Consider the following 49,609-nt stretch of genomic DNA (forward strand, 5'->3'; position numbering starts at 1 on the left):
ACTGCGGTTTTGAGATAGATAGGGATCTAAACGCTGCAATTAATTTATCGCGTCTGGCTAAGGCGTGAAAGTCTACTGAGGGATAACTGCTCCCATGCTCCCGTTGAAGTAGAAAGTAAAGTCTAGTTTTGTCTAGGTTTTATATAGCAGAAAGTTAGGCTTTATGTTAAGTTGTATCGAGTAATTCTTAGTGACATTTGTTCAGTACAGGCAATTCTCGAGAATTATTTGAACAAGCTTCTCGTTTAACTGTACCTATGCGGATTGCTTCGTATAGGTTTGTAAGAGCTTTTAAATCATCGGATTGATAGCACCTAGTTGCCAATACCTGAAGGAGTAAACCCTCTGATTCAACACTAAGATATCCGGTTTGAAAGGCAGATGCAATGAGTGTGCGAATCATGATCAATAGGGCAAATGAACGATTTATCATTTCTATTGTCAAACACTTGCTTGCTAAATACATTGATATAAAACAGTAAATATTCGTGATTCTCATTACAGAAAAGTTGTGACCTCCATCACGATTAAAAAACAGAAATCCTCTATAATTAAAGGCTTTTATCTACGTACTGATAAACTAAAAGTAGCCAAAAGTACAACTAGTTCAAATGTGATCAACAATGATGTTAAGTATGTAATTATACTATAAAGATTGTATGAAGAAAGGAATATTTAGTATCAAAGATTACAATTTAAAAAATCTTTGCTCACGGTAAAAATTGGCGGAAATCTTCATCCTGTTGACTTAACTGCACCCAATTTAAATTTAGTGATTGGAATTTTTGTACCAAGCGATCGCACGCTGGGCGTTCAGTGGCATAGTGTCCAGCATCAATTAAAATTAATCCTTGATCTCTACTTTCTTGAAATTGATGAAATTTACAATCGGCGGTGAGATAGGCTTGGGCGTTGGTTTTCACCACTGCGGAAATAAAACCTGCGCCCGATCCGCCCAAAACCGCAACTCGTGAAATTTGCTGTTGTAAATTCGCTGCGGGGGAAAAAATCAATTTTGGGGGATGAAGTTGAGTTTGAATTGTCGAGAGTAATTCTTGCAATGTTAAAGCTGGTTCTAACATTCCTACCCGTCCATATCCTAAACCAGATTGGGTGGGAACTATGGGAGATACCGCTTGCAGTTGTAATATTTGTGCCAATACATCCGCAGTGCCATCATTTACCTGGTCGAAATTTGTATGGGCGCTGTAGATACCGATATTGTGAGTAAAAGCTAACCTTACCATTTCTGCTAGTGCTTCCCCACTGCGGAGAGATTTAGGGGGATTAAAAATCAGGGGATGATGGGCAAAAATCAGATTAGCGTTGAGAGCGATCGCTTCTGCCATCACTGCTAAAGTCGGAGTTAAACACACTAATACCCGTGCTTCTTCCTCTAACACACCAGGTTCAATCTGCCAACCACAATTATCCCAGTTTTCGCACCAAGCGGGATTTGCCCATTCTTCAAACCAGGTGATTAAATCAGTAATTTTCATTAGATATTTTCACTTATTATTTTAAGTAATTTTACATAAGCAAGATAATTAAACCATTGTAGCCTAAATTTAGCTATGGTGAAACCACATCCAACACAGGTAGGAGGCAAGAGTAGGAAAAATTGGGAGCATCCCACACAGCCACACCAAAAACTCTCGCTCAACTTTCTTACCTTTGTGTCCTTTGCGTCCTTTGCGGTTCAATCATATCAGGACTTTGGTGCATATTATTTCCATAGATAAAAATAAATTTACACATTTGGGATGCTCCCGAAAAATTGAAGTAGGAAAAATTTATGACATACTTTTGATTAAAGCTTGTTTAAACTCTTCCGCACTCTGAAAAGTAATTTGCGGCTTTTCCACCAAAGCCAAATCTATCACTTCAGCTAATTTTGGAGGAATGTTGTTATTACGCTTACGAATAGGTACAGGATCATTTTGCAAGACTGCTAACCAAGGATCACCTGTAAAATCGCGGGGAAAATATCCTGTGATCATATTATATAAACAAGCTGCTGTTGCCCAAATATCAACTTCTGGCAATGAGTTTTGAAAATCTAGCACTTGCTGACGTGGGATAAAAGCAGGTGTACCCATTTGATTTTCTGTTAAAGTTTGACCACTTAAACCGGCTAAGTCAAAGGCTTTTTCTAAACCATAATCACCTATTTTTGCAACTATTTTATCATTAATGTATGTAATCAAAATATTATATGGGTTTAAATCTCGGTGAACCAATCCTTTGCCTTTTCCTAGTGTACCATCAGGTAATTTCACATTGGGAACTTCTACTTGATGGGCATAGCTCAAACCGTCGAGAACTTGGATAATTATCTCTACAGCAATATCTGTAGGTAAACGCCATCCAGACCTTTGCATTAAATCCCAAACATTACCTCCTTCACAATATTCCATGATAAAAAAGAAAGTTTCTTCAGCAAATCCATAATCTAACATCTTCACTACATGGGGATGTTCTAAACATTTAGTATTTTCTGCTTCCTTGAGAAACTTATTTATACCTTCTTCCTGAGCAACAACGGACGGAGACATTAACTTTATAGCCACAAATTTTCTTAATTTGTTGTTTTCTGCTAAGAATACTTCACCTAAACCACCTTTCCCTAGAGACTTAACTAATTTATAACAGGAGATGCTTTGCAGATTTTCTTGACCTTGTGCAGCTAAATCTAGCAAGCGTTGTATAATATTTAAATAATTTTTGGGTTCTACTTTTTCTACAACTGGATTGGCAGTTTTAATTGGTTGTAATTTTTCTAATTCTATAGCTATTTTAAATAAAATATCCCCCACTTTAATTTCATCACCATCTTGTAAATCATATTGTGGAAAATTTAACTTTAAACCTTCTTGTGCTGTTTGATGGCGTTTCCTTTGACCGATTTTTTTACCATTAACAAAAGTGCCATTTAAACTGCCTAAGTCGCGCACCCGAATATCTGGAGGGTTAATATCTAATAAGCAGTGATAGCGGGAAATAGTCATATCAATTTCATTGGCTAATTGTAGGTTACAATCATGGTTTCTGCCAATGATACAAGTGCTACGAGAATCAAAACTATATTGCTTGCCAGAGAGTGTACCTTGAGTAATGGTGAGAGTAATTTTCGATGGCATGGTAAATTTATCAGATAAGTGGACTATTTTGTATATGAATATATTTTGATATTTTTTGAGAGCATTTTGTATTTTCTTAATTTTGGGTAAAATAATTATCAGTTATTATCAGTTATTATCCCCAAATGTGAACTACCAACTCTCTGGTATGATTATGCTGGCGATGTTCCCAAATGTAAATACCTTGCCATGTTCCCAAAACTAGATTACCATTATTAATGGGGATGTTTTCGGAGGTATGAGTTAAAACTGTGCGGATGTGTCCTGGCATATCATCAGCACCTTCGGCATCATGAATATAATAGTTACCTTCTGGTACTAATCTAGCCATAAAATTTGCTAAATCTATTAACACATCAGGATCAGCGTTTTCTTGAATGATTAAACTGGCTGAAGTGTGACGCAAAAATAAGGTGCAAAGTCCAGTTTTCACTCCAGATTCGCTCACTATAGCGGCAACTTTTGATGTAATATTCTGAAAGGATTTGCCAGTTGTGGAAATTCTCAGTAATTTTTGATAGTGTGTCATAATAATTTTGGATTTTGGATTTTAGGTTGGCAGTGTTTCAGGAATTTTAGTTAAATTGACTGAAAATAATCTATCACTGCTTTGGCTATAGTTTCATTACCATTTTTAGTTATGGGTTGTGGTTGTTTTGGCGGTTGGGGTAAGTCATGAAGAAAATCCCAAGTTCCATCAAAAAATTCTGTTGGTGTGATAATTTGATGGTGGTTGTAATTTTTAATTCCTGCTAATAGCAAATCAGCTTCCGCAAAGTCATGACGCGGGATGGTAATAATAGGAAGTCCTAGAAGTGTAGCTTCTGCAAAAGTGCTGTACCCTGGTTTAGAAACTACTCTGCTACAAATTGGCATAAAATCAACAGGACGATATTGGCGATTTTGCACTTTAATTAAGTTAGGTAAATCTGGTGCGGAAGCATCAAAGGCGATAAATTGCCAATCAGAAAATTTTTCAATATTATTATAAGGAATTGCTTGTAAACCTAAACCTCCAAATGTTAGCAAGATGGTTTTTTCTGGTGGTGTAGTTATTCCCCAAATGGTGCGGATTTCATCAATAGGGAAACCGGGAGAACCACCTGTTAAACCCACATCTATGATATTAGGAAAAGCAGACATGGGTGTATGGAAGGGAAGACGAAATAAGCGATCGCTTTTAGTATACCAATCACTGACCCAATCAGCAATTTCTGTAAATTCTCCTCCCCAATCTTGATAAATAAAGTCCCAACTAAAGTTACTAATCATCCAACAGGGAATGTTTGCTGCTTTCCCAAACCCAGCCGCCAGAAAAGGAATATCTGCTAATATGAGATTAACACGATTTTGGCGAAGAAAATTAACTTCCGAAGCAATTAACGAATTTTGATTTTTTTTAATTTCTCTTAACTTGTCTAAGGTTGCTGCTTTATCCATTGTCAAACTATCAGCTTGAACTACACCTAAATCAAAAGCACGTTGACGCAGAATAAAATCACCTTTGATGTAGGATTCAAGCAGCCATCGGGGTGCAGTTGTAGCAATAATTAACAGCACTTCTGGGCATAATTTTTGAATTGTTGCAGCTATTGATGCGGTTCGGGTAGCATGGCCAAAGCCGTGGTTAGTGATGGTTATATATAAAATTGGACGGTTCATAAATGAGGGAATAGGGAATAGGGAATAGGGAATAGATAAAAGAAAACAGTTATTACGTAATCATTGAGTTTTACATCTACAGATGAGAAAATTCTTTAATTGCTGCTATTAATTGATCAATTTCTGATTCTAAGGTGAGGTAATGAACACTTACCCGAATACAATTAGGATTGGCAATTGTGCGAGTTAAGATTTTTTGTGATTCTAAAAACTGCACTAATTTTAAACTCGGCTGATTATTGGTTAGCACAAAAGAAACTAACCCGCTTTGGGGAGGGGAATTTTTTAAACATTTGACATTAGGTAATTCTATCAACTTTTGCCAAAGATACTCACTGTTTCTGCAAATTTGCTGATATCTTTCCTCTGCTGTTCCCCATTGATGATGAATGGCGATCGCTTGTTTTAAAGCAATATATAATGGAGTTGCTAAGGTAGACACTTCATATCTTCGCCCATCTGGTTGCCAATTAATTGGTTGTGCTTGATTATTAGTGATGACTCCATCTAAACCTATAAATGTTGGCTGCATCATTTCCCGTGCTTCGGGTCGTACATACAAACCCCCTACACCCGCAGGACCGCATAACCATTTATGTCCAGTAAAAGCATAGAAATCTACCCCCAATTCTGTTAGATTTAAAGGTAGAACCCCCACTGATTGAGCCGCATCTACCAACAACAGAGAATTATTTTTTCTGCATATTTCTGCAATTTTGTCAATAGGCAAAACTTGACCAGTATTCCACAAAACATGACTTAAAACTACCAGGCGAGTATTAGGGTGTATATTTTCAGCAATAACACTGACAGGATCACCGACGTTTAAAGTCGCCATGAGTGGACAAGTGGAAACTTCTACAGCGAATCTACGACTAATTTCTTGGGCTGTGGCAATCACTCCGGGATGTTCACAGTCAGAAAGTAGCAAGTGATCACCAGCTTGCCAATTAATCCCCCACATTCCGATGTTACAGCCAATGGTGACATTGCCTGTGAGAGTAATTGTGTCAGATGGTACATTTAAGGTAGAGGCGATCGCCTCCCTTACAGATTGCATTTGGGGAGATATCCAGCGATAAGCTTCCGCACCAAAAGGTCCTATTTCCTGAATATGCGCTTGAGTTTGGCTGATAGCATCCATCGCCCCTTGAGGCATTGGTCCTTGTCCGCCATAATTAAAATAAATCTTGTTCCCTAAAGCTGGAAATTTTTGCCGATGGTGATACAACATATCAATATCAATTTTAGATTTTAGATTTGGGATTTGGGATTTGGGATTTGGGATTTGAGATTTTGGATGGGAAATTTAAAATGTTAAATCCGAAAATTGAGCATAAAACCCCCTATTTAACCCCCTATTTATTCATAATATTCTTCTCTCCTAACTCCTAACTCCTGTACGGGCGTTCGCGAAGCGTGCTGGAAGCATCAGCATTCGGAAAATAGCCTTTTCATAAAATTGATAATTTTTCGCCTGAATGCTTCGCCCCTACTTCGCCCCTACTTCGCCTCTACGACTTCTGATTCCCAAAATATCCCAATTGTTGTTAACTTAAATGAATGATCATTAATGCTGAACTCCTACTTCAATATCAACGCTGTAAGCGACGGCCTTTTTTAGATACTCATGGTGACTATAGCCAGCGAGATATTCCCCATGAGTTGTTGGTAAAAGTGCAACAGGATAAAATTGCCCATCAGAAAAGTATAATTCATAACCTGTCATATGACAAACCTGTTTTTCCTCCAGGAAACTGGGAAGCAGGTGCAGCAGCCACTATAGAACTGATGCAGCAAGGTGTGGAGTATATACATAATTCTGTATTATTAGCCACTTATGAAGATGAATATACTTTACTGAGTCGTCCAGATTTACTTGTCAAACAGCCTGGAAAATCCAGTTTTGGAGACTGGGTTTATGTTCCTGTGGATATTCAACTAGGTAAACGTCCCAAACAAGAATATCAGGTTATAGCTGCTTTTCACGCAGAAATTTTGGGAGCATTACAGGAAGTAACACCAGATGAAGCTTGGTTAATCTTGCGGAATAAAGATACAACTTATGTGGTAGACTTGGATAAATGGACACCACAAATGCTGGATATTTTGGCGGAGTATATTCAAGTGGTAGAGTCGCCAGAAGCACCAGAGGTATTTATTGCCCGTCAAAAATGCCATCTTTGTCACTGGTATAATCATTGTTATGCGATCGCCCAATCTCAGCAACATCTGTCACTGTTACCAGGTGTGACACCAATTCGCTACACTCAACTACAAGCATTATCTACTACTACTTTAGAAACACTCGCTAACACGAATCCTAGCACTTTAGAAAATGTCATTGGTTTTGATACTCAAGTAGCATCTAAATTAATAGTACAAGCAAAATCAACATTAGCAAAAACTCCTTTAATTTTACCCTTTGCTTTACCAGCAGAAAAACTCACATTTACCGCCCCCATCGAGTTATATTTTGATATTGAAGCCCAACCAGATTTAAATTTAAATTATCTATTGGGGGTTTTAGTAGTTGATAGAGAAAATAATACAGAAAAGTTTTATTCATTTTTAGCAGAAACACCAACTCAAGAAAACCTAATTTGGCAGCAATTTTTAGATTTAGTTTGCCAATATCCCCAAGCACCAATTTACCATTTTTGTAATTATGAAGTCGAGACAGTAAAAAAACTAGGTAAACTTTATTGTACACCTTATTCCTTAATTGAACCTCTACTGACTCGATTTGTAGATATTTATGAACAATTAACAGAAAGTGTTGCCTTACCAGTAGAAAGTTATGCCCTCAAAGCGATCGCACGTTGGTTAGGATTTGAATGGCGTGATCAAGAAGCTAGTGGTGCTAAGTGTATTTATTGGTATGATCAATGGTTAGAAACAGGCGATCGCCATTTTCTGGAACTGATCCAACGGTACAACGAAGATGACTGTCGTGCTACCCGCAAAGTTAAAGATTGGCTAGTTAATTTTTTCCAAACCGAATATACTAGAAAATTAGCGTAATCCAATTTTGGATTTTAGATTTTAGATTTTGGATTTTGCAAACTACATCCTACTTGTCCAATTGTTAATTGTTAATTTTTCACTTTTAATTGGGGTTTGCTGAATAAACCTAAAACCTTGATATATCAAAGCTTAGAGGCTGATAAACACAGAAATTAGTGCAAGGGTTTTGAAGGGTATACCGGAAAAAGTGTGCATTTTTTGGGATTTCAACAGATGGCAAAGAAATTTTCAAATCTCCTCCTGACTCCTGACTCCTGACTCCTGACTCCTGACTCCTGACTCCTGACTCCTATCCCCTCACGGAAAGACTTTCTCAGCAACCCCTAATTGGCATTATTTCTTCATGCAACTAATGAAAAAACTCAGAAAACCATTATTCATTATTTACTTGACGATTACCATTATCATTAGCAGTATTATCAGTATATTCTTCAGTAATATTGCCTCAGCAACAGTTAAAATAACAGATATAAAATTTATTGGTGCAGCCACCTTACCCACAGGATACTCTTTCCAAAAAACCGAACTAGGAGGATTATCAGGAATTACTTATGATGCTAAAAATGATCTTTATTATGCCATTTCTGACGACAGAGGGCAAAAAGCACCTGCTCGATTTTATACCTTAAAAATTGACCTCAGCACAGGAAAATTAACCAAAGATGGAGTTATTCCCGTAGCTGTCACCACCTTATTAAATGAAAATAATCAAAAATTTCCTCCTAGTGAAACCGATACAGAAGGTATTGCTGTAACTAACAAAGCCACTGTATTCATTGCTTCTGAAGGAGATGTGCAAAAATCCATAAATCCTTTTATTAAAGAATTTTCTCTATCTTCTGGCCAAGCTATTACCAGCTTACCTATACCGGATAAATTTTTACCAGATCCAAAAAGTCAGCAGGGTATACGTAATAACTTAGCTTTTGAAAGCCTCACCATCTCAGAAAATAATCAATTATTATTTACAGCGACTGAAAACGCACTCATTCAGGATGGTGCAGCGGCAAAACCCAGCTTTGGTAGTCCTTGTCGCATTGTGCAATATAACCTAGCCACCAACCAACCGGAAAAAGAATTTCTGTATATCACAGAACCAGTTACACCGCTATTCAATTTTACAGGCAGGTTTGACAGTGGATTACCAGATTTACTTTCTTTAGATAATGAAGGACATTTACTGAGTGTAGAAAGAACTTTTACAGGTTTGGGATTTGCGATTTCTTTGTTTCAGGTTTCCCTAGAAAATAGCGATGATATTCATAATATTAACAGCCTTTCAAACATTGACATCAACAAAATCAAACCTGTAGAGAAAAAACTACTCTTAGATTTACAGACTCTCGATGTAGCTTTAGACAACATAGAAGGCTTAACCCTTGGTCCAAAACTACCTGATGGACAAACTTCCTTAATTCTAATCAGTGATAACAATTTTAACAAACTCCAAAGCACCCAGATCCTAGCCTTTAAACTCAAGCTAGAATCACCCTTAAATCGCTTATTGCGTCTGCTACGAATCTCTCTATAGAAACGAATCGGGAGCCACTTCTAATGATTCCCTCACAGAAAGACTTTTATGCCTACGGCACCCTACGCGAACAGCAACCCCTAATTAAGTATTTTTACGTCTATGGAAAAAATACGAAAATATGTTACATAGAAGAAGATAACTTTAATCAAGTCAATCAAATTGATTGATATCAATTCACAAGATTGAGCAGCTATATCAATACTTATTTGTGAGTGTCAAATTTTACATATTTAATTTTCCGAGATATCTTTTATAGCAGGAGTCAGGAGTAAAACCCTCTTGTAGTGAGAGGTTCATGATTAATTGATGTCCTAACTACTTTGTCTACGGCTATATAGTTGTATAGATGAAGAAAAATAAGAAAGAGTTGTAATAATTTTGCTAAAATATCCTGTAGAAAATATACATATTAATCTTGTGGTGTAACACAACAACCAGGATATGAATGAATCCAAAACATCATCTGACATTTACATTGGGCAACTAATAAATCATCGTTATTTAATCAGAGATTTACTTGGTGTCGGAGGTATGGGTAGAGTTTACCTAGCAGAAGATGTTACCAAGGAATGTATGCTGGTTGCTATAAAAATGCTCTCCATAAATATAGCCAATAAAAATTTAGCAGAACGCTTTGGGAGAGAAATTTTTATTGGCGCTCAATTAGGGAGAAAAAGTCAACATATTACCCGTGTTTTTACTTATGGTATAACTAATGAAAAAGTGCCATTTTATGTTATGGAATATCTGCGAGGTAGAACTATTAAACAAATTCTGAAAAATGAAAGTTTAGATTTATCAAAGTTTTTTGTAATCTGCGAGCAAATTTGTTTAGGTTTACATTGCGCTCATCAAGGAGTAAGCCTAAATGGCAAAGTTTATCCGATTATTCATAGAGATATTAAACCAGAAAATATATTCATCAATAATTATGGTAAAAAAACAGAAATAGTGAAAATTCTTGATTTTGGTATTGCCAAATTTTTTACCGAGAGTAGTGGGATGACAATGACTGAATCTTTTATAGGTAGTCTACCTTACTCCTCTCCAGAACATATGCAAGGTCAAAGAATTGTAGATATCCGTTCTGATATTTATAGTTTGGGTTTGATCATGTTTGAAATGCTTACTAGAAGACATCCATTTTATACAACAAGCCACTCTTTTAGCACTTGGTGTAGACTTCATTGTGTTCAAGCCCCACCTACATTTGAAGAAGTTAATCCCCATGTTCATGTTCCTCAAGAATTACAACAATTAGTCATGCGTTGTTTGGCAAAAGATGTGAAAGATAGACCAAACAACGTCCAGGAAATATTAGATGATTTGGGGAAAATTAAAACTCTGGTTGAACAAAAAAGTTTCAGCCATAATGAACCAAGCCGAGAGTCGAATCATTCGGATCATAATGTTCAATTAGTACCTTTAACATCATTTTCTGAACAAGAGTGTTGGCAAAAGAAGTGGCCTAAAAATAAACCAGTGGGATTAATTTGTTTCCCACATCTTTTACATACAATTAGAGGGAATATACCAACATTTTGGGCTATGTTACCTCAAGCAGAAATTATGAAATTTCAGGAAAAAACACATAATACCCGATTTATTAGTAAAATCGAAGATTATCCCATGATATTGTGGGTAACAATTTTACATGATGAATCTGATTTAATCAGATGGTTATCCTATTATTTAGATATTCAAGATAATAGAGAGGAAAAAATATTGCGAACTTTAGCAGGAATTGGCTATTATCATCTGCTATTTTTTGCCTGTGAATATCCTCATAAATGTAGTCATGTTATGACTTTTATGCTCACAGCCAAACAGCGCCAACATCTATCCGATGCCATCAATCTCAGTTTCAATAAAAAGAATAAAAACCGGATTTCTCCTACTCAGGCTAAAAGTCTTCTCAAAATAGAATATGAAAAATTAAAAGTCGAGGTAAAAAAAAAGATTAATACAAAAACGAAAAAATCCCAATTTTTTCTTTCAGCTTGGATGGCAAAAATATTTGATTTATTTAAATTATAATCAATCTATAGACTAGCTGCTAACAGTGAAACGATCAAAAAAAACAGTTTAAAATTTAGAGGTTATTGCAGTGAACACAAACCCTCATGCGTCTCCAGAAAATCAGGAGTTGCTGGCCAACCGTTATCAACTTCAAAAGTTAATCGGTAAAGGAGGTATGGGTGAAGTTTTTTTAGCATCTGATGTTTTGCTTGGAGGTACACCAGTAGCTATAAAATTTTTAACCCAGACATTTACCAACCCCACAGTTCAAGCTAATTTTAATCGGGAAGCTCTCCTCAGTGCTGCCTTGAGTCAAAAAAGTATACATATTGTTAGGGCTTATGATTATGGTGTGAGTAAAAGTGGCAAGCCATTTTATGTAATGGAATATCTATCAGGCAAGATTTTGAAAGAATTAATTCCTGTACATCTGTCCATGTTTCTCAATCTTACCCGCCAGATTTGTGTCGGTTTGCAGTGCGCCCATAAAGGCGTTGCGATCGAAGGTAAAATTTATCCGTTAGTTCATAGAGATATTAAACCAGCTAATATAATTGTGATTCCTGATCCTATTTTGGGGCAGTTAGTAAAAATCTTAGATTTTGGGATTGCCAAATTTCTCAACACTACTACATCCAACAACACTAAGGGATTTCATGGAACTTTAGCTTACTGTTCTCCTGAACAATTAGATGCAGGAGACGTAGATAGTCGCGCCGATATTTATAGCTTAGGTGTGATGATGTTTGAGATGTTAACTGGGCAAAAACCTTGGCAACCAGAAACTAACTATTTTGGTGCTTGGTATAAGGTACATCACTTTGAAAAACCAAGGGCGATCGCTGAGGTAAATCCATATATTGAAATACCTCAACAGTTAAATGATTTAATTATGGCTTGTCTGGAAAAAAAACCAGAAAATAGACCTCAAAATATGGGTGAAATAATTCAAATATTAACCAATATAGAAAAGTCTAGCCCACAACCAATCACCACAAGTTTAGATTACAAATCCCATTCTGCCAGTTCCTTAGTTCCGGGAACTTCTGCAAAAATTAGTTATAGTTATAATAAACTGGTTTGGCCTGAAAATAAACCCATTCAAGAAATTGTTTTTCCGCAGTTGATAGATACTGGGAAAACTGTTGTTGCGGCTCTATACCTCATGCTACCCCAGCAAGAAATTAAAAATCGTGTCGATAACAAACGTTACAACCAGTTTGTCTTTATCACCTCCCCCCACCCGATGCTGCTGTGGATCACTGTTCTCTATCATCGGCAACTCGGTCCTAAGTGGTTGCCCTGCTATCTAGATATGCAAAATCCTCATAATACTCAGTTAGTATCAGCTTTAGCTGCTAATAATTCTTACTCTTTGATTCTCTTTACCCTTGAACCCCCCCATCACTGCGCTAATATTCTTAGCAGTAGTATTGCCACAGCACAGAAAGAAAAGTTACAAGCTTGGGTTAAACAAAGTGAGCAATTACCTTCATCCTCTAAATCTCATACCAGCAAAAAATTGTTAAAGCAGCAGTACAAGCAAATCCAAACTCAAATATTGGCACATCTGGAAGCTAAAAGCCAGTCCACAGGTTAGGAGGTTGGGGAGACAGGCGAGGATAATAACCCAATCAATCACCAATCACCAATCACCAGTCACCTGTGAAAAAAAATTTCAATTTTTTCTCCCAACTACTTGACAGCCAAAAAAGATTAAGCAATAATAGTATAGTTGAGAAAAACGCAATCAACTGTTAGGGACTGTAGTTCAATTGGTTAGAGCACCGCCCTGTCACGGCGGAAGTTGCGGGTTCGAGCCCCGTCAGTCCCGTTGCAAAAACCTAAAATCTGATTCCTGGGAGAAAATTTTAAATATCTCTCAGGAATGCTGTTTTTAACAGACTGGGAAAATAACCCATATCGGTGGTTTACAACCACTCAGCACTTGTTAAATTAATAATGCTTTGTGAGAGAGAGAATTAACTGTGTCTGTAAGAGTTCGTATTGCTCCCAGTCCTACTGGTAATTTACATATTGGTACAGCGAGAACTGCTGTATTTAATTATTTATTTGCCCATCATCACGGTGGTAAGTTTATTTTACGCATTGAAGATACAGATTTAGAGCGATCGCGTCCTGAATATACTGATAATATTCTCAGTGGACTGCGTTGGTTAGGCTTAAACTGGGATGAAGGTCCATTTTTCCAATCTCAGCGTTTACACCTCTACCAAGCAGCAGTACAGAAATTATTGGATCAAGGTTTAGCTTATCGCTGCTATACCACATCAGAAGAATTAGACGCGCTGCGGGAAGCACAAAAAGCCAGAAACGAAGCACCCCGCTATGATAACCGTCATCGTAACTTGACCCCAGAACAACAAGCAGCTTTTGAAGCGGAAGGTCGTTCATCTGTAATTCGCTTTAAAATTGAAGATGATCGGGAAATTGTCTGGAATGACCTGGTACGGGGTAAAATGTCCTGGCGCGGAAGTGACTTGGGTGGTGATATGGTCATTGCTCGCGCTTCTGCTGAAGGTATTGGTCAACCTCTATATAATTTTGTGGTAGTGGTAGATGACATTGATATGGAAATTACTCATGTCATTCGTGGGGAAGACCATATTGCCAATACAGCGAAACAGATTTTACTTTATGAAGCTATGGGTGCAAAAATTCCCGAATTTGCCCATACACCCTTAATTTTGAATCAAGAAGGCAGGAAATTATCTAAACGGGATGGAGTAACTTCAATTTCTGACTTTCAGAAAATGGGTTTTACTGCGGAAGGTTTAGTTAATTATATGACCTTATTGGGATGGTCAGCCCCAGATTCTACGCAGGAAATATTTACGCTAGAGCAAGCAGCTAAAGAATTTACCTTTGAACGGGTAAATAAAGCAGGTGCTAAATTTGACTGGGATAAATTAGATTGGATTAATAGTCAATATATCCATAATATGCCAGTTAATAAACTCATAGATTTGCTAATACCTTTTTGGGAGGAAGCAGGATATACATTTACTAGTGGTAGGGAGCGTCCTTGGTTAGAGCAGTTGGTAAGTTTAATTGCTGCTAGTTTAACGCGGTTAGTGGATGCTGTTCCCATGAGCAAAGTCTTTTTTACTGATGGGGTAGAGTTCAGTGAAGAAGGTAGTCAACAACTGCAACAAGAAGGGGTGAAACCTGTACTGCAAGCAATTGTGACAACATTGGAAAATCAACCAGAATTTTCCGCAGATACCGCCCAAAGCATCATTAAACAAGTGGTAAAAGAGCAAGGTGTCAAAAAAGGTTTAGTAATGCGATCGCTCCGAGCAGCTTTAACCGGGGATGTACATGGACCAGACCTAATTCAATCATGGTTATTGTTAAATCAGATTGGTTTAGATAAACAACGTTTAAATCAAGCAATAGCTGGGTAACTGGGGTGATGGGGTGATGGGAAGGAAAATAAATTCTTACAGCAGTTTTCATGTCTTTAGACCACAGTAAGGGCGAAGCATTCGGACAATTAATTATCGGTTTTTACCTAAGACTATCATCCCAATGCTGATGCTTCCAGCACGCTTCGCGAACGCCCCTACATTGTTGACGCGAAACCTAAATCAAAATGTGGTTTATTTACCTGAAAATAGCTGTAAATTCTTCTTTCTCAACTCCTATTATCTCAGTCACCACTCACCACTCACAAGTCACCTGATAACTGCAAATATCGGGAACTTAAAATAGAAGATTCTTGTCTTTAAAATTACTTAAATATAAATATAATTACAATGACAAAAAAATCCCTTAATCTAGCCATTAGATTATCGTTGATGATAGTTACACTTGGTGTGACAACAGCGATGAATAGTATTGTTAATGCAGAAGAAGTTCCGCCTATTTTTGGTGATATCACCATTAACCGTCAATTTTCACCTGATCCTTTGACAGTCAGGGGAATGAGTGGAGGTTCAGTTCCAGCGAGCAAAGTTAATGGAGAAACTGAAACTCCTACAGGTTCATGTACTGGGTTTGTAGATGAGGACTCAGATCACACTCTAAAACTGCTCAGTAAATTTGACTACCTAAAACTACAAGTGGAAAGTAAGGCCGACACCACTATAATGATTCAAGGACCAGGTGGTATTTGGTGTAATGATGATTTTGATGGGAAAAATCCTGGTATTGTGGGAGAATGGTTAGAGGGTATTTACAAAATTTGGATTGGTTCTTACGAAAAAGAGAAATATTTTCCTTACACTTTAAAAATCACAGAAGTTAAGTAATAGTTGATAGTTGATAGTTGATTGGGAAACATAAAATTGATTACCCAGTCCCCGATCACCAGTCAGGGTAAGAGCATCTCAATCAGGCTTGACATAAGGGCTTTTCGGAATCTAATGTAGAGTCAATGAAACAAGAACTGAGAACTTGAATCATGTAATCGTTATCCATAGCAGTGCGTTTCATTTTTTGTCGAAGACTACGTTTATAAGTTTGTTCACGATTAAGAGCATTGAGAGCAATGCGTCGTAAAAGAGCAAAATTTCGGGGGCTGTTCCAAGAGCGAATACGACAAGAATCCTCAGCAAAAGTACAATCAAGAATCCAGTGAGCTTGGTTCTCAATTCCCCAATGTTTACGGATGGCTCGACCTAAAAGTTGAGCATCACTGGGTAAAGAAGAGAGATAAAATTGAACCTCACGAGTAGTTTGATTCCAAAGACGACGCTCCCGAACAACCATCACTACACTTTGGAGTCCAGCCCAGATTTTGGGTTGGTAAAGTTCACCAAGAGCCGAAACTGGAACAGACCAAACTTGACGGATTTCCGTACGGTGATGTCCTTTTTCAATGCGGTGGTCATAACTGACATCAATACCTTGAAAAGAGAGTGAAGATGCTGTTTCAAACCATTGTTTTACCTGATTGTAGAGAGTTGGGTGATTTGCCTTGAGTGCTAAAACATAATCTGCTTTTTTATCAATAATCTTGTTGGCAATTTCGGTTTGAGTCCCCATTGCATCAATGGTAATAATAGCTCCTGTCATATCTAATAACTCTAATAATGCCGGAATTGCTGTAATCTCATTGGATTTATCTTCTACTTTCATCTGTGCCAAGACCAAATTTTGTTCACTTGCCCAGGCAATAACAACGTGCAATGCTGATTTCCCTTGATTTCGGTCGTAAGAACCCCTAATTGTCTTTCCGTCTATGGGAATTATCTCTCCTCCCATGTTTGTCACTAGGGTTTCTATCCATCTGCTGAAACAACGATTTAATTCTTCGGGATTGATGAATTCAAATACCCGTCTGAAGGTGTCATCGGAGGGAATTCCATTTGGTAATTCCAAAAACTCTTCTAACCACTCCTGCTTGCTGATGCCGTAGTTCTCTATGTCTTCCCACCCTTGCGCTCCAGCTATGACTGCTAGAATTGCAATCACTAAGATATCGGTTAGTTGATGTTTCTTTGTTCGCTCTACTCTCTTGTCTTTTATGTCTCCAAAATTTTCCACTAAACTTTGTTGAATGGCTTCAATGGATGCCACCTGTCTTGGCTTTACCTGATCATGATTTCTTTTCTTGGAAGCACTTGACTTAGTTTCAAATCCTGCTGACATAAACCTTTATTCCTAGAGTTGAAGGGGGGGCTTATGTCCTCATCTCACTTTTTTTGCTCCCATGTCAAGTCAAATTTTTCTCTGCTCGCTGCTGCTTATCTTGTTTCTTTTGTCAAGTTCATTTTATACCAAATTAGATGAGCTTACCCTCGTTGAGGTACCAGTTCACTTAGGGGTTGAAGTGAGGTAACAATCATAGATAGATATCGCAATTTCTACAAGAAATCTATCATATTTTAGGACTTACGTAAGATGTGACTGAAAACCTTATTCTTGCGTAGGGGTAATTCATGAATTACCCCTACTTTCCTTCCCTTTTGCGTAAGTCCTGATATTTGAAATATTAGTTTCAATATCAGCGATCGCACTATCACCCATCACAAACAACCTCTCTAAAAACTCTTATCTTCGTTTCTTCGTTCCTTCGTGGTTCAATATTCTATGTTTTCGTATTCTTTATATTATAAACCATAATTAACTCTTTATAATTTAAAACATTACGCATAAACACAGATAAATAAAACTAAATATATTTGATGATTCAGCGTGGTTTAGCGTAAAATGAGTATCAGGGAGAGCAAAAAAGAAATCAGCCCCAAACCCTTGATAGATAAGCTTTTGGGAAGATTTAACTTTTAATTTGGAATTTTCAATTGGTATTAGTATGAGAATTAGGTTAAATTTAATTAAGATTCTAGAAAAATTTCATGAATCTGCCATAAGCAAACTACGCTGTCATGGCTGAAATTACAAAATGGATTTATAAACATCCGTTACAAAAGTAGTCATATTGGTACTAGAGGCAAATTAACAGATGAAATTTTCTTGGAGAATTGTAGCACTTTGGTCCGTGCTGGCCTTGGTAATAGGCTTTTTCTTTTGGCAAGGTACTTTTGCCGGTCAACCAGCAGATAACAGCCGTAATGCAGCTAATACCCGCATGACCTATGGGCGCTTTTTAGAATACTTGGACGCTGATCGGGTTACAAGTGTGGACTTGTACGATGGCGGCAGAACTGCAATTATTGAAGCGAACGACCAAGATATTGAAAACCGCATTCAACGCTGGAGAGTAGACTTACCTGTTAACGCTCCTGAGTTGATCAATAAACTCAAAGAACATAATGTTAGCTTTGATGCTCATCCGATCCGCAATGATGGCGCTATCTGGGGTTTGTTAAGCAATCTTTTATTCCCAGTGTTGTTGATTACTGGTTTATTCTTTTTGTTCCGTCGCTCTAATAACCTTCCCGGTGGTCCTGGCCAAGCGATGAATTTTGGTAAGTCTCGCGCTCGTTTCCAAATGGAAGCGAAAACAGGCGTAAAATTTGATGACGTGGCAGGAATTGAAGAAGCTAAGGAAGAATTACAGGAAGTTGTTACTTTCTTGAAACAACCGGAGAAATTTACCGCAGTAGGGGCGAAAATTCCTAAAGGTGTGCTGTTGGTAGGACCTCCAGGAACAGGTAAAACCTTATTAGCAAAAGCGATCGCCGGTGAAGCTGGTGTTCCTTTCTTCTCTATCTCCGGTTCTGAGTTTGTAGAAATGTTTGTGGGTGTGGGTGCTTCCCGTGTCCGCGACTTGTTCAAAAAAGCGAAAGATAACGCTCCTTGTATCATCTTTATTGATGAAATTGACGCTGTAGGTCGTCAACGGGGTGCTGGTATCGGTGGTGGTAATGATGAACGGGAGCAAACCTTAAACCAACTGTTAACAGAAATGGATGGTTTTGAAGGTAATACTGGCATCATCATTATTGCAGCTACCAACCGTCCTGACGTTCTCGACTCTGCGCTATTGCGTCCCGGTCGTTTTGACAGACAGGTAACAGTTGACGCTCCTGATATTAAAGGACGTTTGGAAATTCTCGAAGTTCATGCACGGAACAAGAAATTAGACAAGAGTGTTTCCTTAGAAGCGATCGCCCGTCGTACCCCTGGTTTCAGTGGTGCGGATCTTGCTAACCTCCTCAACGAAGCAGCTATTCTCACCGCCAGAAGACGCAAAGAAGCAATTACCCTGTTAGAAATTGATGATGCAGTTGACAGAGTAGTTGCAGGGATGGAAGGTACTCCTTTAGTAGACAGCAAGAGTAAGCGGTTAATTGCTTACCATGAAGTTGGTCATGCTTTGGTGGGTACTTTATTAAAAGACCATGATCCTGTACAGAAAGTTACCCTCATTCCCAGAGGACAAGCACAGGGTTTAACCTGGTTTATGCCCAATGAAGAACAGGGTTTAATTTCCCGTTCTCAACTGAAAGCGAGAATTACTGGTGCTTTGGGTGGTCGTGCAGCAGAGGAAGTAATTTTTGGTGCTGCGGAAGTGACAACTGGTGCGGGTGGAGACTTGCAACAGTTATCAGGAATGGCCAGACAAATGGTAACACGGTTTGGGATGTCTGACTTAGGTCCTTTATCTTTAGAAAGTCAACAAGGTGAAGTGTTCTTAGGTCGTGACTGGACAACCAGATCCGAGTATTCTGAGTCTATTGCTTCTCGTATTGATGGACAAGTGAGAGCGATCGCCGAAGAGTGTTATGAAAACGCCAAGAGAATTATTCGTGAACACCGTGCAGTTACAGATCGCTTAGTTGATCTGTTAATTGAAAAAGAAACCATTGACGGTGACGAGTTCCGGCAAATTGTCGCTGAGTACACTGAAGTACCTGATAAGCAACAGTTTGTTCCTCAACTGTAAAGGTTTTCAATAATAGGAAATTAATGGGGATGGTGTCAACTGTCCCTATTTTTTTGGGAATAATAAACCGCAGATCCGTAGGTTGGGTACAAAGAAAGCGCAACCCAACAAAATAAATCAATGTTGATGGTTATAATTATAGAAAACTGGTAACAGGGTAAGAAATATGATACAAATTATTTTGGATTCAGAACAAGAGAAGTTATTGCAGGAACAGTTAAAAACAGGTAAATATAAAACACCTAATGAAGTGATTACTGATGCTTTAAAAGTATTAGCAGAAAAACAAAATCTCAATCAAGAAAGTCAAAAAATTACAATTCTTTCGGGAGAACCAGCACAAAAATTACTGGAGGAGAAAATTAAAATGATGCAGGAACTAAAAAGGAATTATCAACCAGATCCCCACAGACAGAAATTAGCTGAAGAATTTAGCCAATTATGTCAAGAAACCCAGGAATTACACGCTGTTCATCCTTTAACAGATGCAGAAATTGATGAAGAAATAGCAGCTTATCGGAGAGGAGAATAATCATTATTATAGATTTTTAATGAAATTAAAACTTTAGGTAATACTGTAATCATTTCACTGTCATTATTTCTAGAATTAGTGATAAATTTTCAGAAGAGTTAAATCAATAAGGTATAATCATAAGATATGTTTCCAAATCAATTAGAAATACAAGAAATTGTCACTCAATTAAAGGGTTTACCACTATTTAATTTTTCTCTATCATCAAAAGAGTTATTTCATAGCAACTTTTTAGCCTGGATATGTGAAATGTATCCGCAAATATTAGGTAATATATTTGGGGATTTTTTGAAAAATAATGAAGCTAGTTTAACAAAAGTTTATAGAGAACATAAGAATATTGATTTAACATTAGAGTATAGTAATGGAGAAACATTAATTATTGAAAATAAAGTAAAAAGTCTTCCTGACTTAGAACAATTAAAAAAATACTCTGATAAACATCCTGATGCCAATTTTTTGCTTTTAAGTTTAGTTAAACCTAATTTTTCATGTTTCTTAAAATCAGAAAATAAAATTATTATAAATCATGAACATCATCAATTTATTTGGCACTATTTGAATTATGAGAATTTATCTCAAAAACTTGAAGAAGTACAACTAGAAATTTCTGAAAACAATCTTTATCATGGACAACTTTTAGCAGAGTATATCCAATTTATAAAACATCTGCATAAATTATCATCTTTATTCTATATTAATGACAATGACAATTCAATTTTCTATAATAAAAATATATATCCATTAATTGAAATTCGATTTCATGATGTCATAATTAAACTTCGGTATTCACAATTAGCAGAACTTATAAAACAAAGATTAACAATTGAGGGGTTCAAAATTAATAATTGGCATGATTTCAAACAAGGAGATTTTATTGTAAAATCAGATATGGTAAAAAACAAAGGTGTATGTGACTTTTAGTATTGTATAAAAAAGCAAAACACTTGTTTAAACAATGGAGAAGCAATAGGTAATAATATTTTTGTAGGCATTCAAATTGATGATCTTAAATTTAATGTTTCTTTGTTGTTTTGGACTGACAAACCAATAGGTAATGGTAAGATTATAGCTGAAAGATTATTAAATTCAAATATTTGGTTTGATTTATCTCTTATTCCTGGTAATTCTAAAGAATATCCCACAGGAAGAAACTTTAACCAGTATAATCAAGGTACTATGTTATATCGGTATAAAAATTTAGAAAAGACTATTACCATAAATGAGATTATTGAGCTAATCATGAAATACCTATATATAATTAAGGAGAAAGAATTAGCAATAGAAAGAATTATAGATAATGTATTAAATATCTCGTAACATCATGAAATAATATCCCACCTCACTGAAAAACAAAAAAATAAAAAAATAAATACTTTCAATTGTATCTAAATATATAAACTATTCCCAGTTTATCTGTTAGCTTCCACACCCACCCGGAAATGAATTTCTGGGCTAATAGCAAAAGTGCGTTAAAACGCACTCTAAAAATAGTCGGTTTTAACCGACTTCAGCTTTTAGACAGGGAATTTATTCCCTGGCGATAATTCCTGGCAATAATTCCCCTGCTCTAATTTGCTAAAATCTCTACATTATCGGTGCGTTACCCTTCTCTAACGCACCCTACAAATTATCTTTCTACATCCTCAATTTCCTTCGCAACCCCCGCAGTTAAAACCTCATTTCCAGTAGCAGTAACCAACACATCATCCTCAATTCTAATTCCAATTCCCACCCAACGCGGATCAATTGCTGGTTGATCTTCTGCTGGTTCAGTATCCGGTACAATATATAAACCCGGTTCTATGGTTAAAACCTGTCCCGGTTGTAAAATTTGCGGGTTTTCTCCATGTTGATAAATTCCCACATCATGCACATCTAACCCTAACCAATGACTCGTTCTGTGCATATAAAATGGTTTATATTTTTCCTCTTCTATTAATTTATCAATCTCTCCTTTCAATAAACCTAATTCTACTAAACCTTCTGTTAAAATCCGCACTGCTTTTTTATGAGGTGCATCAAAAGCATTACCTGGTTTAACTTCTTCTATCGCCTGTTTTTGTGCTGCCAATACTATTTCATATAACGCTTTTTGTTCTCCTGTAAATTTCCCACCTACGGGAAATGTTCTGGTAATATCTGAATTGTAATAACCGTAAGCACAACCAGCGTCAATTAATAACAATTCGTTTTCTTGCATCTGACAATTATTTTCAATGTAGTGCAGAACGCAAGCATTTCTTCCCGCCGCAACAATGGAAGGATAAGCAGGACCCATACCCCCCCGTAAACGGAAAATGTGTTCTATTTCTGCTTGTATTTCATATTCATATCTTCCCGGTGCGGTAATATTTAAAGCGTGGTTGTGTGCTTCCACTGCAATATCCGCCGCTTGACGCATTAAGTCTAGTTCGGTTTTACTTTTATGTAATCTCAAACTGTGTAAAACTGTGCTGGTATCTTCTATCCCTGTGGGTCCTATTCCCCGTTTGGGATAGGTACGCAGTAAACGTTGGTAATGTTTGATAATTTTTTCGTTGAAATTACCATCCCGTCCAATATGATAATATATCCGATCTGCTTTTTCTAAATATTGCGGTAATTTCTCATCTAACTCTGCAATAGGATAAGCTGCATCTGCACCATAAATTTCCTTTGCAGCATCCACCCCGCAACGATAACCACTCCAAACTTCCTTTTCTTTATCTTTGGGTTGCACAAACAAAATAAACTGATGTTCTTCGTGATGGGGTGCTAACACTGCTACCGCTTGCGCTTCGTTAAAACCAGTCAGGTAATAAAAATCACTATCTTGTCTGTAAACATACTCGACATCGTTGTGCATGACTGCTGTGGGTGCGCTGTGAAAAATCGCTGTTCCTTGCCCAATTTTCGACATTACCTGTTCACGACGTTGCCGATATTCTGATTTCATAGCCGATTTACCTTCAAAGATATAGTGTTGTTTTTAACTTTAGCAAAGTTACTCAGTAAAGTTTGTAATTGCTAATCTCAATTATTTTAGCCAATTTTGAATTACTCAGATCCCCGACTTCTTCAACGGGGATCTAAAGGTATTGTCAACAAAACAGGATTTGATGCTTAAATTCTGACATTGATCAACAAAAAATAAAAGTTTTTTTGATTGCTCATGGATAACTTTTAATTTTTCATAATTCATCATTTTCAACATCTCTAAAATATCTATAAACAATAACAATTGTCCGTTATTTTTTTTAGTAAATGTTTGTTATTTACAGAATCTTTATTTTCCATAAATTAAAACTTTATATTAATTACTCATAAAAACAGACCATGCCTAGTAAATCAGGATTAGATTTAAATACAACAAGTTGGGCGGTAGAATCTCGCCAAACATCACAAGATTTGACAAGCCCTCTTGATATCTCACTGCCCGGTGGTGGTAGTTCTGCACCTTCACCAGCAGATTCATTATTGCCCCAAATGCCAAGTGATTTACCTACAAATAATCTACCCACATTACCACCTTTAAGTGCTAACCCAAATCCCAATCCTTATTTAACCAGTGCCGCCATTGTTCCAGATTTCAATGGTGATGGAAAAACTGATAAAATGTGGGTGAATGTCCAAACAGGTGAAATTTTAGTGCGCCTGATGAATGGTACAACAGTTATTGAACAGGCTTCTTTAGGTACTTATGACCTATCAACCTGGAGTTATAAAACTGCTGATTTCAACAGCGATAATAAGACAGATTTCTTATTACGCAATGAACAAACTGGTGAAAATGTAGTTGTCTTAATGGATGGAACAAGAGTTGCTAGTTTCCTGACATTAGATAGAGTTGATCCAGGTTGGAAAGCAGAAATTGGCGATTTTAATGGCGATCGCAAAACCGATATTTTCTGGCGTAACAACACCACCGGTCAAAATGCTATTTGGCAAATGGACGGAACAACTGTAGTTAGTGCCACTGTTTTAGAAACCACAGATGTAGCTTTAACAGCAACCATCGTTGACTTTGATGGTAACGGTAGAAGCGATATTTTCTGGCGCAATACTACCACCGGCGAAAACACAGCTTGGTTTATGGATGGTAGCGAAGCCACCAAATACAATTTACAATCTCAAGATGTCTCTTGGGGTTATTCTCTTGGAGATTTCAACGGCGACTTAAAGACAGATATTTTGTGGCGCAACACTGCAACCGGTGAGAACAAGATTTGGACAATGAACGGTATTTTTGTTACCGAAGGTGTTGTTAACACTCTTGGCGAAGGTTGGACTGCTAAAATTAGTGATTTCAACGCCGATGGTAAAACCGATATCTTCTGGCATAATGCCACAACCGGCGAAAACACAGCTTGGTTAATGGATGGTACTAGCATCAGTTCTGAAGCCTTCTTACCCAGCAACACCCCTGGTTATACCGCATCTCTTGGTGACTTTAACGGTGATGGTAAGACTGATGTTTACTGGAGAGATCAACAAACAGGTGCAGATAAAATCTGGACTATGGATGGAACAATCGCTACTGAAACACCTATTGCTGATGCAGATAAGCTGACTCCAGAATGGTATACAGCATAAGTGATTGGGGACTGGGGATTGGTGACTGGTGATTGGGAAGAAAAAACTTGATCCTGACTCCTGTACGGGCGAAGCATTCGGGCGATAAATTATCAATTTTTATCCCAGGTTGTTTTCCGAATGCTTCGCCCCTACGACTCCTGGAACTTCTGACTCCTGACTGTTGCTATATCAAGATTTTCAGAATTAAGAATTATTTGTAACTAAAAATTAGCGATCGCACTTTTGATTTAATCTGACTAAATCTGAAAAAAAAGGCGATCGCTTTTTGTTTGCAGTCTTGTTTTCACCAAGTTAAAATTGATAACTCAAAACTTGAATTTCCGTACTTTCCGGCAATGTACCAGAAGCAATATTCACCGTATCCCCATTATTGCGGCGCACATTCACACCCGACATTAAATTCAGAAAATCATCCACAGGTGTAATATCACAACTATTAGGATCAGCGGCTTGAGTGCGATAATGGGTAGGAATCACCAACTTAGGATTTAACACCCCCACAGCTTGTTTTGCTTCTTGGGCATTATAAGCTTTAGCACTACCACCCACGGGAACTAAAGCTACATCAGGACGACCCATGAGGATTTTTTGTTCAAGAGAAATAGGTGCAGCCGCCCCACCTAAATGTAAAATATTAATTCCCCCCTGAGTCCATTTCCAAACAGTATTTTTACCAAATTGTCTGCCACCTTTGCGATCGTGATCTATAGAAATTCCTTGAAACTTCAAACCTTTAAATTCATACACACCCGGTTCATAAATCAGCTTAGGATTTCCCGGTAGTCCTTCCACCGCACCTTCATCTAACAATTGACTGCTAATCATTACCAAATCCGCTACAACTTTGGGGGGACGATAACCAGCAGTACAACCGAGATTCCGAAAAGGATTGACGAGAATTTTTACACCCCCACCAGTAAACAAAAAGCAGGTGTGACCCAACCACTGAACTGATACACCACTAGATTGGGCATTAACTGGCAGGTGAGAACTGAAATTAGTAACTAAAGCAGTTGCTAAACCAGCACCAGCATAACCCAATAATTCTCGTCGTTTCATGAATCACTCTCTTACCTGTAATTGTTCCAGAAAATTTCTGAGTAACTGCTTACCCGCAGCAGTTAAAACACTCTCTGGATGAAATTGGACTCCCTGAATGTGAGGATAGTTCCGGTGCTGTACTCCCATAATTGTCCCATCTTCCACCCAAGCGGTGATTTCTAATACTTCCGGGCAAGTCTCACGGTCAATCACTAAACTATGATATCTGGTAGCTGTAATAGGATTTTCTAATCCTTGGAAAACCCCTACTCCCTTATGAGATACTAAGGAAGTTTTACCGTGCATCAATTCTGGTGCGGAAACAATTTTACCACCAAATACTTGACCAATACTTTGATGTCCTAAGCAAACACCTAAAATTGGTAAACTAGAACCCAGGTTGGCAATTACATCTAAGGAAATTCCTGCATCTTCTGGACGACCAGGACCTGGAGAAATTACCACTGCATCTGGTTTTAAAGCCTTGATTTCCTCTACAGTGATTTTATCATTACGAAAAACTTTTAAATCAGCAGCAACTGGGAAATCTACGGCTAGTTCTCCCAAATATTGTACTAAATTATATGTAAAACTATCGTAATTATCAATAACTATAATCACAATTTGTACCTAAGACAATTTTAGATTTTGGATTTTGGATTTTGGATTTTAGATTTAGGTTGGTAATTGGTAATTGGTAAAAAATCCAATTACATCAATCATATCGAAAATTGCACTGTTAGAACCCCTTTAAATAGCAGTCATGATTAAAGCTAATAAAGGGGGAAGTAAAAGTATAGCAGCCACTAGCAAAGCTACAAAAGCAGATACCAGTACAGCCCCAGCAGCGCAATCCTTAGCGATTTTAGCTAAGTCATGGTAAGTTTGCTTAACTGTTAAATCTACCAAAGATTCAATCGCTGTATTCACTAACTCCAACGTCAACACCAAACCGCTAGTGATAGCAATGATAGCTATTTCTACAGGTTTTAGGTGCAAAAAAAGACTCAATGCGATCGCAAAAGAGCCAACAGCTACATGAATACGAAAGTTGCGTTGAGTGTGAAAACTATAGCTGATTCCAGCCCAAGCATACTTAAAACTCACAAATAAATTAGAGGCTATTTGCCAGGAAAACTCCCGTTCTTTAGACACAAGGGTTGGTAAGCGCTTTGGTGTTGCTGATGGGGAAACTTGTTGGGACATATACTGGAGAATACAAATCTTATCAGGTGGTAATCTTGATTAATTTTAAGGGTAGAATAAGAGTTTGAGGCAATTTTAAAGAATTTGTGACAATAATTTTGTAATCATCGCCACCCAATGTCAATATCCTGTCTACATCCGCTATTTTAAGTTAACAATAATACCTACCGAATGTAGTAAAATTACTTGTTTTTTTAACATTTCCATCAAACTTTCCTCATCAGGATGATCCCAGCCTAAAAGATGCAATAACCCATGAGCCGTTAACCAAGCTAACTCTGTGGTTAAACTATGTTCCTGTTGTTCAGCTTGACGAGCAGCAGTATCTATAGACACAATGATATCGCCCAAGTACAAAGGTTGAGCAGCCAGCATTTCCTCGGTTTGGGGGAAGTTGTTTTCTAAGGCTGCAAAGGCTAAAACATCTGTGGGTTTATCTTGTTGACGATATTGGGCGTTTAATTCTTGAATTTCGGCATCATTTGTCAAACGCAGCCCGATTTCATAACTTAAAGCCTGTGGAAGTTCAGGAGTGAGAATTTCCAGCCATTTTTGAAACCAGCTTTCCCAGATGTTTTCCGCTACAACTGGGGAAGACTCTTGATCACAGTTTTCTATAAATATTTCAAATTTAGGGGGTTCAAATTTAGGGGGTTCAAATTGAGAAAGCACGCAATCACCTTTGTTAGCGAGTGAGGTAAGCAAGACCAACTAAGACAGCTAACAATCCTACAGCAGTTAGTCCAAAATGTTTGAGGGATGTGCCACCTTTTCTTACCATGTTTCGCATGGCTAGTTTGACGTAGCTGGGTTTGGGTTCGTTTGCAGGAGTATTGCTCATGATTTTTTGATTCATCTGTCTACATATAACTTTACATCATTTGGGCATTGGGCATGGGGCATTGGGTTATTCATCCTCCCAGTCACCAGTCACCAGTCACCAATCACCAATCACCTAACCCTCTACCAATTGATTTTCTTGCCGCAGATAGGCTTGAATGAAAGCATCAATTTCACCATTCATCACGTCAGTAATGGCGGTTGTTTCCGTATTTGTACGTAAATCTTTGACCATTTGGTAAGGATGAAAGACATAGTTACGGATTTGGTTGCCCCAGGAAGCTTCTACCATATCACCGCGAATTTCGGCGATTTCTTGGGCGCGTTGTTCTTGGGCAATGACTAATAATTTCGCTTTGAGACGGGCTAGGGCTTTTTCTTTGTTTTGCAGTTGAGAACGTTCTTCTGTACAACGCACTGCTAAACCTGTGGGGATGTGAACTATTCGCACTGCGGTTTCCACTTTGTTGACGTTTTGCCCACCTTTACCACCAGAACGAGATGTAGTGATTTCTAAATCTTTCTCTGGTATTTCCAATTTTACAGAGTTATCTATTTGTGGCATAACTTCCACCCCGGCAAAACTGGTTTGTCGTTTACCGTTGGCGTTAAAGGGGGAAATTCTGACTAGGCGATGAGTACCAGTTTCCGAACGTAAGTAACCATAGGCATAACGACCTGTAATTTCTAGGGTAGCTGATTTAATGCCCGCTTCGTCGCCTTCTGATTCTTCAGCTAATGTGACTTTGTAACCGTGGTCTTCTGCCCAACGGGTATACATCCGCATGAGCATAAATGCCCAGTCTTGGGCATCTGTGCCACCTGCACCGGCGTTAATGGTTAAAACTGCACCTTGAGAGTCATAAGGACCCGATAGTAATTGTTGTAATTCCCACTGGTCAAGGTCACGATTTAATTTAGTAACGGTGGTTTCTGCTTCTTGTAGTAGTGCTTCGTCGGTTTCTAGTTCTAATAGTTCAACGACTGCTTTTGTATCTTCTAGATTTGCTTGCCATTGATAATACTGATCCAGGTGAGATTTCAGATCGTTGAGTTCTTGTAATGTTTGTTGTGCCTGGTTTTGGTCGTCCCAAAATTCTGGCTGGGCTGATATTTGTTCTAGGTCTTGAATTTTGGCTTTGAGTGCAGGTACGTCAAAGATAGTCCTGGGTTTTACCCAGGCGGCTAGACAACGTTTCGATTTCGCGTTTGAGTTCTAGGACTTCCATAGTTGAATCAAGTTTTGGGCGAATAGAAGGCGCAATAATATGGCTACATTTACCGTACAGTATACGCTACTACACAAACAATGTCTACCAGAGTGGACTGGTGAGTTGAGCGATCGCTGTTGATATTTTTGATTTTAGCTGTAGTTGGAGAATTTTTGGGAAAACCGCTGGTGTTAATTACCGAATCCACAGTTACCAACAAATTAAATATAAGTTTTTCTTAAATATAAGTTTTTCACACGATGTGACATTTTATTAGGTATTTTACGCTGTCATACGTTATTAAATTCTTCAAATCTATACTTCCGCCAATGCTGAGAAGTTAGGTGGTTTCTATTGTTTCTCAAGATTATAGTTCATTTGCTGGTTTTACCGCAGCTATGGGAGATTATTTACAGCTTATTCCTTTATTATGAGGTACATCATCGCCCCCTCATCGCTTGCGGGGAGGGGGTTGGGGGTGGGTTTCTTGTACGGTAACAGAGTTGAAAGTAAAGTATTTTATAGAAATTCGGTTGTTTTCTAGAGATAATTGAAAAACCCTAATTTTGCACTGTATGTTAATAAGTTGGCTTTACCTAATTATAGCAATTCTGTTTGAAGTTTCTGGTACAATTTGCATGAAACTTTCTCAAGAATTTACTAAAATATTACCTTCAATTTTCATCTTTGTATTCTATGGACTTTGTTTAACTTTTTTGACTCTTTCTCTCAGAAAACTAGAAGTTAGTATTGTTTATGCAGTATGGGCGGGTTTGGGTACTGTTTTAATTAGTATTATTGGTATTGTTTGGTTTCGTGAATCTTTTACGCTGATGAAATTTGTATCCATAGTATTAATAATTGTGGGTGTGATCGGTTTAAATTTAAGTGAATATGGCAGGTGATAGGGAACAGGGAATAGGGAATAGGGAATAGGGAAGAAATTTATTCTTATTATCCTGACTCCTGACTCCTGACTCCTGACTCCTGACTCCTGACTCCTGACTCCTCCTATATTAAATTTGCAACATTCCCTCTGGATTAACTGTTAAAAGTGTTCGTTGCTGCAAACCTTCACGGTGTAAAATTTCATTCGCAGCTAGTAAACCACTACTCACAGCCCGTTCCATTAAACCACAAGGAAAAGGCATTTTTACCCAATCACCTGCAAAAAATAAATTAGTTAAAGTTGTGGTAGTTTCTGGACGTTCTGTATAACTATTAGGTGGATATCCAGAAAAGTTATGTTGATTAACTAATTCTCGATGTAATAATTTGGCTTGTTTTAACTCAGGAACAATATCATAAAGTTCCTCTTCAAAAGTTGTTAACAAAGCTTCTTGGTTAGGAAATTCCTTTTCTTTGTAACAGTAAGCGTGTAATTCTACTACACTTCCCCCGGTTTTTTTTGCCCATTCAATAAATTGGGTTTGAATGCGATGATAAAGAGTAATACTGTCAGTTAATTTGTAACCAGATAAAGATGTAAAATTGCTATGTTCCCAATTAAAATCTTGATCAAACCAGAAACGACAAACAGCAAAAGGATCAGCAATACTTAATTTTTCAATTTGCGATCGCACTTGTTTCACATTTTTATCTATATCCCCACTCATCCGTTTAAATAATTGTTTTACTCCGGGAACATCCGTAGCTAAAACATAATAATCAGCGTTAATTATTTCTGGTGATGATGACTCTGGATTAACTGCTAAAAGTTGTAAATTATCATCTTCTTTTTGTACTACTTTAAATTTAGCTAAATCTCTTTTTGCTGGTCCTTTAACCACTTTTCCATCTGCTGTAAATACAGCACCATGACAAGGACAGTGAAATTGTCCATCCTCTGCCATTTTCACTGTGCAACCTTGATGGGTACAAGTTAAAGAAATTGCTTCCTGATTGTCTTTTTTGACAGCATAAACTTCATCAGCAGCACCAAAATATTCTATCTTTTCATCCTTGACAACTGAATTACGCTGCACCCAAAAAGGCACTGTATGATTATTGTCACCTACAAAATATTTAACTTCCGATATTTTACCTTCATTCGCCACAATTTCACTCACATTTGCATCTGTAATAATTTTTCCATTTTGCAAAATTGCCTCAGCAATAGGTTGGACTAAACTTGTCCCCATATCGTCTTTTGTACCATTAAAAGCTAGTCCTTCAGGATTACCAAAAAAGTAAAAATGGAAAAACTGCATTAATTCCCCAACACTCATTAAATCTGGTGCATTTAAACTAGATTTAGCAAAAGGAAGAAAATACAAATCATATAAACCTTGGGGAAATTCACTCTTCACCCAATCAGCAACAGATATATTATCAAAACGCTGATAATTTTTATCTCTTTGAAAACCTGTAATTGCTTGAAATACTTGTAAATGCTTAATTTTGGTGAGATTTATTCCCCATTGTAAGCGATTAGGAGAAGCAATAGCTAAGTCGATAATATTCCAAGGAAAAGCAGAATGACTAGGACGAAATACCTCCGGTTGATATGGAGAATTGTGGTAAACTACAGAATAATAATTTAAGGATTGAAAATTATCTTTTATCCCCAGTTCAGAAACTACACTATTTAAGTTATAATACTGTGGAAAAAAACCATGAAACCCATGTTCCATTCTAAACGTTTCACCCGCAGCTTCTATTTCCCAACTGGCAATTTTCCCCCCCAATTGCGGAGATTTTTCTAGCAATGTGACAGTGAAACCCCGTTGCACTAATTGATATGCACAAGCTAAACCAGCTAAACCCCCACCAATTACCGCAACAGTTTTGTTAGTATTTAATATCTTGGGTAAATCCAGATTATCTGGTTGAAAGACAGAAGGCTTTGGTTTACTAAAACGAGAGTAACCTGTAACTCCCACTATCGTACCCACACCAAACAATTTTAGCAGTGTACGCCGAGAAATGGTAGATGATTCTGGTAAATTAAATAGTTGGCTCATTGGTGACACAATTAAATTCTCAATTCAATTCTCAATTCAATTTTCCCGATGTCTAAAAGCGTAAATTAAACGCCATCAATGTGAAAATTACAAGATTCTTTGATAGTGTAATATATGATCTATTAATTGGCTACTCTGTATAGATAACAGGGTAGACTTAGTATAATATAGATTTTAGTTAAATTTGCAATTCCTTGGTCAAATTACGAGAGACAAGTACCTTGAAGAGAATGTTTGAAAAGTCGGAGAGGTAGTAAAAAAGATTTTTTAGTATAATATATAACTCAATATTACATAGCACACCTGTGAGCAATATGGTGTGTAATTGATTAGACTGGGAAATGCTATATTGACATCTAGCCTTTTATCACTAGTTATACTAAAAACGGATGATTTCTAGACTTTTACCCAGGCAAAAATCTTTGTATAGCAATACTCTTAGCGATTTAAATAGTAAGTCTGTAACCCGTTTTTAGTATATACTTAAAATTATTGAAGCTTTTCAGTTTATTTTGCCATTACTTCAGATGATTTCACTACCAGATATCACAATTATCAGCCAAATTTACGAAAGTGCTAATTCACTCGTATACCAAGGCATATTTAATACAAATCAGCAACCTGTGATTTTAAAACTTCTTAAAGAAGATTATCCCACACCTGCTGAACTTTACCGCTATCAACAAGAATATGAAATCACTCATAATCTTAACCTAGCGCAAACAATTAAAGCTTATGAGTTGAGAAAATACCAAAATACTCTGCTCATGTTATTAGAAGATTTTGGAGGACAATCATTAAAAATTCTCTTGAAAGATGATCATTTTTCTTTACTAGAATTTCTCAATCTGGCTATTGAGATTACAGATATTTTAGGAAAAATTCATCAAAAAAATATTATTCATAAAGATATTAATCCATCTAATATTGTTCTCAATTCTCAAACAGGACAATTAAAAATTATTGATTTTGGTCTATCTACTCGTTTATCCCAAGAGAATATTAGCCCACAAAGTCCGAATATTTTAGAAGGAACATTAGCTTATATTTCTCCAGAACAAACAGGAAGGATGAATCGTCCCCTTGACTACCGCAGCGATTTTTATTCTTTAGGAGTCACTTTCTATGAATTGTTAACTAATCAATTGCCCTTTACATCTTTTGAAGCAATAGAATTAGTTCATTGCCATATTGCTAAACAACCAATACCTGCTTATTTTTTAGTTAAAGAAGCAAGTGAAATCCATCAACTTATATCTGATATTATTATGAAGTTGATGTCCAAAAAACCAGAGGACAGATATCAAAGTGCTTGGGGAATCAAAGCAGATTTAGAAACTTGTCTGACTCAATATCAAAACGGTACTCTCCAAAGATTTACTTTAGGATATCAAGATATTTCTCCTCAATTACAAATTCCCGAAAAACTATATGGTAGAGAATTGCAAATTGAGAGTTTATTAACAGCTTTTGAGCGTACCAGTTTGGGGCAACCAGAACTGATGTTAATTTCTGGATATTCTGGTATCGGTAAATCAGCTTTAGTCCACGAACTTTATCAGCTAATTACTGAAAAACGCGGATATTTTATTAGTGGAAAATTTGATCAGCTACACCGTGATATTCCCTATCAAGCGTTAGTTGCTGCGTTTCAAGAATTAGTGCGACAATTGCTGACGGAAACTGAAATACAATTACAACAATGGCGAGATAAAATTTTATCTGCATTAGGAGGAAACGGACAAATTATTATTGATGTTATTCCCGAAGTTGAATTGATTATTGGCAAACAACCTACTGTACTGGAATTAGCTCCCACAGAAGCACAAAATCGCTTTAATTTAGTTTTTCAAAACTTTATTCAAGTATTTTGTCAACAAGAACATCCCCTCGTTATATTCCTAGATGATCTGCAATGGACAGACAGTGCTACATTACAATTGCTCCAGTTAATCATGACTCATACTAATACTAAATATCTGTTTTTAATTGGAGCTTATCGAGATAACGAAGTCAGTGCTACTCATCCTGCTATGCTAAGTGTAGCAGAAATGAAAAAGCAGGGGTTAGTAGTTAATCATATTTCCCTTTCACCTTTAAATTTTCATCAAGTTAATCAATTTATTGCCGATACACTCAAAACTAGTTGTAACCATACCCAAAAATTAGCCGAATTGGTTGGGGAAAAAACCCAAGGTAATCCTTTCTTTATCAAGGAGTTTATTAAATCACTTTATACAGAGCAATTGCTAAAATTTGATATCCCTACTGGTATGTGGTCATGGGATTTAGAACAAATTATCAATAGTAGTATTACTGATAACGTTGTCGAATTAATGACAGAAAAAATTCAAAGATTATCAGATGCAGCCCAAAAAGTTTTACAGTTAGCTGCTTGTATTGGTAATTCTTTTGATTTAAAAACCCTAGCAGTTATCAATGAAAAACCTGAAAAAGAAATGGCTCAGGAATTATGGGAAGCGATGGAATTTGGATTGATATTACCTATTGGTGATGACTACAAGTTTCTACAAACAGATAGAGAAACTAATGAATTGAAAATTATTTATAAATTTGCCCATGACCGCATTCAACAAGCTGCATATTTCCTCATTCATGCTGAGAAAAAGCAAGCTGTTCACTGGAAAATTGGACAACTTTTATTACAAAATACTTCACAACAATTACTCTCACAAAAGATTTTTGATATTGTTAATCAGCTAAACTTAGGTATTGCAGCAATAAATGTTAAATTAGAACGAGATCAACTTGCTCAATTAAATCTCATTGCTGGTAAAAAAGCGAAAGCTTCAGCAGCTTGGGAAACTGCGGGAAATTACTTCAGAATTGGTAGAAATTGTTTGAGTTTAGATAGCTGGGAAAGTGAGTATGATTTGACTTTGGAGTTATATGTGGAAGCTGCTGAGGTAGCCAGTTCCTATGGCAATTTTCAGGAAATGGAGAATTTAGCCAGTATAGTTTTACAAAAGGCTAATTCTTTGCTAGATAAAGTAAAAGTCTATCAAATTAAAATTCAATCTTATACATCACAAAATAAACCCCTACAAGCTATTGAAACTGCACTATCAATATTAAAGATGTTGGGAATTAACCTGCCCCAAAAACCTCATAAAGTAGATATTTTACTCAAGTTGGTAAGGACAAGATTAAATTTTGCAGGTAAACCTATTGAGAAGTTAATTGATTTACCGGAAATGACTAATCTTTATAAATTAGCAGCAATGCGGATTTTATCTGATGTAACTGCGGCTGCTTATTTTGCAATACCTGAACTTTTTGCTTTAATTGTGTTTGAACAGGTAAATTTATCTCTGAAATATGGCAATACTCCTAGTTCTTGTTATGCTTATGCTACCTATGGATTGATTCTTGCAGGGGAAGTTGTGGGAGATATTGAATCTGGCTATCAATTCGGTCAACTTGCTTTAAAATTATTAGATAAATTCAATGCGAAAGAACTGAAACCAAGAGTATTTTTTGTGGTTAATTTCTTTATTAGACATTGGAAAGAACATCTGCAAGCAACTTTGACTCCTTTACGGGATGCTTATGTAATTGGATTGGAAACTGGAGATTTGGAATATGCTGCTTATGCGGCAACTTCCTATACTCATCATGCTTATATTCTGGGACAGGAGTTAGGAAAGTTAGAACCAGAAATGGCTATTTATGCTAATTCTCTCAAACAATTAGGACAAGAAACTGGTTATTATTATATTGCCATTAATCGCCAGTTAATTTTGAATTTAATGGGGCAAGCTGAAGATAACTGTCGTTTAATTGGTGCAAGTTATGATGAGGAGAAAATGTTGCCGATTCATCGTCAAGCTAATGCCCAAAATATTTGTCATTACCTTTATTTTTATAAGATATTTCTGGGTTATTTATTTGCAAATTATCAACAAGCTATAGAATATACTCAGTTAGTGGAAGCATCTCAAGATAGTGCTGTAGGTAGTATTCCTTTGTCAGATTTTTACATATCTTTAATTTACTTGGCTATATATACTGATGTTGTTAAATCTGAACAAAAACGCATTCAAAAACTGGTAAAAGCTAAGTTAAAAAATATTAAAAAATGGGCGCGTTTTGCCCCGATGACTCATTTACAAAAGTTCTATCTGGTGCAGGGAGAATTGCATCGAGTGTTGGGGGAAAATATTAAAGCTATTGATTGTTATGATTTGGCTATTGCTTTAGCTAAAAAAAATGATTATGTGAATGAAGAAGCTTTAGCTAATGAATTGGCTGCTAAATTTTATCTAAATTGGGGAAAAGTGCAGGTTGCCCAAGGTTATTTGATTAATGCTTATCATTGCTATTTGCGTTGGGGTGCAACTGCTAAAGTTAAGGATTTAGAACAGCAATATCCACAACTTTTACAGCGATTTACTAAAACTAATATGTCTTTAGATTCACGTAATAGTTTACCTAGTACCTCTGGTAGTAACGCCGGGGAAGTGTTAGATTTAGTAGCACTGATGAAGGCTGCTGTAGCAATTGCTAGTGAAATTGAATTGGATAAATTGTTGATTTCTTTGATGAGAATTTTGTTATCTAGTGCGGGGGCGCAAATTGGTTATTTGATTTTGGAATCTTTGGGAGAATTACGAGTTGAAGCGTCTAGTGAGGCAAATTCTGAGGAGGTTTTAGTATTACAATCAATTCCTATTGAATCTTGTTTACCTGCATCTATTATTTATTATGTTGCTAGAACTAAAGAAGGATTGATTGAAAGTAATGTTGCTCGTGAAGGTAGATTTACGCAAGATGTTTATATTAAAAAATATCAACCAAAATCAGTTCTTTGTGCGCCATTGTTGAATCAGGGGCAATTCATTGGGATTGTTTATTTAGAGAATAATTTAGCTGATGGTGTTTTTACACCGGAACGTTTAAAAATAATACAAATGCTTTCGACACAAGCGGCGATCGCTCTGAATAATGCTAGACTTTATACTCAATTACAATCGGCACAAAATCGCCTGAATAAATTCCTTAATGCTATTCCTTTGGGTATTTCTGTTCATGATGCTAAAGGAAAATTGGTTTATACTAATCAAGTTTCCCAGCAGTTATTCCAAATTCAAGAGTTACCAAAAGCAGAAATTGAACAACTTTCACAAGCCTATAGCATATATCGGGCAGAAACTAATCAAATGTACCCAGTAGAACAGTTGCCTATTGTGCGCTCTCTTGGTGGCGAAAAAATACGGGCGGATGATTTAGAATTACATTCTAGTGAGGGAATTTTACCTTTAGAAGTCACCAGTACGCCAATTTTTGATGAAATGGGTAATGTGGAATATGCGATCGCCGCCTTTCAAGATATTAGCGATCGCAAACAAGCAGAAAAAACCTTGATTGAAAATGTCCGTTTAGAACAAGAAATTAACGAACGCAAAAAAATAGAAGCAGAACTCGAACGGGCGAAAGAGTCTGCCGAAACTGCCAACCGCGCTAAAAGCACATTTCTTGCTAATATGAGTCATGAATTACGAACTCCCCTCAATGCTATTCTCGGTTTTTCCCAATTCATGAACCAAGACAAAAATCTATCAAATGAACAAAAAAATAATCTTGATATTATTCATCGCAGTGGAGAGCATTTGTTGACACTAATTAATCAAGTTCTGGACTTATCTAAAGTTGAAGCCGGACGCATAATTTTATCCACAGCTAAATTCGATTTGTATTACCTATTGGCTGATCTTGAAGATATGTTTACTTTGAAAGCCAAAGATAAAAACTTGCAGCTAATATTTGAGCGATCTTTTGATGTTCCCCAATATATCCACACTGATGAGATTAAATTACGACAAGTGCTGATAAATTTAATAAATAATGCCATTAAATTTACCGACTTTGGCAGTGTATCTGTGAAAATTGGACTTAACAAACAGATAGAGCAGGATCAGCGAGAAACAACAATTACCTTTGAAGTTGCAGATACAGGAATTGGTATTGCGGTTGAGGAACTGGAGAATTTATTTCAACCCTTTGTACAAACAGCATCGGGACAGAAAATACAGCAAGGAACGGGATTAGGATTAACAATTAGTCGTGAATTTGTACGCTTAATGGGAGGTGAAATGACTGTCATTAGTGGTGGTAAAGTCTTCACCCCTGGAACTTCTTTACCTGTCTGTGACAATACATTAAAAAATGTGGATATAATTTCTTCTTTATCGTCCTCTGGTACTACTTTTAAATTTGATATATTAGTAGGCATTGCGGAAACAGAAGAAATAAAAAATAAACCTCAGCGCGATCGCATTATTGCCTTAGCGCCTAACCAACCTCAATATCGCATTTTGGTAGTGGATGATCAAGACTATAACCGCCAACTGTTAGTTAAACTTTTACAACCTGTTGGTTTTGACGTACAAGAAGCTAATAACGGTGAAGATGCCATTAAAATTTGGCATGAATATTCACCCCATCTGATCTGGATGGATATGCGAATGCCAGTAATGAATGGTTATGAAGCCACGAAACACATTAAAAGCACAACTCAAGGGCAAACCACAGTTATTATTGCTGTAACTGCCAGTGCCTGGGAAGAGGAAAAGACTATAATTTTATCGGCTGGCTGCGATGATTTTGTTCGCAAACCTTTTTACAAAGAAACCATATTTGAGATGATGGGTAAATATTTGGGAGTCCATTATATTTATCAAGAAAAAGAGCCACTTTCTCAGCCTGATAATTTAATTATAGAATCATTAAGTTTAACTGAGTTATTAGCAGCTATGCCAAAATCATGGATTGTAAATTTGCATGAAGCCGCCCTTGATGCAGATGTAGAATTAGTCTCGCAAATCCTAGAATCAACTCCTGAATCTCATACTTTACTGCGTCAAACTTGCCAAGATTGGGTGAAGAAGTTTCAATTTGAAAAGATTTTGGATTTAACTGAATCATTACTCATTTTATAAAAATCATTTTACCAAAGAGCGATCGCCTTTTTCATTATGATACTTTTAACCCACAGCATAGTCACTCATTTCCCTCATGAAAGAAGGATGGAAACCTAGTACAATATCTTGTTTTGGTACACCCAAAGCAACCAAATCTGCTGCAATATCATGCTCCGTTGAATTGTAGAAAATCCAGATTTTTTCATTACGAATATCAAGATGTATTACACAATCATGCACCCATCGCTGATGCTGCCAACCTAGATAGGGCTTGCTGAATAAATGTGAAACCCAGATAAATCAAGGGGTTGGGGACAGCTAAAAAAGAAAGTAAGTGCAAGATTTTTGAGGGGGATACTCCCAAAAGCGTGCATTTTGAGTTGAATAAGTCATAAAATCTAGGGATAACAGATAGCCCAAACTCTTGCCTGCCCCCACAAAAAGACTTTTTCAGCAAACCCTAGATAGACAATTTGATAGTGATTTCGCTGCGTATCAAAAATAGTCTCAACTTCAATCTCTCCATAAGCTGGCTTAACTTCTGCATAATCCATCAACAATTGCTGTACAATTTGCTGATAGTTCCTTAATTTATCTGTTATGTCTTCCATAGTGAAATTTGCTCCAATTTAATATTGGAAACAGATAAAAATTCTTATTTTATAAGCATTTTAGGCTGATAAAATTCTCACTTATTATTTAGGATTGCCATATAGTAATTTTACAAATTTACAGGATACCATGCCTATTTTATCAACTTTAATCAAGCAACTCCATATTTGGTATAAGGACGTTTGTATGGGGGATGCAAGCCTAAAACAATATCTGTAGCTGGAACTCCTCTTTCCACCAACTCTTGAGCAATATCAGCTTCTGTCATATTGTGCTGAATCCAGATTTTGTTGTCTTTAATGTCTAAATGAATGTAACAGGAATAAATGCGATTTAAGTCCTGCCAACCAACATCTAGAATTTGATAATGATCATGTTCTGAATCAAAAATGAGTTGACATTCAATATTTGGCTCATTTGGGGTAGCATGGTCTGTTAATAATTCCCGGATAATTTGACGATATTTATCTAGTTTGTCCATGCGATTATCTCCTCAGTATCGGGTTTATATGCTATTATTTTTAAGGCATATTTTGAAATTGCTGCTTGAGTAAAACGCTCCTGAAAAAAAGTATTAAAAATATCAATAGGAACGGCTAAATAGAGGATACGCTCTGGCTCTGTCATTTCCAAGGCAAGACGATAATTAAGAAACTGACCTAGCGCATTATGAAAATCAGTAATTGCGGAAGTATTGATAAAGCTTTTAACTTCTACCGCAATTTTTTGGTCATCTTTTTCAGCCGCAAATACTTTTTCAGCAGCTAGATCAATTTCTAGTTTAACACGGTCAATCCGAATGATTAATGGGTCGCCTGTAATAGTCCATCCGTCTTTAATTAAAGCTTGCTTAACGGCTTCGTGGAATAAGTCTTTGGCCATACTGAAATATCTACAACTCTTTTCCAATACATAATGTACACACTACACCCTATCCTCTTGCTATGCAAATTTACGAAAGTACCCTACATTTCTTCATATACAACTTGCACAGGTAACTTGAACAGCAGCAATAGACATTCAGAGCAAATATCGTTCGTTATTTATCAAAAATGCTGTTCTAAACCTCTTTAATAAACTGTTGAAATTCCCCTATAATTGTCAGTAAATCGTTATCAAGTTCTCGTTTTTCTTGTTCTTTAGTGATAGGACGAAACAGCGGATGACCACGACTATCAAAACCAATTTTTCAATATTTATTGCAACAAAATGGAGTTTATGCACAACTTTGGCAACAAAGTCATCAAGCACATAATTAATACATAATTAATACATAATTAATACATAGTTAAATAGATGGTGTAGATATTTCCTTATATTTACCCCCTAATCTTTCACCTCACGCACAGTCATCGAAAAGCCATCTCCTAACTTAACAGCTATCAAGTCATAACATTTCTTTTGCATATTGGTTTCCCAAAAAAAATTTTCTTCAAGTCTTTCTCCTGTTTCCACTACCTGGATTAACTGTTCAAAAAAACCGGGAATGAGTTGATTTAAGAATTTCTTTTGCCCTAAATTATTAGTCAATTCTTCTCTCTTTTTACCCAAGATTTTCGCATAGACAGGATTAACTAATAAATAGCGAAAGTCTTCGATTTCTCCAGTTATCATATCTCTCACGGCTTGCATAGCAGCAATTCCATCTCTGGAACTATTTAATAAACTGGCGAGAAGGGCGCGAGATTGGTAGAGAATTTCTGCGGTTTGCTGATGTTTCTCAATTTCTTGTCGTAACTGGTGTTTTTGTTGTTGTAAAGTGATTTGAGTTTGAATCCGGGCGATCACTTCTTCAGTTTGAAATGGTTTGGTAATATAATCTACTCCTCCCACCTCAAAAGCTTTGACTTTATCAAAAACTTCGTTTAAAGCACTGAGAAAAATAATCGGAATATCTGAAGTTTCTGCTTCAGCTTTCAGCATTGAGCAGACTTGATAGCCATCAATATCTGGCATTTTGATATCAAGTAAAATCACATCTGGAGGGTTATTGCGGACGGTTCGTAATGCCATATTACCGTTGGTAACAGTGCGAACTTTATACTCCTGTTTAGTTAAAATATCATATAAAAAATGCAGATTTTCGATGAGGTCATCAACAATTAAAATATTACCTTTGGGGTCTTCAGTTTGATAAGTTTCCTTTTCGACAATGTTTATAGAAGATTGAGTAGAGGCAGCGTTTCGTTGTAAAAGTAAATTGCGAAAGTTACTTTTGTTGACTTTTTCTCCCATTAAGTCGGAAAGGCGTTTCCATAATAATGAGGCTAAATCTTTAATATGCCCCACACTTATGTATAAACTATCTGCAACAGCATTATAGGTTTCATTTTCCCAAGCAGCTTTGAGGATTCCTTTCTCTGGAAAGGTTAGTTTTTTACCTGTTTTGGATTCTAGGGTTGAGTCTACCCATTGGATTGCTTCTTCAAGATTCATCAGTAGTTGAATGTCATTTTTTAGGGTTTTTGATCATGCTATTTTGTAGTTTATTTTACAGATAGAATTGCAATTAGCGATCACAGCTACCTCTAGTAAGTGTTTATATATGTAAATGTTGGCTACTTTTTCAGTTATATTGACCGTCTTTTCTCTTCATTTCTTTCCAAAGTCAAATAGATTTATCTATAGGATTTGTATATCATTACAATTAACTATTCATATTATACATTTCTTTCATCAGACGCTTTACCACTTACTTTTCTGATGAATTATATCCAGCGTTGGTCTCACTATCAATACCTTTAAAAGTATTTTAGATAAAACCAGACTTGATCCGACCTCAAGATCCGACTTTTCCGACTAGCACGTAGGATCAAAGGGTATTAAATTTAAGAGGATGTTTGAAAAGTATCAGAATTAATCGAGATCCCCCTAACTTACAAGGGTAGGTTTTTTACATTGTCGTGAGGGCAAGACTTGGTGGACAAGGTGACAAGGGAGGAAAACAGTACAAAGTCTGTATTTTTAGTCACAAAAATAGTCCGTCAAAAAACCATTGTCCGTATAAAATCTTCCTTGTCCATCCCTTCGACTACGCTCAGGACAAGCCTTCCTTGTCTTCCTGGTCTTGCCTTCACAGATCATATTAAAAACCTACCCCTGTGATCCCTTGAAAAGGGGGGCTAAATTCCTCAAAGTCCCCTTTTTTAAGGGGGATTTAGGGATATCTGCGGGTGTCAAATCCCACACGAAAAAGTTTTCAAACAACCTCTAACTGCCGCATCGTCGTCACTTTGATTTTTGGTAGTAAGCATTGCAACAATGTTAGGATATCGAACATGGGCTGTTTGTGACTTTCGAGTTGTTTTTTTGGAAGATTATAACTCTACTACATCAGTCCTCTCTTCATACTCTTTTTTTGACCAAGGTATTGATTTGTAAATCAGATTATCAAGATGAAATATTGGCGTGAAACTATAGCTGTAACTCAGCGCATCTTAATTGAACTGTTACGACGCAGACGCAGCTTAATTTTTTGGAGTATTTTCCCCATCTCCATTTTAATTCTCAATGGATTTATTTTGGCAGAACGGGCAAAATTAACCATGTCTGAAGCTTTGGAAAATGCTGCACCTTCAACTTTGGTAGGTGCTGCACTGTTTTTTAGTTGTTTGGGTGGAAGTGTTGCTACTGTAGTCGCAGAAAGAGAACAGCAAACTCTCAAACGCTTGTTTATTTCTCCGTTAAGTGGTACATCTTATTTTTTGGGAATTTTTCTCGCTCATAGCTGTATTGGTATTGGACAAACTCTTTTAGTGTATACTATAGCTGCTTTTTGGGGTGCTACTTTTCAAGGTTCGATTTTCTTAGGAATTATCATCATTTTATTCAGCATCATTGCTTATGTTGGTTTAGGATTTATTTTAGGTACACAATTAGCTAGACGCATTGAAGATGTTAATGCTTTGGTGGCTGCTTTTGGTGTACCTTTATTAATTTTGGGTGGAGCATTTTTACCAACTTCTTTATTTCCCCAAACTCTGTTAAATATTGCGAGATTTAATCCCATTTATCACATGAATGAAGCTCTTTTAGGAGTGTGGGCTAAGGGGGAAAATTTTCATAATATCATTTTACATTTGTGGTTTTTATTCTGGTTTGCCATGATTATGTTAGCCTGTGGATGGGTATCTTATCAACGAATGTTGATGGTGGAAAGGAAGCTTTAAAGCAATTGATAATTGATAATTGATAATTGACAATTGTTTCATTCAAGGTTTAAAACCTCTCCTTTGAAGGAAAAAAAGAAAAAAATCCGCTATGTAATCTATAAGTATATCAAACAACAGATTTAAATTGAAAATATGCTCAGAATTAAAAATTTAAACAAGTCCTACAAAAGCCGAAAAGTGCTGCAAAATTTAACATTCAGTATTCAGCCAGGAGAAGTTTATGGTTTATTAGGTGCAAACGGAGCAGGTAAAACAACAACAATCAATATTATTTGTAATCTCCTCAAAGCTGATAGCGGTTATATTACAATCAATCATCAACCGATTTCGGAAGCAACAAAAAAATTAATTGGTATTGCTCCTCAAGAAAATCTTTTATATAAAACCCTTTCTTGTGCAGAAAATCTGCAATTTTTCGCTGACATTTACGGTTTAGATCGAGAAACCAAACAACAACAAATAGAAGCAACTCTCAAATCTGTAAACTTATTAGATAGAGCTAAAAGTCCCGTAGAAACTCTCAGCGGCGGAATGCAAAGACGGTTAAATATTGCTGTTGCTTTAGTACATCAACCCCAGTTAGTCATTCTTGATGAACCCACTACAGGTTTAGATATTGAAGCACGATATGAAATTTGGCAATTAATTCGTAATCTTAAAAATCAAGGAATGACAATTTTATTAACTACCCATTTATTAGATGAAGCAGAAAGACTTTGTAACCGCATTGGTATTTTGAAAAATGGTAAAATATTAGCAGAGGGTAGTTTATCCGAGTTAAAAACTTTAATTCCCGGACAAGAAATTGTCATGTTACAAACAACACAAGAAGAAGAGGCGATCGCCCTAGCTCAAGAATATAATTTCATACCCCGACGTTATGGTAATGATTTAGCTTTTTTACTACCAGAACCGTTAGAATTAAAAGAAATCCTTGCTAAATTTGATAGTATACCCATTGATTCTATTTCCCGTCAACCTGTACGCTTAGAGCATATTTATGTAGAAATAACCCAAGAAAAATTGAAAATTGAAAATTGAAAATTGAAAATTAAACCCAATCACCAATTACCAATTACCAATCATGGATATTTTAGCAACACTTAAAGCCGACTATCAAAGATTTCCAGTTAATCAAACTTACAGCATTTATGCAAAGGATGTTTATTTTCAAGATGCTGTATTTAAATTTCGGGGTTTAGAACTTTATAAATGGATGATTAAATTCATTCAAACATTTTTCCTCAACCTCAAAATGGATTTACATAATATTCAACAACAAGAAAACACAATTAAAACCGAGTGGACACTTAGCTGGGATGCTGCATTACCCTGGAAACCAAGGATATCTATTTCTGGTTGGAGTGAACTACGTCTCAATAATGAAGGTTTAATAATTTCCCACATTGACTATTGGCACTGTTCCCAATTAGATGTACTAAAGCAACACCTATTTTCCAGAAACAAAGGATAATGTAAATAAATGTAAACAAAATTCAGGTAGGACAGAATCATTCATGCGCGTAATTTTAATGACAGGTAAGGGAGGCGTAGGTAAAACCTCCGTCGCAGCAGCAACCGGACTTCGTTGTGCAGAACTCGGTTATAAAACATTAGTTTTAAGTACAGATCCTGCTCACTCCTTAGCAGATAGTTTTGATCTAGAATTAGGACACGACGCAAAACAAGTGCGCCCAAATTTGTGGGGTGCAGAACTCGATGCACTGCAAGAATTAGAAGGAAACTGGGGTGCAGTAAAACGTTATATTACCCAAGTTTTGCAAGCACGGGGTTTAGAAGGAATACAAGCGGAAGAACTGGCAATTTTACCAGGAATGGATGAAATTTTCGGTTTAGTGAGAATGAAACGTCATTATGATGAAGGAGAATTTGACGTTTTAATTATTGACTCCGCACCCACAGGTACTGCATTACGTCTTCTGAGTTTACCAGAAGTTGGTGGTTGGTATATGCGGCGTTTTTATAAACCTTTTCAAAACATCTCCGTAGCACTTAGACCTCTAGTTGAACCGATTTTTAAACCCATTGCTGGTTTTTCTTTACCAGATAAAGAAGTAATGGATGCACCCTATGAATTTTATGAACAAATAGAAGCACTAGAAAAAGTATTAACTGACAATACACAAACCTCAGTGAGACTTGTCACCAACCCAGAAAAAATGGTGATTAAAGAATCGCTCCGCGCTCATGCTTATCTGAGTTTATATAATGTAGCCACAGATTTAGTTGTAGCTAACCGCATTATTCCCAAAGAAGTTGAAGATCCATTTTTCCAACGTTGGAAAGAAAATCAAGAACAATACCGCCAAGAAATTCATGAAAACTTCCTCCCTTTACCTGTGAAGGAAGTACCCTTATTTTCTGAAGAAATGTGTGGTTTAGCTGCATTAGAGAGACTCAAAGAAACTCTCTATAAAGATGAAGATCCAACTCAGGTTTATTACAAAGAAACCACTATTAGAGTTGTGCAGGAAAATAACCAATACAGCTTAGAACTTTATTTACCCAACATTCCTAAAAGCCAGATTCAACTGAGCAAAACCGGGGACGAATTAAACATTACCATTGGTAATCATCGCCGTAACTTAGTTTTACCCCAGGCTTTAGCCGCACTGCAACCAGCAGGGGCAAAAATGGATAATGATTATCTGAAAATCCGCTTTGCTGACGGTGTGAGAGTTTAGGAGATAGTTGATAGTTGATAGTTGATAGTTGATATTTATTAACTGTCACCTGTCACCTGTCACCTGTCACCTGTCACCTGTCACCTATTCCTTAACGATAATTCTGCGGAAGTTCAGCAAAAAATGAATAATCGTTAAGCCCATACCTTGACCGTACTCCCACGGAAGACAAAGTTATCAAAAAACAATTTAACTTTAATTAAAAATAAGAATAGACTATAATTAATGTATGAATAGTTGTATAAAAAATGGTTTCCGTCCCTCCACTAGACCTGCGAACAGGCATGGCTCAAGAAACGTTACTGCGTAGGATTACAAATCGTATCCGTCAGTCCTTGGAACTAGAAGACATTATTACAGCAACCACAGCCGAGGTGCGTTCTTTGTTGGGAACTGACCGAGTAATGATTTATCAATTTCATGATGATGGTAGTGGTGAGGTTATTGCTGAATCTATTTATGAAAATCGTTTACCGTCATTGTTGGGGTTGAATTTTCCTGCTGATGATATTCCTCCTCATGCACGGGAATTATTTATTAAGTCGCGGGTGCGTTCTGTAGTCAATGTAGACTCAAAAGAAGTTGGCCAAAGTCCTGTGCGTAACCTAGAAACCGGAGAAATTATTTCTGAGGATCTTCTTTACCGTCCTGTAGATCCATGTCATATAGAATATTTGACAGCTATGGGGGTAAAATCTTCAGTAGTAGCACCAATTATTTATCAAAATCAACTGTGGGGATTATTAACATCTCATCATTCTCAAGCACGTGAAGTAGCAGAATATGAACTAGATGCAATGCAGATGGTAGTTGAGCAAGTATCTGTTGCGATCGCTCAAAGTAATCTTCTCACCCAAGCCCGTGCCAAAGCAGAAAGAGAAGCTATTATTAATCGTATTGCTACACTACTGCATTCACTACCAACAATAGTTTTACAACCAGCTTTAGAAGCTACAGTTGCAGCCTTTAATGGTGTTGGTGGTAGATTATGTATTAGACATAATGCCTTTGACTTACAACATAGTCAATTTAAATCTTTAAGAGAATGTTTAATTCCTGGTAGTAATTGTCTCCAGCTTTATGTATGTGGAGAGCAACCAGTTATTCCCAACCCAAATATATATCCATTTTTAGAACAATATAGCGTTTGGCAGGAACATTATAAATCTGGAGAATATGAAATTTGGGCAATTAATGATATCTACCAAGATTCTAATTTAAGAATTATTCAACTAGCATTTAAACCCACAAAAATTCGCAGTATTTTAATGATTCCCCTGCACTATCGGCAAGAATTAGTAGGATATTTAAGCATTTTTCGTAATGAAATAGAAACAGAAACCCTGTGGGCGGGGAAATTTGATCCAGACAATAGACAACTTTATCCCCGGATGTCCTTTGAACTGTGGAGAGAATCAAAAAAAGCACAAGCGCAAAAATGGACAAATGAAGACATAGAACTAGCTGGAGAAATTCGCAAACACTTTGCTTCAGCGATTCAACAATATGAACTTTATCAACAGGTGCAAAAGTTCAATGAAAATTTAGAAAAACAAGTCCATAAACGGACACTGCAAATGCAAAGAACAGCAGAACAACAACAAGCTGTATTTGGAGTCATCAATAAAATTCGGGAGTCCCTGGATACTGATACTATATTTAAAACTACAAGTAAGGAAGTTTGCAAATTAATCAAAGCAGACCGAGTTTCTGTTTATAAATTTACAGAAGATTGGGGTGGAGAATTTGTTGGTGATTTTGAAGCTACCAGTCCTAATTGGTTTAATGAAACTAAACTAGGAATTAATACAATTTGGAATGATACTTACTTACAAGATACTCAAGGTGGAAGATACCGCAACAATGAAACCTTTGCAGTAGATGATATCCATAAAATGGGATTTACCCCCTGTCATGTCGATATTTTAGAGCAGTTTCAAATTCACGCTTTTGTATTAGCTCCGATATTTATTAGACAACAACTCTGGGGTTTACTTTGCACCTATCAACATACTGGTCCCCGGCAATGGAAAATTTCAGAAGTTAATTTTATTAGTCAAATAGCCTCACAGTTGGGAGTAGCTATTCAACAAGCTGAATTATTAGTAAAAACTCAGCAGCAAGCGGATCAACTTACACAAACATTGCATGAATTAAAAGCCACTCAAACCCAACTAATTCAAACGGAAAAAATGTCATCTTTAGGGCAACTTGTAGCTGGTGTTGCCCATGAAATTAATAATCCAGTTAACTTTATTTCTGGAAATCTCATCCATATCAATGAATATGCTGAAGATTTGCTGAATATGCTAGATATCTATCAGCAGAAATATCCTGAACCCTGCGAAGAAATTATAGAACTAGCAGCAGAACTAGATTTAGAATTTCTCCTAGAAGATTTACCAAAAACCTTATCTTCTATGAAAATAGGGGTAGATAGAATCCGGCAAATTGTCTTATCTTTGCGGAATTTTTCACGTCTTGATGAGGCAGAAATGAAAGAAGTAAATATTCATGAAGGCATTGATAGCACATTATTAATTTTGCAGCATCGTTTAAAAGCCAGACCTGAATCTCCTGGTATTGAAATTATTAAAGAATATGGTGATTTACCATTGGTAGAATGTTTTGCCGGACAACTCAATCAAGTCTTTATGAATGTTTTGAGTAATGCCATTGATGCTTTAGAAATTTACAGAAAACATACAGAAGAAAGTGCCAAAGAAAATCCCAGGTCAGGAAAAATTACTATTTCTACCACTGTAGGAGTAATGAATGACAATGAAAAAAGTGCAGTCATTCAGATTAGAGATAGTGGACCAGGAATGCCAGAAACTATCAGACAAAGAATATTTGATCCATTTTTCACCACTAAACCCATAGGAAAAGGTACGGGTTTAGGTTTATCAATTAGTTATCAAATTGTAGTGGAAAAACACAACGGAATTTTCAAATGTGATTCTCAATTGGATGTAGGTACACAATTCTGGATTGAAATTCCTATTAAACATATAGTGATTAGTCATTAGTCATTAGTCAGGAGTCAGGAGTCAGGAGTCAGGAGGCAAGAAGTAATATCTTATTCTCCCCAGTCCCCAGTCCCCAGTCC

At 36.7% G+C, this 49,609-nt stretch carries 39 protein-coding genes and 1 tRNA gene; 19 read left to right on the top strand and 21 right to left on the bottom strand.

The window, feature by feature from the left end; genetic code table 11:
* Positions 1-187: 187 nt before the first annotated feature.
* The 6 genes from H5968_RS25725 to H5968_RS14100 form a co-directional block, all read right to left on the bottom strand.
* Positions 188-403 carry a hypothetical protein gene (locus H5968_RS25725; protein WP_255427134.1) on the bottom strand — a complete coding sequence of 72 codons (216 nt, stop codon included), beginning with the start codon at positions 401-403 and terminating at the stop codon, positions 188-190.
* Between the two features lie 307 nt (positions 404-710).
* Positions 711-1,499: a Nif3-like dinuclear metal center hexameric protein gene (locus H5968_RS14080; protein ID WP_187040461.1), complete on the bottom strand. Its 789-nt coding sequence runs from the start codon at positions 1,497-1,499 to the stop codon at positions 711-713.
* 294 nt (positions 1,500-1,793) lie between these two features.
* Positions 1,794-3,140, bottom strand: coding sequence for a protein kinase (locus tag H5968_RS14085; protein WP_187040462.1), 1,347 nt, complete (start codon positions 3,138-3,140; stop codon positions 1,794-1,796).
* A gap of 115 nt (positions 3,141-3,255) precedes the next feature.
* The gene (locus H5968_RS14090) at positions 3,256-3,669 is read right to left on the bottom strand and encodes a secondary thiamine-phosphate synthase enzyme YjbQ (protein ID WP_187040463.1); all 414 of its coding nucleotides are present in this window, start codon (positions 3,667-3,669) and stop codon (positions 3,256-3,258) included.
* A gap of 50 nt (positions 3,670-3,719) precedes the next feature.
* A complete protein-coding gene (locus tag H5968_RS14095) occupies positions 3,720-4,802 on the bottom strand; it encodes a glycosyl transferase (protein ID WP_187040464.1) in 1,083 nt (360 codons plus the stop codon).
* A gap of 76 nt (positions 4,803-4,878) precedes the next feature.
* Positions 4,879-6,036 (bottom strand): aminotransferase class V-fold PLP-dependent enzyme, encoded by a 1,158-nt coding sequence (locus tag H5968_RS14100; RefSeq protein ID WP_187040465.1) that lies wholly within the window; start codon positions 6,034-6,036, stop codon positions 4,879-4,881.
* A 329-nt stretch (positions 6,037-6,365) separates the two neighbouring features.
* Between H5968_RS14100 and H5968_RS14105 the strand changes: the two genes are divergently transcribed.
* The 7 genes from H5968_RS14105 (at position 6,366) to H5968_RS14135 (ending at position 15,656) form a co-directional block, all read left to right on the top strand.
* Complete coding sequence (locus tag H5968_RS14105; protein ID WP_187040466.1) at positions 6,366-7,826, top strand: TM0106 family RecB-like putative nuclease; 1,461 nt, start codon at positions 6,366-6,368, stop codon at positions 7,824-7,826.
* Between the two features lie 346 nt (positions 7,827-8,172).
* A complete protein-coding gene (locus H5968_RS14110) occupies positions 8,173-9,360 on the top strand; it encodes an esterase-like activity of phytase family protein (protein ID WP_187040467.1) in 1,188 nt (395 codons plus the stop codon).
* A gap of 444 nt (positions 9,361-9,804) precedes the next feature.
* Positions 9,805-11,400: a serine/threonine-protein kinase gene (locus H5968_RS14115; protein WP_187040468.1), complete on the top strand. Its 1,596-nt coding sequence runs from the start codon at positions 9,805-9,807 to the stop codon at positions 11,398-11,400.
* Positions 11,401-11,470: 70 nt separating this feature from the next.
* Positions 11,471-12,982: a serine/threonine-protein kinase gene (locus H5968_RS14120; RefSeq protein ID WP_187040469.1), complete on the top strand. Its 1,512-nt coding sequence runs from the start codon at positions 11,471-11,473 to the stop codon at positions 12,980-12,982.
* A gap of 160 nt (positions 12,983-13,142) precedes the next feature.
* Positions 13,143-13,216, top strand: a tRNA-Asp gene (locus tag H5968_RS14125).
* 154 nt (positions 13,217-13,370) lie between these two features.
* Positions 13,371-14,810: a glutamate--tRNA ligase gene (gene gltX, locus H5968_RS14130; protein WP_187040470.1), complete on the top strand. Its 1,440-nt coding sequence runs from the start codon at positions 13,371-13,373 to the stop codon at positions 14,808-14,810.
* A gap of 351 nt (positions 14,811-15,161) precedes the next feature.
* Complete coding sequence (locus H5968_RS14135; protein ID WP_187040471.1) at positions 15,162-15,656, top strand: hypothetical protein; 495 nt, start codon at positions 15,162-15,164, stop codon at positions 15,654-15,656.
* An 82-nt stretch (positions 15,657-15,738) separates the two neighbouring features.
* Here H5968_RS14135 and H5968_RS14140 read toward each other — a convergent pair whose 3' ends face one another.
* Positions 15,739-16,998: an ISAs1 family transposase gene (locus H5968_RS14140; RefSeq protein WP_187040472.1), complete on the bottom strand. Its 1,260-nt coding sequence runs from the start codon at positions 16,996-16,998 to the stop codon at positions 15,739-15,741.
* Between the two features lie 814 nt (positions 16,999-17,812).
* On the opposite strand from H5968_RS14140, the gene ftsH2 reads away from it, so the two are divergent.
* The 3 genes from ftsH2 (at position 17,813) to H5968_RS14155 (ending at position 21,155) form a co-directional block, all read left to right on the top strand.
* On the top strand, positions 17,813-19,699 hold the full coding sequence (gene ftsH2 / locus H5968_RS14145) for an ATP-dependent zinc metalloprotease FtsH2 (protein ID WP_187040473.1): 1,887 nt from the start codon (positions 17,813-17,815) through the stop codon (positions 19,697-19,699).
* Between the two features lie 166 nt (positions 19,700-19,865).
* Complete coding sequence (locus tag H5968_RS14150) at positions 19,866-20,231, top strand: hypothetical protein (protein WP_187040474.1); 366 nt, start codon at positions 19,866-19,868, stop codon at positions 20,229-20,231.
* Positions 20,232-20,357: 126 nt separating this feature from the next.
* Positions 20,358-21,155: a PD-(D/E)XK nuclease family protein gene (locus tag H5968_RS14155; protein ID WP_187040475.1), complete on the top strand. Its 798-nt coding sequence runs from the start codon at positions 20,358-20,360 to the stop codon at positions 21,153-21,155.
* Between the two features lie 706 nt (positions 21,156-21,861).
* Here H5968_RS14155 and H5968_RS14160 read toward each other — a convergent pair.
* A complete protein-coding gene (locus H5968_RS14160; protein WP_187040476.1) occupies positions 21,862-23,169 on the bottom strand; it encodes an aminopeptidase P N-terminal domain-containing protein in 1,308 nt (435 codons plus the stop codon).
* Positions 23,170-23,549: 380 nt separating this feature from the next.
* On the opposite strand from H5968_RS14160, the gene H5968_RS14165 reads away from it, so the two are divergent.
* Positions 23,550-24,806: a VCBS repeat-containing protein gene (locus H5968_RS14165; protein WP_187040477.1), complete on the top strand. Its 1,257-nt coding sequence runs from the start codon at positions 23,550-23,552 to the stop codon at positions 24,804-24,806.
* A 32-nt stretch (positions 24,807-24,838) separates the two neighbouring features.
* On the top strand, positions 24,839-25,009 hold the full coding sequence (locus tag H5968_RS25155; RefSeq protein WP_222620676.1) for a hypothetical protein: 171 nt from the start codon (positions 24,839-24,841) through the stop codon (positions 25,007-25,009).
* Between the two features lie 91 nt (positions 25,010-25,100).
* Here the strand turns inward: H5968_RS25155 and H5968_RS14170 are convergent, their stop codons facing one another.
* The 7 genes from H5968_RS14170 to H5968_RS14200 all read right to left on the bottom strand — a co-directional run bounded on the left by H5968_RS14170 (position 25,101) and on the right by H5968_RS14200 (position 29,315).
* Positions 25,101-25,868 (bottom strand): MBL fold metallo-hydrolase, encoded by a 768-nt coding sequence (locus H5968_RS14170; RefSeq protein WP_187040478.1) that lies wholly within the window; start codon positions 25,866-25,868, stop codon positions 25,101-25,103.
* A gap of 3 nt (positions 25,869-25,871) precedes the next feature.
* Positions 25,872-26,471, bottom strand: a complete 600-nt coding sequence (locus H5968_RS14175) for an aminodeoxychorismate/anthranilate synthase component II (protein ID WP_137668606.1) — start codon at positions 26,469-26,471, stop codon at positions 25,872-25,874.
* Positions 26,472-26,600: 129 nt separating this feature from the next.
* Positions 26,601-27,056 carry a diacylglycerol kinase family protein gene (locus tag H5968_RS14180; RefSeq protein WP_187040479.1) on the bottom strand — a complete coding sequence of 152 codons (456 nt, stop codon included), beginning with the start codon at positions 27,054-27,056 and terminating at the stop codon, positions 26,601-26,603.
* Positions 27,057-27,197: 141 nt separating this feature from the next.
* On the bottom strand, positions 27,198-27,728 hold the full coding sequence (gene ybeY / locus H5968_RS14185) for an rRNA maturation RNase YbeY (protein ID WP_187040480.1): 531 nt from the start codon (positions 27,726-27,728) through the stop codon (positions 27,198-27,200).
* A gap of 13 nt (positions 27,729-27,741) precedes the next feature.
* Entirely contained in the window at positions 27,742-27,897 is a 156-nt protein-coding gene (locus H5968_RS14190) for a DUF3285 domain-containing protein (protein ID WP_096572817.1), read from the bottom strand.
* A 114-nt stretch (positions 27,898-28,011) separates the two neighbouring features.
* Positions 28,012-29,125, bottom strand: a protein-coding gene (gene prfB / locus H5968_RS14195) for a peptide chain release factor 2 (protein WP_096571591.1) whose coding sequence is annotated in 2 segments (ribosomal slippage) — positions 28,012-29,052 and positions 29,054-29,125 — 1,113 coding nt in all. Because the reading frame shifts where the segments join, the coding sequence is not laid out codon by codon here.
* A gap of 49 nt (positions 29,126-29,174) precedes the next feature.
* A complete protein-coding gene (locus H5968_RS14200) occupies positions 29,175-29,315 on the bottom strand; it encodes a hypothetical protein (RefSeq protein ID WP_187040481.1) in 141 nt (46 codons plus the stop codon).
* A gap of 367 nt (positions 29,316-29,682) precedes the next feature.
* Between H5968_RS14200 and H5968_RS14205 the strand changes: the two genes are divergently transcribed.
* Positions 29,683-30,012: a multidrug efflux SMR transporter gene (locus tag H5968_RS14205; protein ID WP_187040482.1), complete on the top strand. Its 330-nt coding sequence runs from the start codon at positions 29,683-29,685 to the stop codon at positions 30,010-30,012.
* Positions 30,013-30,123: 111 nt separating this feature from the next.
* Here the strand turns inward: H5968_RS14205 and H5968_RS14210 are convergent, their stop codons facing one another.
* Entirely contained in the window at positions 30,124-32,070 is a 1,947-nt protein-coding gene (locus tag H5968_RS14210) for an FAD-dependent oxidoreductase (protein ID WP_187040483.1), read from the bottom strand.
* A 527-nt stretch (positions 32,071-32,597) separates the two neighbouring features.
* Between H5968_RS14210 and H5968_RS14215 the strand changes: the two genes are divergently transcribed.
* Positions 32,598-39,029, top strand: coding sequence for a hybrid sensor histidine kinase/response regulator (locus H5968_RS14215; RefSeq protein WP_187040484.1), 6,432 nt, complete (start codon positions 32,598-32,600; stop codon positions 39,027-39,029).
* A gap of 45 nt (positions 39,030-39,074) precedes the next feature.
* On the opposite strand, the gene H5968_RS14220 is transcribed toward H5968_RS14215, so the two are convergent.
* From H5968_RS14220 to H5968_RS14240, 5 genes are all read right to left on the bottom strand, one after another.
* Entirely contained in the window at positions 39,075-39,308 is a 234-nt protein-coding gene (locus tag H5968_RS14220; RefSeq protein ID WP_187040493.1) for an element excision factor XisI family protein, read from the bottom strand.
* Positions 39,309-39,409: 101 nt separating this feature from the next.
* Complete coding sequence (locus H5968_RS14225; protein WP_187040485.1) at positions 39,410-39,622, bottom strand: element excision factor XisI family protein; 213 nt, start codon at positions 39,620-39,622, stop codon at positions 39,410-39,412.
* A gap of 152 nt (positions 39,623-39,774) precedes the next feature.
* The gene (locus H5968_RS14230; protein WP_187040486.1) at positions 39,775-40,104 is read right to left on the bottom strand and encodes a XisI protein; all 330 of its coding nucleotides are present in this window, start codon (positions 40,102-40,104) and stop codon (positions 39,775-39,777) included.
* Positions 40,092-40,505 carry an element excision factor XisH family protein gene (locus tag H5968_RS14235; RefSeq protein WP_187040487.1) on the bottom strand — a complete coding sequence of 138 codons (414 nt, stop codon included), beginning with the start codon at positions 40,503-40,505 and terminating at the stop codon, positions 40,092-40,094. The genes H5968_RS14230 and H5968_RS14235 overlap by 13 nt, the downstream gene beginning before the upstream one ends.
* A 444-nt stretch (positions 40,506-40,949) precedes the next feature.
* Positions 40,950-42,059, bottom strand: coding sequence for a response regulator (locus tag H5968_RS14240; protein ID WP_187040488.1), 1,110 nt, complete (start codon positions 42,057-42,059; stop codon positions 40,950-40,952).
* A gap of 959 nt (positions 42,060-43,018) precedes the next feature.
* Here H5968_RS14240 and H5968_RS14245 point away from each other — a divergent pair.
* The 5 genes from H5968_RS14245 to H5968_RS14265 all read left to right on the top strand — a co-directional run bounded on the left by H5968_RS14245 (position 43,019) and on the right by H5968_RS14265 (position 49,529).
* Positions 43,019-43,792 carry an ABC transporter permease gene (locus H5968_RS14245; RefSeq protein WP_187040489.1) on the top strand — a complete coding sequence of 258 codons (774 nt, stop codon included), beginning with the start codon at positions 43,019-43,021 and terminating at the stop codon, positions 43,790-43,792.
* A gap of 135 nt (positions 43,793-43,927) precedes the next feature.
* Entirely contained in the window at positions 43,928-44,836 is a 909-nt protein-coding gene (locus H5968_RS14250; protein WP_187040490.1) for an ABC transporter ATP-binding protein, read from the top strand.
* Between the two features lie 43 nt (positions 44,837-44,879).
* On the top strand, positions 44,880-45,269 hold the full coding sequence (locus tag H5968_RS14255) for a DUF2358 domain-containing protein (RefSeq protein ID WP_187040491.1): 390 nt from the start codon (positions 44,880-44,882) through the stop codon (positions 45,267-45,269).
* 43 nt (positions 45,270-45,312) lie between these two features.
* Positions 45,313-46,500 (top strand): TRC40/GET3/ArsA family transport-energizing ATPase, encoded by a 1,188-nt coding sequence (locus H5968_RS14260; RefSeq protein ID WP_096571579.1) that lies wholly within the window; start codon positions 45,313-45,315, stop codon positions 46,498-46,500.
* 284 nt (positions 46,501-46,784) lie between these two features.
* Positions 46,785-49,529, top strand: coding sequence for a GAF domain-containing protein (locus H5968_RS14265; RefSeq protein WP_187040492.1), 2,745 nt, complete (start codon positions 46,785-46,787; stop codon positions 49,527-49,529).
* The last annotated feature ends 80 nt before the right edge of the window (positions 49,530-49,609 follow it).

Origin of the sequence: Sphaerospermopsis sp. LEGE 00249 (assembly GCF_014299995.1) — a bacterium.
GTDB classification, from domain to species: Bacteria; Cyanobacteriota; Cyanobacteriia; order Cyanobacteriales; family Nostocaceae; genus Sphaerospermopsis; species Sphaerospermopsis kisseleviana.

Excerpts from the sequence above, each read along its gene's own strand:
- H5968_RS14255 (WP_187040491.1), top strand. The coding sequence starts at position 44,880 with ATGGATATTTTAGCAACACTTAAAGCCGACTATCAAAGATTTCCAGTT.
- H5968_RS14150 (WP_187040474.1), top strand. The coding sequence starts at position 19,866 with ATGATACAAATTATTTTGGATTCAGAACAAGAGAAGTTATTGCAGGAA.
- H5968_RS14165 (WP_187040477.1), top strand. The coding sequence starts at position 23,550 with ATGCCTAGTAAATCAGGATTAGATTTAAATACAACAAGTTGGGCGGTA.
- H5968_RS14085 (WP_187040462.1), bottom strand. The coding sequence starts at position 3,140 with ATGCCATCGAAAATTACTCTCACCATTACTCAAGGTACACTCTCTGGC.
- H5968_RS14160 (WP_187040476.1), bottom strand. The coding sequence starts at position 23,169 with ATGAAATCAGAATATCGGCAACGTCGTGAACAGGTAATGTCGAAAATT.
- H5968_RS14205 (WP_187040482.1), top strand. The coding sequence starts at position 29,683 with ATGTTAATAAGTTGGCTTTACCTAATTATAGCAATTCTGTTTGAAGTT.
- H5968_RS14230 (WP_187040486.1), bottom strand. The coding sequence starts at position 40,104 with ATGGACAAACTAGATAAATATCGTCAAATTATCCGGGAATTATTAACA.
- H5968_RS14260 (WP_096571579.1), top strand. The coding sequence starts at position 45,313 with ATGCGCGTAATTTTAATGACAGGTAAGGGAGGCGTAGGTAAAACCTCC.
- ftsH2 (WP_187040473.1), top strand. The coding sequence starts at position 17,813 with ATGAAATTTTCTTGGAGAATTGTAGCACTTTGGTCCGTGCTGGCCTTG.
- H5968_RS14135 (WP_187040471.1), top strand. The coding sequence starts at position 15,162 with ATGACAAAAAAATCCCTTAATCTAGCCATTAGATTATCGTTGATGATA.
- H5968_RS14155 (WP_187040475.1), top strand. The coding sequence starts at position 20,358 with ATGTTTCCAAATCAATTAGAAATACAAGAAATTGTCACTCAATTAAAG.
- H5968_RS14235 (WP_187040487.1), bottom strand. The coding sequence starts at position 40,505 with ATGGCCAAAGACTTATTCCACGAAGCCGTTAAGCAAGCTTTAATTAAA.
- H5968_RS14245 (WP_187040489.1), top strand. The coding sequence starts at position 43,019 with ATGAAATATTGGCGTGAAACTATAGCTGTAACTCAGCGCATCTTAATT.
- H5968_RS14180 (WP_187040479.1), bottom strand. The coding sequence starts at position 27,056 with ATGTCCCAACAAGTTTCCCCATCAGCAACACCAAAGCGCTTACCAACC.
- H5968_RS14215 (WP_187040484.1), top strand. The coding sequence starts at position 32,598 with ATGATTTCACTACCAGATATCACAATTATCAGCCAAATTTACGAAAGT.
- H5968_RS14250 (WP_187040490.1), top strand. The coding sequence starts at position 43,928 with ATGCTCAGAATTAAAAATTTAAACAAGTCCTACAAAAGCCGAAAAGTG.
- H5968_RS14110 (WP_187040467.1), top strand. The coding sequence starts at position 8,173 with ATGCAACTAATGAAAAAACTCAGAAAACCATTATTCATTATTTACTTG.
- H5968_RS14210 (WP_187040483.1), bottom strand. The coding sequence starts at position 32,070 with ATGAGCCAACTATTTAATTTACCAGAATCATCTACCATTTCTCGGCGT.
- H5968_RS14140 (WP_187040472.1), bottom strand. The coding sequence starts at position 16,998 with ATGTCAGCAGGATTTGAAACTAAGTCAAGTGCTTCCAAGAAAAGAAAT.
- H5968_RS14105 (WP_187040466.1), top strand. The coding sequence starts at position 6,366 with ATGATCATTAATGCTGAACTCCTACTTCAATATCAACGCTGTAAGCGA.
- H5968_RS14190 (WP_096572817.1), bottom strand. The coding sequence starts at position 27,897 with ATGAGCAATACTCCTGCAAACGAACCCAAACCCAGCTACGTCAAACTA.
- H5968_RS14265 (WP_187040492.1), top strand. The coding sequence starts at position 46,785 with ATGGCTCAAGAAACGTTACTGCGTAGGATTACAAATCGTATCCGTCAG.
- H5968_RS14225 (WP_187040485.1), bottom strand. The coding sequence starts at position 39,622 with ATGGAAGACATAACAGATAAATTAAGGAACTATCAGCAAATTGTACAG.
- H5968_RS14240 (WP_187040488.1), bottom strand. The coding sequence starts at position 42,059 with ATGAATCTTGAAGAAGCAATCCAATGGGTAGACTCAACCCTAGAATCC.
- H5968_RS14095 (WP_187040464.1), bottom strand. The coding sequence starts at position 4,802 with ATGAACCGTCCAATTTTATATATAACCATCACTAACCACGGCTTTGGC.
- H5968_RS14090 (WP_187040463.1), bottom strand. The coding sequence starts at position 3,669 with ATGACACACTATCAAAAATTACTGAGAATTTCCACAACTGGCAAATCC.
- H5968_RS14170 (WP_187040478.1), bottom strand. The coding sequence starts at position 25,868 with ATGAAACGACGAGAATTATTGGGTTATGCTGGTGCTGGTTTAGCAACT.
- H5968_RS14115 (WP_187040468.1), top strand. The coding sequence starts at position 9,805 with ATGAATGAATCCAAAACATCATCTGACATTTACATTGGGCAACTAATA.
- H5968_RS25725 (WP_255427134.1), bottom strand. The coding sequence starts at position 403 with ATGATTCGCACACTCATTGCATCTGCCTTTCAAACCGGATATCTTAGT.
- H5968_RS14080 (WP_187040461.1), bottom strand. The coding sequence starts at position 1,499 with ATGAAAATTACTGATTTAATCACCTGGTTTGAAGAATGGGCAAATCCC.
- H5968_RS14100 (WP_187040465.1), bottom strand. The coding sequence starts at position 6,036 with ATGTTGTATCACCATCGGCAAAAATTTCCAGCTTTAGGGAACAAGATT.